General features: G+C 59.4%; 48 protein-coding genes and 2 pseudogenes (1 of these 50 running past the window's edge). 32 read left to right on the top strand and 18 right to left on the bottom strand.

Annotation, left to right across the window (positions count from 1 at the left end; translation table 11 throughout):
• From BM036_RS04425 to BM036_RS04400, 6 genes are all read left to right on the top strand, one after another.
• A protein-coding gene (locus BM036_RS04425; protein ID WP_091849032.1) for a CpsD/CapB family tyrosine-protein kinase crosses the window boundary here: on the top strand, positions 1–66 show its 3' end. It extends 816 nt beyond the left edge of the window; the window shows 66 of its 882 coding nt (coding positions 817–882); its start codon lies off the left edge, out of view; it ends in the stop codon at positions 64–66.
• 77 nt (positions 67–143) lie between these two features.
• Positions 144–1,421 carry a polysaccharide biosynthesis protein GumE gene (locus BM036_RS04420; RefSeq protein ID WP_091849031.1) on the top strand — a complete coding sequence of 426 codons (1,278 nt, stop codon included), beginning with the start codon at positions 144–146 and terminating at the stop codon, positions 1,419–1,421.
• On the top strand, positions 1,418–2,548 hold the full coding sequence (locus BM036_RS04415) for a glycosyltransferase family 4 protein (RefSeq protein WP_091849030.1): 1,131 nt from the start codon (positions 1,418–1,420) through the stop codon (positions 2,546–2,548). Before BM036_RS04420 ends, BM036_RS04415 begins: the two co-directional genes overlap by 4 nt.
• Positions 2,545–3,669: a glycoside hydrolase family 5 protein gene (locus tag BM036_RS04410; RefSeq protein ID WP_091849029.1), complete on the top strand. Its 1,125-nt coding sequence runs from the start codon at positions 2,545–2,547 to the stop codon at positions 3,667–3,669. Before BM036_RS04415 ends, BM036_RS04410 begins: the two co-directional genes overlap by 4 nt.
• A gap of 17 nt (positions 3,670–3,686) precedes the next feature.
• Complete coding sequence (locus BM036_RS04405; RefSeq protein ID WP_218144772.1) at positions 3,687–4,901, top strand: GumK N-terminal domain-containing glycosyltransferase; 1,215 nt, start codon at positions 3,687–3,689, stop codon at positions 4,899–4,901.
• The gene (locus tag BM036_RS04400) at positions 4,898–5,683 is read left to right on the top strand and encodes a WecB/TagA/CpsF family glycosyltransferase (RefSeq protein ID WP_218144771.1); all 786 of its coding nucleotides are present in this window, start codon (positions 4,898–4,900) and stop codon (positions 5,681–5,683) included. Before BM036_RS04405 ends, BM036_RS04400 begins: the two co-directional genes overlap by 4 nt.
• Before the next feature lie 84 nt (positions 5,684–5,767).
• Here the strand turns inward: BM036_RS04400 and BM036_RS04395 are convergent, their stop codons facing one another.
• Positions 5,768–6,985, bottom strand: coding sequence for a porin family protein (locus BM036_RS04395; protein ID WP_091849028.1), 1,218 nt, complete (start codon positions 6,983–6,985; stop codon positions 5,768–5,770).
• A 397-nt stretch (positions 6,986–7,382) separates the two neighbouring features.
• Here BM036_RS04395 and murB point away from each other — a divergent pair, with 397 nt between their 5' ends.
• Together murB and BM036_RS04385 are read left to right on the top strand one after the other, a co-directional pair.
• Positions 7,383–8,441: a UDP-N-acetylmuramate dehydrogenase gene (murB, locus tag BM036_RS04390; protein ID WP_091849331.1), complete on the top strand. Its 1,059-nt coding sequence runs from the start codon at positions 7,383–7,385 to the stop codon at positions 8,439–8,441.
• A 10-nt stretch (positions 8,442–8,451) separates the two neighbouring features.
• Entirely contained in the window at positions 8,452–9,444 is a 993-nt protein-coding gene (locus BM036_RS04385; protein ID WP_091849027.1) for a glycosyltransferase, read from the top strand.
• Positions 9,445–9,577: 133 nt separating this feature from the next.
• On the opposite strand, the gene BM036_RS04380 is transcribed toward BM036_RS04385, so the two are convergent.
• Positions 9,578–11,032, bottom strand: a complete 1,455-nt coding sequence (locus BM036_RS04380) for an undecaprenyl-phosphate glucose phosphotransferase (RefSeq protein ID WP_091849026.1) — start codon at positions 11,030–11,032, stop codon at positions 9,578–9,580.
• 557 nt (positions 11,033–11,589) lie between these two features.
• On the opposite strand from BM036_RS04380, the gene BM036_RS04375 reads away from it, so the two are divergent.
• The gene (locus BM036_RS04375; RefSeq protein ID WP_091849025.1) at positions 11,590–12,666 is read left to right on the top strand and encodes an acyltransferase family protein; all 1,077 of its coding nucleotides are present in this window, start codon (positions 11,590–11,592) and stop codon (positions 12,664–12,666) included.
• Between the two features lie 156 nt (positions 12,667–12,822).
• Here the strand turns inward: BM036_RS04375 and BM036_RS04370 are convergent, their stop codons facing one another.
• The 3 genes from BM036_RS04370 to BM036_RS04360 form a co-directional block, all read right to left on the bottom strand.
• Complete coding sequence (locus BM036_RS04370) at positions 12,823–14,205, bottom strand: sodium-dependent transporter (RefSeq protein WP_091849024.1); 1,383 nt, start codon at positions 14,203–14,205, stop codon at positions 12,823–12,825.
• 239 nt (positions 14,206–14,444) lie between these two features.
• Complete coding sequence (locus BM036_RS04365; RefSeq protein ID WP_091849023.1) at positions 14,445–15,626, bottom strand: amino acid aminotransferase; 1,182 nt, start codon at positions 15,624–15,626, stop codon at positions 14,445–14,447.
• Positions 15,619–19,155: an indolepyruvate ferredoxin oxidoreductase family protein gene (locus BM036_RS04360; protein WP_091849022.1), complete on the bottom strand. Its 3,537-nt coding sequence runs from the start codon at positions 19,153–19,155 to the stop codon at positions 15,619–15,621. Before BM036_RS04360 ends, BM036_RS04365 begins: the two co-directional genes overlap by 8 nt.
• A gap of 156 nt (positions 19,156–19,311) precedes the next feature.
• On the opposite strand from BM036_RS04360, the gene BM036_RS04355 reads away from it, so the two are divergent.
• The 11 genes from BM036_RS04355 to mdoH all read left to right on the top strand — a co-directional run bounded on the left by BM036_RS04355 (position 19,312) and on the right by mdoH (position 30,535).
• A complete protein-coding gene (locus BM036_RS04355; RefSeq protein ID WP_091849021.1) occupies positions 19,312–19,779 on the top strand; it encodes an Lrp/AsnC family transcriptional regulator in 468 nt (155 codons plus the stop codon).
• 196 nt (positions 19,780–19,975) lie between these two features.
• On the top strand, positions 19,976–20,146 hold the full coding sequence (locus BM036_RS04350; RefSeq protein ID WP_091849020.1) for a DUF1328 domain-containing protein: 171 nt from the start codon (positions 19,976–19,978) through the stop codon (positions 20,144–20,146).
• 197 nt (positions 20,147–20,343) lie between these two features.
• Entirely contained in the window at positions 20,344–20,490 is a 147-nt protein-coding gene (locus BM036_RS19795) for a PEP-CTERM sorting domain-containing protein (RefSeq protein WP_143066561.1), read from the top strand.
• Between the two features lie 180 nt (positions 20,491–20,670).
• Positions 20,671–22,518, top strand: a complete 1,848-nt coding sequence (locus BM036_RS04345) for a cation:proton antiporter (RefSeq protein WP_091849019.1) — start codon at positions 20,671–20,673, stop codon at positions 22,516–22,518.
• Between the two features lie 8 nt (positions 22,519–22,526).
• Positions 22,527–23,738, top strand: a complete 1,212-nt coding sequence (locus BM036_RS04340) for a cation:proton antiporter (protein ID WP_091849018.1) — start codon at positions 22,527–22,529, stop codon at positions 23,736–23,738.
• A 6-nt stretch (positions 23,739–23,744) separates the two neighbouring features.
• Entirely contained in the window at positions 23,745–24,137 is a 393-nt protein-coding gene (locus BM036_RS04335; protein WP_091849017.1) for a nuclear transport factor 2 family protein, read from the top strand.
• Positions 24,138–24,210: 73 nt separating this feature from the next.
• The gene (locus BM036_RS04330; protein WP_091849016.1) at positions 24,211–24,873 is read left to right on the top strand and encodes a class I SAM-dependent methyltransferase; all 663 of its coding nucleotides are present in this window, start codon (positions 24,211–24,213) and stop codon (positions 24,871–24,873) included.
• Between the two features lie 210 nt (positions 24,874–25,083).
• Positions 25,084–26,400, top strand: a complete 1,317-nt coding sequence (locus BM036_RS04325) for a ShlB/FhaC/HecB family hemolysin secretion/activation protein (protein ID WP_091849015.1) — start codon at positions 25,084–25,086, stop codon at positions 26,398–26,400.
• A 140-nt stretch (positions 26,401–26,540) separates the two neighbouring features.
• Entirely contained in the window at positions 26,541–28,082 is a 1,542-nt protein-coding gene (locus BM036_RS04320) for a glucan biosynthesis protein G (RefSeq protein WP_245742469.1), read from the top strand.
• Positions 28,083–28,116: 34 nt separating this feature from the next.
• The gene (locus tag BM036_RS04315) at positions 28,117–28,425 is read left to right on the top strand and encodes a hypothetical protein (RefSeq protein ID WP_091849014.1); all 309 of its coding nucleotides are present in this window, start codon (positions 28,117–28,119) and stop codon (positions 28,423–28,425) included.
• Positions 28,409–30,535 carry a glucans biosynthesis glucosyltransferase MdoH gene (mdoH, locus tag BM036_RS04310; protein WP_091849013.1) on the top strand — a complete coding sequence of 709 codons (2,127 nt, stop codon included), beginning with the start codon at positions 28,409–28,411 and terminating at the stop codon, positions 30,533–30,535. Before BM036_RS04315 ends, mdoH begins: the two co-directional genes overlap by 17 nt.
• A 19-nt stretch (positions 30,536–30,554) precedes the next feature.
• Here mdoH and BM036_RS04305 read toward each other — a convergent pair whose 3' ends face one another.
• On the bottom strand, positions 30,555–32,114 hold the full coding sequence (locus BM036_RS04305; RefSeq protein WP_177185992.1) for a L,D-transpeptidase family protein: 1,560 nt from the start codon (positions 32,112–32,114) through the stop codon (positions 30,555–30,557).
• 273 nt (positions 32,115–32,387) lie between these two features.
• Here BM036_RS04305 and BM036_RS04300 point away from each other — a divergent pair, with 273 nt between their 5' ends.
• The 3 genes from BM036_RS04300 (at position 32,388) to BM036_RS04290 (ending at position 35,214) form a co-directional block, all read left to right on the top strand.
• A complete protein-coding gene (locus BM036_RS04300; protein WP_218144770.1) occupies positions 32,388–33,125 on the top strand; it encodes a murein L,D-transpeptidase catalytic domain family protein in 738 nt (245 codons plus the stop codon).
• Between the two features lie 236 nt (positions 33,126–33,361).
• Positions 33,362–34,045: an SDR family NAD(P)-dependent oxidoreductase gene (locus BM036_RS04295; RefSeq protein WP_091849011.1), complete on the top strand. Its 684-nt coding sequence runs from the start codon at positions 33,362–33,364 to the stop codon at positions 34,043–34,045.
• Positions 34,046–34,074: 29 nt separating this feature from the next.
• On the top strand, positions 34,075–35,214 hold the full coding sequence (locus BM036_RS04290) for a patatin-like phospholipase family protein (RefSeq protein ID WP_091849010.1): 1,140 nt from the start codon (positions 34,075–34,077) through the stop codon (positions 35,212–35,214).
• A 21-nt stretch (positions 35,215–35,235) separates the two neighbouring features.
• On the opposite strand, the gene BM036_RS04285 is transcribed toward BM036_RS04290, so the two are convergent.
• Entirely contained in the window at positions 35,236–36,669 is a 1,434-nt protein-coding gene (locus tag BM036_RS04285) for a phospholipase D-like domain-containing protein (protein ID WP_091849009.1), read from the bottom strand.
• 76 nt (positions 36,670–36,745) lie between these two features.
• On the opposite strand from BM036_RS04285, the gene BM036_RS04280 reads away from it, so the two are divergent.
• Positions 36,746–37,117, top strand: coding sequence for a VOC family protein (locus BM036_RS04280; RefSeq protein WP_091849008.1), 372 nt, complete (start codon positions 36,746–36,748; stop codon positions 37,115–37,117).
• Between the two features lie 18 nt (positions 37,118–37,135).
• Entirely contained in the window at positions 37,136–37,501 is a 366-nt protein-coding gene (locus BM036_RS04275; RefSeq protein WP_091849007.1) for a YidH family protein, read from the top strand.
• Here BM036_RS04275 and BM036_RS04270 read toward each other — a convergent pair.
• Positions 37,498–38,388, bottom strand: a complete 891-nt coding sequence (locus BM036_RS04270) for a VOC family protein (RefSeq protein ID WP_177185991.1) — start codon at positions 38,386–38,388, stop codon at positions 37,498–37,500. The two genes, BM036_RS04275 and BM036_RS04270, sit on opposite strands and share 4 nt — an antisense overlap.
• Before the next feature lie 302 nt (positions 38,389–38,690).
• Here BM036_RS04270 and BM036_RS04265 point away from each other — a divergent pair, with 302 nt between their 5' ends.
• Complete coding sequence (locus BM036_RS04265) at positions 38,691–39,716, top strand: NADP-dependent oxidoreductase (protein WP_091849005.1); 1,026 nt, start codon at positions 38,691–38,693, stop codon at positions 39,714–39,716.
• Positions 39,717–39,908: 192 nt separating this feature from the next.
• On the opposite strand, the gene BM036_RS04260 is transcribed toward BM036_RS04265, so the two are convergent.
• The 3 genes from BM036_RS04260 to BM036_RS04250 form a co-directional block, all read right to left on the bottom strand.
• A complete protein-coding gene (locus BM036_RS04260) occupies positions 39,909–40,625 on the bottom strand; it encodes a YebC/PmpR family DNA-binding transcriptional regulator (protein ID WP_091849004.1) in 717 nt (238 codons plus the stop codon).
• A 123-nt stretch (positions 40,626–40,748) separates the two neighbouring features.
• The gene (locus BM036_RS04255) at positions 40,749–41,549 is read right to left on the bottom strand and encodes an oxygen-binding di-iron domain-containing protein (RefSeq protein ID WP_091849003.1); all 801 of its coding nucleotides are present in this window, start codon (positions 41,547–41,549) and stop codon (positions 40,749–40,751) included.
• 97 nt (positions 41,550–41,646) lie between these two features.
• Positions 41,647–42,090 (bottom strand): SRPBCC family protein, encoded by a 444-nt coding sequence (locus BM036_RS04250; protein ID WP_091849002.1) that lies wholly within the window; start codon positions 42,088–42,090, stop codon positions 41,647–41,649.
• Between the two features lie 99 nt (positions 42,091–42,189).
• Between BM036_RS04250 and BM036_RS04245 the strand changes: the two genes are divergently transcribed.
• From BM036_RS04245 to BM036_RS04235, 3 genes are all read left to right on the top strand, one after another.
• Positions 42,190–43,305, top strand: a complete 1,116-nt coding sequence (locus BM036_RS04245; RefSeq protein WP_091849001.1) for an AI-2E family transporter — start codon at positions 42,190–42,192, stop codon at positions 43,303–43,305.
• 66 nt (positions 43,306–43,371) lie between these two features.
• Positions 43,372–44,484: an alcohol dehydrogenase family protein gene (locus BM036_RS04240; RefSeq protein ID WP_091849000.1), complete on the top strand. Its 1,113-nt coding sequence runs from the start codon at positions 43,372–43,374 to the stop codon at positions 44,482–44,484.
• The gene (locus tag BM036_RS04235; RefSeq protein ID WP_091848999.1) at positions 44,471–45,541 is read left to right on the top strand and encodes a proline racemase family protein; all 1,071 of its coding nucleotides are present in this window, start codon (positions 44,471–44,473) and stop codon (positions 45,539–45,541) included. Before BM036_RS04240 ends, BM036_RS04235 begins: the two co-directional genes overlap by 14 nt.
• 24 nt (positions 45,542–45,565) lie before the next feature.
• On the opposite strand, the gene BM036_RS04230 is transcribed toward BM036_RS04235, so the two are convergent.
• Complete coding sequence (locus BM036_RS04230) at positions 45,566–46,864, bottom strand: nitrate- and nitrite sensing domain-containing protein (RefSeq protein WP_091848998.1); 1,299 nt, start codon at positions 46,862–46,864, stop codon at positions 45,566–45,568.
• 194 nt (positions 46,865–47,058) lie between these two features.
• Here BM036_RS04230 and BM036_RS04225 point away from each other — a divergent pair, with 194 nt between their 5' ends.
• A complete protein-coding gene (locus BM036_RS04225; RefSeq protein ID WP_091848997.1) occupies positions 47,059–48,138 on the top strand; it encodes an efflux RND transporter periplasmic adaptor subunit in 1,080 nt (359 codons plus the stop codon).
• A 3-nt stretch (positions 48,139–48,141) separates the two neighbouring features.
• Positions 48,142–51,204 (top strand): efflux RND transporter permease subunit, encoded by a 3,063-nt coding sequence (locus tag BM036_RS04220; RefSeq protein ID WP_091848996.1) that lies wholly within the window; start codon positions 48,142–48,144, stop codon positions 51,202–51,204.
• Between the two features lie 33 nt (positions 51,205–51,237).
• Here BM036_RS04220 and BM036_RS04215 read toward each other — a convergent pair whose 3' ends face one another.
• From BM036_RS04215 to BM036_RS04190, 6 genes and pseudogenes are all read right to left on the bottom strand, one after another.
• Positions 51,238–52,101 carry a lipase secretion chaperone gene (locus BM036_RS04215; RefSeq protein ID WP_091848995.1) on the bottom strand — a complete coding sequence of 288 codons (864 nt, stop codon included), beginning with the start codon at positions 52,099–52,101 and terminating at the stop codon, positions 51,238–51,240.
• Entirely contained in the window at positions 52,098–53,162 is a 1,065-nt protein-coding gene (locus BM036_RS04210) for an AraC family transcriptional regulator (RefSeq protein ID WP_091848994.1), read from the bottom strand. Before BM036_RS04210 ends, BM036_RS04215 begins: the two co-directional genes overlap by 4 nt.
• A gap of 417 nt (positions 53,163–53,579) precedes the next feature.
• A pseudogene (locus BM036_RS04205) lies at positions 53,580–53,762 on the bottom strand (NAD(P)/FAD-dependent oxidoreductase); the annotation flags it as partial.
• 187 nt (positions 53,763–53,949) lie between these two features.
• Positions 53,950–55,493: pseudogene (locus tag BM036_RS04200) on the bottom strand (IS3 family transposase).
• A gap of 240 nt (positions 55,494–55,733) precedes the next feature.
• Positions 55,734–56,762: a serine/threonine-protein kinase gene (locus tag BM036_RS04195; RefSeq protein WP_091848993.1), complete on the bottom strand. Its 1,029-nt coding sequence runs from the start codon at positions 56,760–56,762 to the stop codon at positions 55,734–55,736.
• Complete coding sequence (locus BM036_RS04190) at positions 56,762–57,226, bottom strand: hypothetical protein (protein ID WP_091848992.1); 465 nt, start codon at positions 57,224–57,226, stop codon at positions 56,762–56,764. Before BM036_RS04190 ends, BM036_RS04195 begins: the two co-directional genes overlap by 1 nt.
• A gap of 255 nt (positions 57,227–57,481) precedes the next feature.
• On the opposite strand from BM036_RS04190, the gene BM036_RS20065 reads away from it, so the two are divergent.
• The coding region (locus BM036_RS20065; protein ID WP_177185990.1) for a helix-turn-helix domain-containing protein at positions 57,482–57,671 on the top strand (190 nt) is incomplete at its 3' end.

Here is a 57,671-nt window from a genome sequence, read left to right as displayed (position 1 = left end):
GATAAGGCCAGCCATCGCTTGAGAGACCTGGGAGTTGCAGTCACTGGAGTGGCGCTCTCTCACTGACACGTCCGGCCCGGTATCCTGGAAGGTACCGGGGTGGTTTATGTGGCGCCTGTCCGGTGCCGAAGGCGGGAAGGACCATGCCAGCAGAAACCCCGGCCCAGCACCTGGCTCTGAGGCCCCTGACCATCGCGATTGTGGTGGGAGCCGTGATTTACCAGGTGGTGCTTTGCCTTATCAATACCCATCTTTTTCCGGCTTCCCGCGCCTTGGTCGGGCTGGCCGAGGCGATGTTGATGCTGGCCTGCCTGCCGCTGCTGCTGCCCAGGTTGCTGCCCGGTGTGTTGATCCTGGTGGCGTTGACCGGTGCCACGTTGTGCCTGCTGGCTCTGTTCAAGGGCGGTTTGGACATAAAGGGCTTCCGGGATGTGCTGATCCCCATGTGGTTCTTCTGGCTGGGCCGTAATGTTGGCGACATCCGCCTGGCGGACCGTACCCTGAAAATCGCCATTGCTGTGGTTGTAGTTGTGGGTTTCTACGAGTTGTTCGCCCTCGACAGCTTCACCAGCATGCTGGACATCTTCGGCTACTACGTAAATATCGGGAGTCTGGAGCCTATCACCGAGTATGAGCGTGAAAGCCGGCTGCAAATGAACGGCATCCGACCGGAAGACATGGGGCGCACGCTTTTACCCTGGCTGCTGGATAATCACCGGGTGTCCTCGGTTTTCCTGGAACCGGTGTCGCTGGGTAATTTTGCGACCCTGGTGGTGGCCTGGGGGCTAAGCAAGGACTCCTCCGAGAAATCCCTGATGTGGCAGTTCTGCGCGGCCGGCGTGGTGATGATGGTCCTGGCGGACTCCCGGTTTGCGTTGCTGTCAGTCGCACTTCTGGTGGTTGTCCGCCTGCTGTTCAGGGGCTGGATGCTTTACCTGCCGGCCATTATGCCGTTCTGCATCATGGCCGGGCTGGTGGCGCTCGGGTTGTTTGGCTCTGTTGCTTACAGTGACACCTTCGTTGGCCGCCTGGTCAGCAGTGCCTGGGGGCTGCTGAGCTTTGATACCCGAATGTTGCTGGGCGCGGACAGCGGCGCCTGGTTCCCGGATCAGGGTTATGCCTACGTGCTCTCGACGTTTGGGGTTGTGCTTGCTCTGGGCTTCTGGCTGGTGATCTGGCTGATGCGTGTGCCTGACGAACGGGCAGCGAGGTTCCGCTGTTTTGCATCGGTCTATATATCACTGATCCTCACGGTTAGCGGAACATCACTGTTCGCCATGAAAACGTCCGCGCTGCTCTGGTTCCTGTTCGGCGTGGTACTGGCTGATCCGGCGCGGTTACCGGTTCCAAGGCATCTGAGGGCGGACTGGTCCGGCTGGGGCGGACGCCTGGGCATTCATCGCAGGGAGGCCGACGCATGAGCGTCAACGTTGTTCACGTCATCCGGCAGTACTACCCATCGGTTGGTGGCATGGAAGATGTAGTCAGGAACATCGCCGCGTGCCAGCTCTCTACGGGTGGGCAGACCGCTTCGATTGTCACCCTGGACCGGCTGTTCCGAAACTCGGATCAGCGACTGGAGCGGCAGGATGTGGTGGCCGATGTGCCGGTTACCCGCCTGCCTTACCGGGGTTCCAGCCGCTACCCTCTGTGTCCATCCGTCTTGCAGGCGGTGCGCGAGGCGGACGTGGTACACGTTCACGGTGTGGATTTTTTCTTCGATTACCTGGCGCTGACCAGGCTGGCCCATCGACGCCCCCTGGTGGTTTCGACCCACGGTGGCTTTTTCCATACCGAGTTCGCCAGCCGGCTCAAGGATATCTGGTTTAACACCATTACCCGGATGTCGTCGCGGGCCTATGACAAGGTGGTCGCTACCAGCGAGAACGATGGTCGCCGGTTCCGCGAGATCATCCCGGACAGTCGTCTGGAGGTGATCGAAAACGGTGTGAATACGGAAAAGTATGCTGACCAGGCAAGTCAGGAGCTGAACCGTACCCTGATTTATTTCGGGCGCTGGTCCTCCAACAAGGGACTGCTGGAAGCGCTCGACCTGCTCAAGGTTCTGAGAGAGAGGGATTCGCGGTGGCGACTTATTGTTGCCGGACGCGAGTACGATTTCAGTATCGAAACACTGAACCAGGAAATCCGTCGACGCCAGCTGACAGAGGGTGCCGTTACGCTGGAAGCGAGCCCCTCCGACGAAAGACTGGCGGAACTGATGGGGCACGCGGCCTGGTTCGTTTGCCTGTCACGTCATGAGGGGTTCGGGCTGGCGGCAATCGAAGCCATGAGTGCGGGGCTGACTCCGGTTCTCTCCGATATTCCACCATTCCGTAAGTTAACCGATGCCTCTGATGTGGGGGTATCAGGCGAGGCAGGCGAGCCACGGGCGCTAGCGGACCGCTTACAGCGATTACATGACGAGGGTCCGGCGGCCTATCAGAACAGGCGGTCACGGGCCATAAACTTTGCCCGCGGGTACAGCTGGCCGCAGATTGCCGATCGGTACATTCAACTCTACGAGTCCCTGGGAGGATCTTCATGACTCAACCCGGTACTACGGACCCTGCCCGCAGGAGCCGCTACGGACGAACGTCATGGCGAGCTGTGATGGCTGGCATTGCCGGCCTGGTCATGGCATCCGGTGCCTCCGCAGTGTGCCTGGGTGAAGCGCCCCTGCGAGGCGTGAACCTGTCTGGTGCGGAGTTCAATAGCAAACAGTTGCCCGGCGAAATGTTCCGCCATTACACCTATCCGTCACCCGGAGACTTCGAGTACTTCGCAGAGAAAGGGGCGAACCTGGTTCGTTTGCCGATCCGCTGGGAGCGGGTTCAGCGCGAGCTCCGGAGTGAGCTGGATGGCGGGGAACTGGCCCAGATTCGCAAGGCGGTCAGTCGCGCCCGCGATAACGGCCAGTGCCTGCTCCTTGACCTGCACAACTACGCGGCATGGCACGGCAATGTACTGGGCGAGGGGCGCGTTACCACGGGGGATCTCATCGATGTCTGGCAGCGTCTGGCACGGGAACTGGACGATCCGGAGCATGTGGCCCTGGGACTTATGAACGAGCCCTTCCGTATGGACATTGCTGACTGGGCGAAAACGGCACAGGACACGCTGTATGCACTGCGGGAGCAAGGCTCCGAACACCTGGTCGTGGTATCCGGAGGGCGCTGGAGCGGTGTCCATGAATGGTTCAAGGTGCGCACGGGGACGACCAATGCCGATGCCTTTGCCGGGCTGGAGGATCCGCTCGACCGAACCGTACTGGAGGTTCACCAGTACCTGAACGAAGGCTACTCCGGCACCCATCAGGACTGCCTGCCGCCAGAACATTTCGATGGCATGTTCGAAAAACTATCCCGCTGGGCGGATGAAAACGATCAGCAGTTATTGCTGGGCGAATTCGGCTCGCCCCCGCGGGAGGAGTGCCTGGCATCCCTGGAGCGGATCCTGCACCTCAGCAATGATCCCTCGACCTGGCGGGGTTGGGCGTACTGGGCCGCCGGGGCCTGGTGGGGCGATTATTTTCTTACGGTTCACCCGGACGATGGCCAGGATCGTCCACAAATGTCGGTGTTGGAAACGTTCTTCAGAGACTGGTCATGCGCCGACGTGAAGAACGGTCAGTGCCCGGAGCCTCCGGAAGACCTGGCGGTAGACTAAGGAAGGAATGGAACGCAATGGAACCAGCAATCAGACAGGTTTTGCGGCAAAGCGACGGTGAGCCTCCCTCAGATCGTACGGCAGGCACCCGGACAACCGGTGATAGCAGGATCGGAGCGGGCCTCCGGTACCTGGTGCTTTCGGCCCACGATTACCGTTCTCCGCGCAAGGCCAACATCCACTTTATCGCCAGGGAGCTGGCGAAACGGGGGCCGACCCGGTTCTTTTCACTTCGCTACAGCCTGCTTTCCCGCCAGACCGGTGACCCAAGGCTGTCCCTGGATCACCAGGCCAACCGGATCGAAACCCGGGATGGCGTGGAATGCTATCTCTGGAAAACCCCGGTACATCCTTTCAACACCCGCAGGCCCGCCCTGCGTGCCCTGGAAGACCTCATGTATTGGGGCTACGTCGCCCTGGCGAGCCGGGTGCTGAGAACCTGGCTGGCGGAGGCAGATGTGGTGGTGTTCGAGAGCGGCGTCGCACCGGTCTTCTTTGACCTTGCGCGGCAGATCAATCCCCGGGTGAAGACTGTCTATATAGCCTCTGACGATCTCGATACGATTAACGTGGCGGAATACGTCAAGGCGGCTTTCAATCGTGCAGCGCCTGATATGACGACGATCCGCATTCCATCCCGGGCCTTGCTGCCGGGGATACCATCGCGGGACAACGTGGTGCTAGTACCCCATGGTATCGACCACAAACTGGCAGAAACGTCCGCCGCTTCTCCCTACCGGGACGCCCTGAATGCGGTATCGGTGGGTTCCATGCTGTTTGATCCCGGTTTCTTTGCCGAAGCTTCGCACCGCTTTCCGAACGTGCATTTCCATATCATCGGATGTGGGCAGCCCCATCACCCGTCCTACGGCCCTAATGTCACCGTGTACGATGAAATGCCCCATGAGGAAACCGTCCGTTACATCCGTCATGCGGACATCGGCATAGCACCCTACCGCTCAGAGTCCGTACCTGGGTACCTGGCTGATACCTCCATGAAGTTGATCCAGTATGACTTCCTTGGTGTGCCGGCTGTGTGCCCACATTCGGTAACAGGCGATTATGGCAGTCGCTTCGGGTATACGCCTGGAGATGGTGTGTCTGTTGAACAGGCCATAACCCGGGCGCTGAATGCCCCTCGGGAAGCCTCCCGGCGCCACCTCAGCTGGTCGGAGGTTACGGACCGTATTCTTGAACCATCCGCTTTCCCGGACACGGAGGTTATCAAATGATGAGTTGTGAAAGGCCCATGCGCGGTCCTACCTTGCCACTGGCGGGTTACCCCGTGGCCGCGCTGAGAACGGAGCAGTTAAAGGCTACGCTTATCCGGGACCTGGAATCGGGTCAGCGGCGTATGCTGTTCTTCGTAAACACCAACTTTGTCAATCAGTGCGACCACCTTCGTACCCAGCTTCTGGAGCCTGAAGTCATACTCGTCAACGATGGGGTGGGGATGGACATTGCCAGCTATCTCATCCACCGACGCCGCTATCCGGACAACCTCAATGGCACAGACTTTGTGCCAGCACTGCTTGACGCCATCGTCGAGCACCACCAGCAATCCGGCCGTGAAGGAGAGGTGCCGGCCGTCTTTCTGTTGGGGGCAGGACCAGGTGTAGCCGAGCGGGCAGGGCGGGTATTGGCTCAGCGAGGTGTCCCGGTGGTTGGGGTGCTTGATGGTTACGGTGAATCCGCCGATAACCGTCGGGTTGTGGACTCCATCAATGCCAGCGGTGCGGACATCGTGCTGGTTGCCACCGGCAATCCGCGCCAGGAAACGTGGATTCTCGAAAACGCGCCTGATCTTGGGGCCCGGCTTTTTATCGGCGTCGGAGCGCTGCTGGACTTTCTTGCGGGGGAAAAACCCCGGGCGCCGGAGATGGTTCGCACCCTGAGAATGGAATGGCTTTACCGGTTAAGTCTGGAGCCAAGGCGGTTGGTACGACGGTACACCGTTGATATCGGCCGTTTCCTCGTTCGTTGTGTGCGTGAGCGATCTGCCGCCAGCGTATAGGCTGGCCACGAGACCATTGGGCACTGTGAAGTCAGGGTGGCCAGGATAGTGCCACCCTGGGGGTTGTGGTTCCGTGGGTATTGATCAGAGTGTCAGGTCCAGGCCGAGGGAAACGATGCTGGCGTCAAACTCCCGTTCGTCAAGGGGGGAGCTGCGATCCAGCCAGACCGTGCGGAGGTTGAGCTCCAGTGTGTCGGTGGCCTGGTAGCGGGCGGTCAAAGGGGTGAACTTGTGGATTCGCTCACTGCGTGCGTCCCGCTGGGGGTTGGCATCGAACTCATAGTGCAGCCACGCATAACCAGTGCCCAGGAGAATCTTCGGCGTTGCCTGCCATTCCAGGTCCAGGTAGAACCGCTGGATCTCGGAGGCGCTGTCCGAGGTTTCGCCGATGGCTGGCTCAGTGTACTCGAAGCCGGTGGTTACATGGGTCTTGTAGGTCGCGGCCCAACGGCCCTCGAGCAGGGCGTAGCCACCCGTACCGTCGTTGGCTTCGCCGTCCCGGTCGAACATACCCAGGCGGGACTCCAGTTGGGTTTTGGGACTGACGACCCAGTTGGTTTCGAATTCGACGGTGGTGTAGTCGAAATCCAGGTCACCACTCTCCGGAATATCTTCAGGGCGGACCCGGTCCTGGTGAGGATATTCCCTTTGGCCGTTGATAACCTTCAGGCCAATGGTCGAGCCCCGGGCGCTGGTGTAGCGGGTGCCTACCGACGCTTCCTCGTCAGTGTAGTCCAGTGCTTCCTGGCTGTCGTTGGAATGCGCCTGGTCAAGGCGGCGCAGAGTCAGCGGAAACGACCAGTTGTTGCCTGGTGTGATGACAAGACCGCCAGTGGTTTCTTCCTCAGTGACCACGTCCTTGTCCTCGAATTCGGCCCGGTCAACCAGGCGTTCGCGGCGGCTCCATGACAGGTGTGGCTTGAACGCGTTACCAATGGTCCCCTTCCAGGCGGCGCCGCCACCCCAGGTGGTGGTATCAAAGTTATCGCGCTCGTCGTGTTCGTAGCGGGTGGCACCGGCGCTGAGCGTAAAGCGCTGGCGGCTGAGTTCCTGGTTGATCCGGACTCCAGCGTTCGCTGTGCTGATCTGTTCAGGGTCATCATCGGGCACCCGATCGTAATTGCTGTCCCAGGTGTGCCCGATGCCGGCATTAAACCTGAACCGGTCTGGCTGCTCGACTTCCTGTGCCACGGCAGCAGCGGACATGCCCAGAAGGCTTATGGCAAGCGTCAGGGGGACTGGCCGCAAGCAGGCGCCGTTGGCACGCCAGGGTAGATCGTAAAAGGGGAATGAATAATGCATCCGTGTGCCCTTTGTGAGAGTCCTTTGTACAGCTGACGTTCTGGCGAGGTGAGGAACCTTGCCTGCCCTGCAGGCTTGCACGATTTCCGCCCCCGGGCCGACGGCTGGGAGCTTCGGCGCCGTACCTGCCCGGATCGCCAGGATGTTGATTTCACTGCTACAAAACGGTACCGGAACAGGGCGGCTATTGAAAGGCGTTGCCGCCGCTTGAGAGTTACCGTTTGGTGCCGTATCGGTTAATTAATCGTCATGCCGAGGAGCCCGAATGCAACGGGCAGTGCAGGTATAGTTAGTCTCAGTTGAAACCGGAGGGGGCTGCGCTGTCTCTGAATCCATAAGTTGCGCTGCCCGCTGAATACACGCACAGCTGGAGGTGTATCCACAGATGGAAGGAATCATGAAACCGGAACCGGTCGCAGGGGAAGGCAGTGGCGAGCTGCAGCGTGATCTCGAAGCACTTGTCCCCGGAGGCGTCTATCGCGACGTTCCGCTTTCCCGGGTGAGCCGGTGGCGGGTAGGTGGACCGGCCAGGCTGGTCGTCGCTCCGGGCACTATCTCCCAGGTGCAGCGAGTGATGGCCTATGTCTCCAGTCGAGGGCTGCCGTATGTCGTGCTGGGGTCTTCCACCAACCTCCTGTTTGCCGATGAAGGGCTGGAGGTGCTTGCCATACATATCGGTGCCAGGCTTGGTGGGTTCCGGGTGGAGGGTGCGCGGGTCTGGAGCGAAGCGGGCATCTGGGTGCCTGCCTTTGCGCGACAGCTCGCCCGGGCCGGGCTGTCGGGAGCTGAGCATACCTGTGGTATCCCCGGTACCCTGGGGGGGCTGATCTGCATGAACGGTGGAAGTCAGCGCAAGGGCATTGGTGACCGGGTGATCGACGTCACCTCCGTCACGAAAACTGGTGAGAAGCGGGTTCGTACCCGCGAAGAGTGTGGCTTTCAATACCGACGGTCGATCTTCCAGGGACTGGGGGAAATCATCGTCGGGGCCCGTTTCCGGTTTGTGGCCGGACCGTCACCCTCATCGGTCCGAAAGGAAATGCTGACCATCCTTGGTGAGCGCCGACGAAAGTTTCCTCGCAAGGTTCCGAATTGCGGTTCGGTATTTGTCAGTAACCCGGCGATGTATGCTCAATATGGCCCACCCGGTGCTGTGATCGAGCGTTGTGGTCTCAAGGGTATGCGACTGGGGGGCGCCATGATATCTCCTTTGCATGCTAATTTTATTGTTAACCAGGACCAGGCAAGGGCGGCTGACATCCTTACGCTTATTGGCGTGGCCCGGCGAACCGTGCGGGAAAGGACCGGCTACGATATGGCGGCTGAGGTGTGCTACGTGTCACCTATCGGCGAAATTACCCCGGCACACCTCAAGGCCGAGGCGCTCTGCGTACCGGAAAGTGTTTCTGAAGTTAACGGGGCAGACCCGAAACCGGTGCCCGGATTGAATCAGTAAGGAGGCAGTAATGACCAGGGTGTCAGTGGTATCGGTATTCTACAATCGGGCGGGTCTGGTAGATGAGTCGGTTGCCAGCCTTAAACAACAGTCTCTGGGAGACTGTGAAATTCTGCTGGTGGATGACGGCTCCACCGATAATACCCTGGAGCGCCTGCGTACCCATGAGAATGAGAAGACAAGGGTTATATCCGGCACCAACCGTGGCCTTGTCGGGGCGCTGAATAACGCCATCGCCCAGGCCCGGGGTAGCTATATCGCCATTCATGGAAGTGGAGACCTGTCGCTTCCGGAGCGTCTGGAGCGACAGGCCGAGATTCTGGATCAGCGTCCGGATGTGGGCGTGGTTGGGTGCCGGTCAGAGGTGGTGACCCTGCAGAGCACGCGTCCTCCGCACCTTGTAAAGCAGCCTTTTGATGGCGATGCCCGGGAGGTCATCCTGGACTGGAACCCGTTCCATCACGGAGAAGTCATGTTCCGAAAGGCTTTATTCGAGGAAGTCGGAGGCTACCGTCCCTTCTTTGTCTGCGCCCAGGACCGGGATCTGTGGTGCCGAATGAGTCACCACTGCCGCTTTCTGGTACTTGAAGATGTGCTTTACCGGAAGTACGCCAAGGTGCCCGGGTCGGTGGCGGCTGATCCGGCACGGCTAATGCTTCAGCGCCACCTGTCTGACTTTGCGTTGTATTGCCACCGTGAACGGCTGGCAGGACGGCCAGATCCACTGGAACAATTCGGCGAGCAGGGAGCATTGTTCCGTCCCCCCAGCCGAGAGTTGGCGAAGGATATGTGCATTATTGGCAGTCGCTACGCGGCGGACGGTAACCTCGAGGCCGCCCGGACTTGCTTCAGGCGAGCCAGGGATGAGAGTGGTTACCTGCCGGCGCGGCTGCTGCTTGCTGCAGCCACACTGACGCCCGGTATCCTTCTGGGGGCGGGAGAAGTCTGGCGAAGACTGCTGAGGCTGGTTCAAAAAGCCAGGTGGTCCGAAGCCCGAAGGTAAGTTTCGGGTAACCCGGTCAATCAATTGGGTGGTACGGATTGACGCTTGAAACTCCGGTTTCTGCAAAAGCCCGACAGTGCTGTGCAGCGGGTGCTGCATAGCGCTACCGGGGCCAGGTGCGAGGATCGAAAGATCAGTAGGCCTGCTGTCCGACAAATCCTCGGAAAGCGGTCCACCAGAGAATCTTGATATCCAGCCACAGGGACCAGTTACGGATGTATTCCAGGTCGTAGGCAATCCGCCCCACCATCTTGTCCATGGTTTCCGTTTCGCCCCGGAAACCGTTTACCTGCGCCAGCCCCGTGATACCGGGCTTTACCTTGTGGCGCAACATATAGCCCTGGATATGGTTGCGGTAGAACTCGTTGTGGGCAACGGCGTGGGGTCTTGGGCCGATGAGTGACATGCTGCCACCAAGTACGTTGAATAGTTGCGGCAATTCATCCAGGGATGTGCGGCGTAGCATGGCGCCGAACGGCGTGATCCGTGGATCATCCCGGGTGGCCTGGGGGACGTTCTCACCATCTTCGCAGACTTTCATCGATCGGAATTTCCAGACCTTGATCTTTTCACCGCGGACTCCGTAACGGGACTGCTTGAAGAAGACCGGGCCCTTTGAATCCATTTTGACACCGATAGCGATGGCAATCATGGGGATTGCCACGATAGCAAGTATTGCCAAACCGGCTGCCAGGTCGAAAGCCCGCTTGGTCCATGCCTGGTCCGCCAGGGGCGAATCATAGATGCTCACCGCCGGAATACCCTGAATTCCGGTGAGCCGGGAGTGGAGGAGGTCAAAGCTGAATACGTCGGGAATCAGATAGGCAGAGACCGTGGTATCGGCAAGGTCCTGTACCAGTTCCCGGACCCGGCGTTCGGCCGCCATGGGCAGGGTGATGAACACCATATCGATCTCGCCGTTGCGGGCTGCCTGCTTGAGTTGTTCCAGGTTGCCCTCAACCCGGACCTGGTCATCGCCCAGTCGGCGGCTCCCGTCGTCCGTGACTCCACGGTCATCGTAGTAGCCGGCGATCTGATAGCCCATCCAGGGCAGGTTCCCGATGGCTGCGGTGAGTCTCTGGCTGAGTGAGGTCGCCCCGACGATCCCGATGCGTCGCTGCGACGACTGCTGCCGGAATCGGGCCAGCACGAACCGGCGCAGCCAATGACAGGAAATAATGGTGATGGGGGTCAGGGTAAGCCAGAGCGCTACCGCCCTGATATTGATGCTTGCGAGCAATTCCATGGCGACAGCGAACGCACCGAGTACCAGCGCGGTGCCGGCCCAGGCCATTGTCAACCGGTGTGCCAGGGCAGGTGTCGAAAAGCCCTGCCAGAGATGGTAGACCTCGTTGCTCTCCGCGAAGAACACGAAGGCAATGATGGCAAGTACCCCCAGCCAGGTGTAGGTATGGCTCCAGGGGGTGTCCCATGGTTGCAGTGTGCCCCACAGCACGCAGATCACCAGCAGGCTGTCGAAAGCACGAAAGAAGGCGAGAATGTTGGAGCGATGCAGGCGTATCGAGGCAGTGGTTCCGGACGCAGGAGGCAGTACCGCAGCCTTTTGCTCCTTCTGATGACTTCCCATAAATCCCTCCGTGAAATTCCCTGAGTGACCGGTCAGGACCGGGTGGTGCACATCGCAGGCGTGGCAGTGAACTACGAATATTAAACACGCCATAGGGACACCCCGGAATCTGATCGGGTTTGGTCCGCGGATTCTAAAAGACTTTATCGAAGAAAAGACATGTATATGATGTAGGTATAAATATGTTCTATTAGATGTGGTGCGCTGGAATTACGCATGTATTTCAACGTTGCGCGGTGTTCTGGCGTCGGCTATCGCTGCGATAAAGGTGCAATTAAGTTTATTTAACAAACTGTTTTTAATGAAAAAGTCAGGAATCATAAATAAACAGGAAAGAAAAATTTCATGGTATTTTAATGTAGTGGTTTTATGGGCGGGTTAAATTGCATAATTATTCATAACGGGCGTGATGATTCCAGGTTCAGGGGTTTGTGGAATCGAGTACTGGGTTTTTATTTGATATGTAGTTTATATATACAAAGCCCCCGTTTTCTTCGAGGTGCATGTCTTCAGGATGAGCATGCACTGAAGCGACCGGCGGAAAGGAGGAAAAGGCAATGGAGGGAAGTCCTGTCGACCAGTGTCGGCATTCACCAGCGGAGTTGCCGGCGTTGCCGCGCAGACACCAACGTGCTGACTGGATCGATATCGCCAAGGGGGTGAGTATCACCCTGGTCGTGTTCTGGCATGTGGCAGGTCCGTTGGTGCCCTTCAACGAGGCGTTGATCTTTCTGCGGATGCCACTGTTCTTCTTCCTCGCAGGGCTTTTTCTCCGAGGCGTCTTCCTCCAGCCATCAGGTGACAAATTTGTCTTCAAGTTCGTGAATTTTGTCTACCTGTTCGTGCTCTGGTCTGCACTGGTGTTTTTCTCCACGACTGTTCCGCAGGCACTGATTAATGGAGAAACCGTCAGTCTCGCCCCGTTGCTGCGGATCTTCATCGAGCCGCCACAAACCCTCTGGTTTATCTATGCGCTGTTGATTGCCGTCACCTTGTTAATGGTCCTCCGGAGGGTGCCGCTTGGGGTGATACTGGCCTTCAGCGTGGTGATCTACGCGCTGTTGTCAGCCGATGGAAACTGGCGGAGCCTGCCGTTTCCTGAGCGGGTCATGTTGCTGTTTCCGTTTATTGTGATGGGGGTGTTCTCCCTGGAGTTTATTGAAGGCACACTGATGCGCAGGGTGGGTCTCTGGCCGCCCATGCTGGCCGGTTTTCTGCTGGCTAGCTGGAGCGTTTACGACTCGCCCCTGGCGGCAGTCGGTCCGGTTACCTTTCTGCTCAGTGTATGGGGGATAACCTCGGTAACCATGCTGGCCGGCTGGCTGGCACACAGGCAGCGTATCGGGGGGCGTGGCTGGGCCTTTGTTGGCCGGCACTCCCTCCAGGTCTACGTTCTGCACCGCATCGTCCAGTTTTACCTGCTGGCGGTTCTTGCGCGTCTGGGATTGCAGCCCTCAGCGGAAGCCGGTCTCTGGTACACCGGATTCTATCTGGTGTCGGGCGGTGTCGTGGTGGCTCTGAGCGTACTGGTAGGATGGGCGCTGGCACGACAGCCCCTGTTCAGTCCGTTGTTTGAAGTGCCCTGGGTCAAAACCCTGCAGTCCCGCCGGTCTGCCAGCGCGGTAACCCGGTGACGCGGTTTGTGGGCAAACCGACAACGTCCGTAACTGTCTTAAGTTGCGACTATCTGGGTCTGGGCAGGTAAAAGGCCGGCCCCGCCGCAAACCTGGAATCGGCGGGGCCGGCAAAAGGCCACCGGGAGCAGCCTCAAGCGTCACTCATCCTGCGGGTCAGATGAGGTTGTACAGGAATACGACAGCAATGCCGGCCGGGGTCAGATAACGCAGTACGAGCATAAAGGCGTTGTAGCTTGCTCCCTGCAGGCCGATATCCTCTGCCAGTCCTTCCCGCTTCATGGCCCAGCCTGCGAACAGGGCAATGGCAAGCCCGCCCAGGGGCATCATCAGGTTCGATACCAGGAAGTCCAGCAGGTCAAAGACAGTCTTGCCTTCAAAGAACGGGATAAAGCCCAGTGGGTGGACGCCTTCCCAGACGTTGAACGACAGCACAGTGCCGATTCCGATAAACCAGATCGCCAGGCCCCCGCCAAGAGCGCTTTTGGTGCGGCTGATGCCCTTGTGTTCTTCCAGCCACTCCACCACCGGCTCCAGCATGGAAATGGCGGAGGTAATGGCGGCCACCAGCAGCAGGGCGAAGAATATGGTGCCGAAGATGGCGCCGCCGCTCATCTGACCGAAGGCCAGCGGCAAGGTGACGAAGATGAGACCGGGACCTGCGCCGGGCTCGAGGCCGTTGGCGAACACCAGCGGGAAGATGGCCAGGCCGGCGAGCAGGGCAACGCTGGTGTCCAGTACGCCGATGGTGATGGCAGTACGGGTGATGTTGATGTCCTTTGGCAGGTAGGAACCATAGGCCATCAGCACGCCGATGCCGATACTGAGGGTGAAGGCTGCGTGGCCCAGGGCAGTCAGTACGCCGGCGGTGGTGAGCTTGCTGAAGTCCGGTGAGAACATGAAGCTGACGGCCTGGCCGAAGCTGCCGCTGTTCATGGCGTAGATGACCATCACGATCAGTAGTACAAACAGCAGCGGCATGAGCATGTTGACCGCTTTTTCCAGGCCGTAGCGGATGCCGCGCCCGACGATGAAGATCACGATGGCCATGAACAGGGAGTGCCACAGCAGGAGCTCCCAGGGGTTGGAGAGCAGGGTGCCGAACTGGCCGCCGATAGCTTCGGCGTCAGCGCCAGTGAACAGGCCGGCAGCGGCCTTGCCGATATAGACCAGGGCCCAGCCGCCGATGACGGCGTAGAAGGAGAGCACCAGGAAGGAGGCGATGACGCCGTTCCAGCCGATGGCCCGCCAGCCCCTGGCGGTGCCTTCTGTCTGGGTGAGGGTTCGCATGGTGGCCACGGGGCTCTGGCCGCCGCGGCGGCCGATCATGGTTTCGGCGATCAGGACGGGTACGCCGATGAGGAAGATGCACGCCAGGTAGATGAGTACGAAGGCGCCGCCGCCGTTTTCGCCGGTAATGTAGGGAAACTTCCAGATGTTACCCAGGCCGACGGCGGAGCCTGCCGCGGCGAGGATGAAGGCCATTCGGGAGGACCAGAGGTTGTTGGCCTGCTGGTGTGGTTGGGTGGTTTGGGTCATTGGGTTCTCCGCTTACTTGTTTTTGTCGGAAGTTTTTTGCCGGTAGCTTTTTAAGACCACGCCTTTGGGTCCGTGCTGGCAGCAGGGCCGGGGTGATTTTCCGGGACACGCCGTGAATACGTCCGTGTAGGCTCCTCAAAAAGGTCCCTCTTTTTGAGGGTCCCGGAAAATCACCCCGGCCCCACTGCCTCGAACCCTGTGCTGGCCGCTACTATTTTTTCGAGTTTGGTGTCCCGCTTTTAAAGAACACTCCTGATCGCATCCGCCACTTGCGGCAGCACCTTGTCATTCAGCCCCGCCACGTTCACCCGGCTGGAGTCCAGCATGTAGATGCCGTGGTCTTCCCGGAGTGCCCGTACCTGTTCGGGGGTTATCCCGAGGAACGAAAACATGCCGCGCTGCCGGGCGATGAAGCTGAAGTCACCCGCCGGGGCCAGGGCTTCGGCGAAGGCCTGGCGCAGGTGGAGGATGCGCTCGCACATGCCGCCCAGTTCGCTCTGCCATTGCTGGGTGAGGTCGCTGTCTCCCAGTATGGTTTCCACGATCGCGGCGCCGTGGGCCGGGGGCATGGAGTAGTGGGAGCGGATGACACTCAGCAGCTGGCTGGTGGCTGCCTGGTTGATGCTTGCGGTTTCGGAGATCAGCACCAGGGCGCCGGTGCGCTCCCGGTAAAGGCCGAAGTTCTTGGAGCAGGAGGCCGCTGCCAGCATTTCCGGTACCTGGCTGGCCAGGTGGCGGAGGCCAGCTGCATCTTTTTCCAGGCCATCGCCCAGACCCTGGTAGGCCATGTCGACGAAGGGCAGCAGGCCCTTGCGCTGGATCAGGGTGGTGACGTCCTGCCACTGCTCCAGGTCCAGGTCGGCGCCGGAGGGGTTGTGGCAACAGCCGTGGAGCAGTACCACGTCTCCGGGCTTTGCGCCTTCCAGGCTTTCCAGCATGGCGGCGAAGTCTACCTGCAACGTGTCCCGATTCAGGTATGGATATTCGCGGATGGTCAGGCCGGCGCCACCCAGCAGCGGCAGGTGATTGGCCCAGGTGGGGGTGCTGACCCAGACGGTAGTCGCCGGGTTGCACAGGCGCAGGAATTCCGCCGCCATGCGCAGGGCACCGCAGCCGCCCGGGGTCTGGACCACTGCCGTGCGGCCATCCCGGATCAGGGCGTTATCTGTCCCCAGGATGAGGCTGGCCATGGCGTCGTTGTAGCCGGCGGAGCCAGCTGGCCCGACGTAGCCCTTGGTGGTCTCGCCTGCCAGCAGTCGTCGTTCGGCTTCGTGGACCGCGGCCATGATGGGGGTGTTACCGGCGTCGTCTTTGTAGACGCCGATGCCCAGGTCCACCTTGTCCGGGCGCGGGTCGTCCCGGAAAGTTTGCATCAGTTGCAGTATCGGGTCCTGGGGCAGGGGCTTGAGGGTCTCAAACATGGTCTGCCTCCTTCTCATCGGCCTGCTGGGTGCGGATCAGGGTGGGGCGGCCAGTATCGAGAGCCTTGTAGAGCTGTTGCTGTTTGTCCCGGATCGCCTTGGCGGCCTGTTCCCGCACCGGGCCGTAGCCACGCACGTCGGCGGGCAGCTCCGCCAGTTGTAAAAAGGTGTCGTAGTTGTTCGCGTTCAGCTCTTTCTGGATGCGGTTAACGAGCGCCTGGTAGTCCTTGAGCATGGCGCGGTCCAGCTTGCGATCCGCCGAGTAGCGGAACGGGTCGATGGGGGTGCCACGCAGGCTGCGAAGTCTGGCCAGTACTTTAAAGGCACGGAATATCCAGGGGCCGAACTTCCGTTTCTTCGGGCGGCCCTGGGCGTCGGTGCCCCGGTTCATGAGGGGCGGCGCCAGGTGGAAATGGACCTGGAAGTCGCCTTCGAAGGTGTCATTCACTTCTTTCATGAAATCGGTTTCGGCAAACAGCCGGGCCACTTCATATTCGTCCTTGTAGGCCATGAAACGATAGAGCTGCTGGGCCACCGCCCGGGTGAGCAGGCCGTTGGTGTGTCCCAGATTCTGTTCTGCCTTGCGGACGCCTTCGATAACAATCCGGTACCGGTCTGCCCAGCGACGGTTCTGGTAGGCCACCAGGTGGTTGTAGCGGGTGTCAATCAGCTGTTCCAGGGTGGGTTCCGCTTTCACTTCCACCGCTTGCGGCTGGTTGTCCGTCAGCAGGTCGGTGATCGCCCGAGGGTTGACTGCTGCCAGGCGACCCCATCCAAAGGCTTCCTTGTTGCGGTCAATGGCCACGCCGTTGAGTTCGATGGCCTTCATCAGGGCCGCTTCGGACAGGGGCAGGAGTCCTTTCTGCCAGGCAAAGCCCAGCATCATGACGTTGGAAAAGACGGTGTCGCCCATCAGTTTGTCAGCAATGCCGTTGGCATCCAGGCGGGCAAAGTGATCGTCGCCTACCGCGTTGCGCAGGATTTCCAGGCGTTTGTCCGCCTTCATATCCGCGTCCCGGTAGAGCACGTAATCCGCAGTGGGCAGTTCCGCCTCGTTGGCGACGATTCGTGTGTGATTAGGTCGCAGCACCGTCAGTGCCTTCTGGGAGCTGGCCACAACCAGGTCGCAGGCGATGACGGCATCGGCCTGGCCGTTGCTGATGCGCACCTGGTGCAGCCGGTCCGGGGACGGCGCCATGCGTACGTAGCTGAGCACCGTGCCGCCTTTCTGGGCGAAGCCCATAAAGTCCAGCACCGAGGCGCCCTTTGACTCCAGGTGGGCCGCCATGGTGATCAGCTGACCCACGGTGACCACGCCGGTGCCGCCAACGCCGCCCACCAGCAGGTCGTAGGAGCCATTCATGGCGGGCAACACAGGGGCGGGGATATCAGCGAGCTTGCGGTTCAGCACCGAGCCGGTGTCCATACCGCGACTCTTGCGCAGCTGGCCACCTTCGATGGTGACAAAGCTGGGGCAGAAGCCGTTCACGCAGGAGTAGTCCTTGTTGCAGGAGGACTGGTCGATCTTGCGCTTGCGACCCAGCTCGGTCTGTCGGGGTACCACGGACAGGCAATTGGACTGCACGGAACAGTCACCGCAGCCTTCACACACGTGGTGGTTGATGAACGCCCGCTTTGCCGGGTCCGGAAACTGCTTGCGCTTGCGGCGACGGCGTTTCTCGGCGGCGCAGGTCTGGTCGTAGATCAGTACGGTACAGCCGGGAATTTCCCGCAGTTCCCGTTGTACCTGGTCCAGTTCACTACGGTCGTGGAAGGTGACGTCCTTCGGGAAACGGTCCTTGTGGTCGTTGTATTTTTCGGGCTCATCGCTGAGCACAACAACGCGTTTCGCGCCCTCTGCAGTGACCTGCTGGGCAATGGCATCGACGGTGATCTGGCCATCCACCGGCTGGCCGCCGGTCATGGCCACGGCGTCGTTGAACAGGATCTTGTAGGTAATGTTAATGCCGGCGGCCACCGCCTGGCGAATGGCCATCGAGCCGGAGTGGAAGTAGGTGCCTTCCCCCAGGTTCTGGAATACATGGGGGTTGCCGGTGTAACGACTCTTGCCGATCCAGTTGACGCCTTCGCCGCCCATCTGGATCAGGGACTCGGTGTTGCGACCCATCCAGGACGCCATAAAGTGGCAGCCGATACCGGCCAGGGCCTTGCTGCCTTCCGGTACCTTGGTCGAGGTGTTGTGGGGGCAGCCGGAGCAGAAATAGGGCAGTCGCTTGACCCCGCCCGGGTCCTGGGCGGTGGTCATGGTGTTGATCTGCGCCAGTTGCTCGCTGAAGTCGACGCCAAAGAACCGGCCCAGGCGGGCAGCGAGGAAGCCGGCCACCAGTTTCGGGCTCAGCTCCCCCACGTAAGGGATCAGGGGCCGGCCCAGTTCGTCCTGCTTGCCGGTGATCAGCACCTCGCCGGGGCGGTCCGGCTCGGACATATACTCTTTGATCTGACTTTCGATGATGCCGCGCTTTTCCTCGATGACCAGCACTTCCTGCTTGCCGTGGACAAACTCCAGTACGCCCCTGCGCTCCAGGGGCCAGACCATGCCGATCTTGTAGATATCCAGGCCCATGTCCCTGGCCTTGTCTTCATCGATGCCAAGCAGGTCGAGGGCTTCCAGCAGGTCCAGGTGGCCCTTGCCGGTGGTAACAATGCCGAAGCGGGCTTCCCGGTTGTTATAGAGGCAACGGTCGATGGGGTTGGCCCGGGCAAAGGCCTGAACGGCGGCCAGTTTGTGCTCGATGCGGGTTTCCAGTTGCGGCCCGGGCAGGTCTGGCCACCGGTAGTGCAGGCCGTCTGCCGGTGGTGTGAAGTCGTCCGGCATGACGAAATCGGGCATGGGTGGCAGTTCCACCGACGCGGCACTTTCCACGGTTTCCGAGATAGCCTTGAAGCCCACCCAGCAGCCGCTGTAGCGGGACAGGGCATAGCCCCAGAGGCCGAACTCCAGGTACTCGGCAATGTTGGCCGGGTTGATGGTGGGCATGAAGAAGCTCATGAAGGCCACGTCTGACTGATGGGGCATGGACGACGACACACAGCCATGGTCATCGCCGGCCACCACCAGGACGCCGCCATGGGGTGAGCTGCCATAGGTGGTGCCGTGCTTGAGGGCATCACCGGCCCGGTCAACGCCCGGGCCCTTGCCGTACCAGAGGCCGAATACGCCATCCACCTGGCGGTCATCGTCGGTTTCCACTTGCTGGGTGCCCAGCATGATGGTGGCGGCCAGGTCTTCGTTGATGGCGGGTACGAAATCGATGCGGTTCTGTTCCAGCAGGTCCTTTGCCTGCCACAGGGCCTGGTCATAGGCGCCCAGGGGGGAGCCCCGGTAGCCACTGACCATACCGGCAGTATTCAGGCCTTGCTTGCGGTCCAGTGCTGCCTGCATCAACGGGATACGGACCAGGGCCTGTGTGCCGGTGAGAAAGACACGGCCGGCTTCCCGATGATAGCGGTCTTCCAGTTGGTAGTCGTCTAAGTGAGGGGTATCCGGCTTGGAAGTATCGGCGGACATGGTGCTCTCCCTTTGTTGATTTTATGAACAAAATTCTAGGGGGGAAGGCACCGAATGTGCTTGCTTTTTGAGCAGGCTGGAGTGCCATTTGCGCAACAGTCTTTGATGAATGACAATTAAGCGAAAGATCCTTTGATAAAAATCAGGTGTTACCAAATGAAACAGGTGGAACTGGATAAGCTGGATCGTCGCATCCTGGATGCGTTGCAACAGGATGGGCGCATCAGCAACCAGCAACTGGCTGAACAGGTGGGCCTGTCGCCGGCGGCATGCTGGCGACGAGTGCGCGCGCTGGAGGAGGCTGGCGTCATCATTGGGTACAGTGCCCGGCTGAACCCGGAGGCCATGGGGCAGGGCCTGTGTGTGCTGGTGAACCTTTCATTACAGCGCCATACCATCGACAGCACGGCGGAGATCGAGCGGGAGGTCAGCAGCTATCCAGAGGTGCTGCAGTGCTTTGCCGTCACGGGTAACGCGGATTTTGTACTGCGGGTGGTGGTGCCGGATATGGCCAGTTATGACCGGTTCCTGAATGAAAAAATCTTTACCCTTCAGGGGATTTCGCAGGTGAATTCCAACTTCGCCCTTCGGGAGATCAAGAATACCCTGATGTTGCCTGTGTGACGTTCACTGGATTAGGCCATGCCCGGCATCCGGGGCAGGGCTGCTGGTAAAAAGGGAAATGATAAGTATTAAATGTTGGTCAGAAAGCAACTGATTTCTTGAGGTTTTTCGGTTTTGGGTCAAAGGTGAAAGGGCAGTATCCAAATTCACATCGCGTTGGCACCTGGAAAAGGAGGCCGACCCTAAGGAGGGAACGATGCTTTATTGGGCTGTCGTTTGTCTGATCATCGCCATCATCGCAGGTGTCCTGGGTTTTGGTGGAATTGCCGGCACAGCTGCCGGCATTGCCAAGGTCCTGTTCTTTATTTTCCTGATTCTCCTGGTGATCTCCCTGGTCGCCAACGCCATGAAAGGACGCAAACCCTGACGGGCAGTCCGCGACGGTTTACCGTGCAGACCCCTGATGAAAGGATCACGAACAAGGCCGGCATTTTGCTGGCCTTGTTCGTCAATTGATTGACGAAAATTCTTTTATGTAGCGGTTGTCGGGGAATTTCGTCAATTTGTCAGCAAACCATCAAGAAACAGACACCGGAAGGTAAGACCTGCTCTCTATGGTGACAGGTGTCCCGGCACTCCGGCGACGGCCCCTGGGCCTACAGCCTGGAGCTGACCCGGGTAGCAGATGCCTCTGCACCGGGTTCGTTGGCCTTGCTCGCCCTGGGCCTGGCAGGTCTTGGCGCAATGCGTGCCCGCCAACGCCGGAGCTGATCTCAGTTGATTGATGGCGGCTGGCTTTGAAGGGCTGGCGGCCCTCCCCCGGGCTGTGCACGGGTTTGCCGTGTACAGCTTTTCCCCTCTGACGTATCCTGTGTGCGTGCCGGCTGCCGTCGGCATGGGCGGATTGACCATAATCCGGCTCTTCCTCGACTGAATTGAAACCGGGTGTCTATGAGCGTAAGCATCGTTCTCGTTCTGGCCAGTATTGGTATTGCCTCACTTTTCTGTCAGTGGCTGGCCTGGCGGGTACGAATGCCGGCAATCCTGTTTTTGCTGGCTGGTGGCATTGCCGCCGGCCCGGTGCTTGGCTGGCTACAGCCGGAGCCTTTGTTCGGTGACCTGCTGTTCCCGATGATCTCGCTGGCGGTGGCGGTGATCCTGTTCGAGGGCAGCCTTACGCTCAAGTACGAGGAGATCAAGGGCCACGGCAAGATGGTCCGCAACCTGATTCCGGTAGGGTCAGTGGTGACAGCACTGATCGGCACCCTGGCGGCACGCTGGATACTGGATGTTTCCTGGGAGGTGGCTCTGCTCTTTGGTGCCATTTCGATTGTGACCGGGCCGACTGTGATTGCGCCCCTACTGCGGTCAGTGCGCCCGAAACAGAACCTCGCCAATATCCTGCGTTGGGAAGGCATCATTATCGACCCCGTCGGTGCGTTGCTGGCGGTACTGGTCTTTGAGGCCATCATTTCCTGGGGCCAGGGCAATGTGTTCTGGCACTCGGTGTATATCTTCGGCAAGACCGTGGCCGTCGGGCTGTTGTTCGGCGCCGTTGCCGGCTGGATTAATGGCGTGGCCCTGCGCAAGCACCTGCTCCCCCAATATCTGCATAACGCCGGAACCCTGACCTTCATGCTGGGGGTCTACGCCCTGTCCAACGAGATCGCCCACGAATCAGGTCTGCTGACGGTGACCATCATGGGGATCTGGATGGCCAACATGAAGATGGTGCCCATTGACGATATCCTGGAGTTCAAGGAGTCCCTCAGTGTTCTTCTGATCTCGGCCCTGTTTATTATCCTGGCCGCACGGGTGGACTTTGGTGCCATCGCAGAATTGGGCTGGGGCCTGGTGGTGGTCCTGGCTATCCTGATGCTGGTGGCCCGCCCGGTCAGTATTCTCCTGTCTGGCATAGGCACGTCGCTGAACTGGCGCGAGAAGGCGTTTCTCAGTTGGATAGCCCCCCGTGGCATCGTGGCAGCGGCGGTATCCGCCCTGTTCGCGTTCCAGCTGGAAAACCAGGGCTATGAGGATGCGGGCACACTGGTACCCCTGGTGTTCATGTTGATCATCGCCACCGTTACCCTGCAGAGCCTGACGGCCCGCCCGATTGCCCGGGCACTCGGAGTGGCAGAACCCGCAGCCTTTGGTTTCCTGATCCTGGGGGCCAACAGTGGTGCCCGCGCCATTGCCCAGGCCCTGCAGAAGAATGAAATACCGGTCACGCTCACCGATACCAACTGGGAAAACGTACGCCAGGCCCGGATGGACGGCCTCAAGGTGTATTTTGGCAACCCCACTTCAGAGCATGCCTCCACCCACCTGGACCTGACGGGAGTAGGGAAGCTGCTGGTGATTTCTCCGTACAAGCAACTGAACTCCCTGGCCACCTACCACTTCCTGGACTGGTTTGGCCCCAACAGTGTGTACAGCCTGTCGGAAGGTGAGCAGGATCAGAAGGCCAGCCACCAGTCTGCAGAGAAAATCCAGCAGACCCGTGGCCTGTTTGATGACCTGTCCTATCCCAAGCTGGCCAGCCTGGTCAGCCGTGGCTATACCGTGAAGACCACCCAACTGAGTGAAAGCTTTACCTATGAGGACTTCCTGGCAAGGCACGACGGCGAGGCCAGGGTATTGTTCGTGATCAACGACAAGGACAAGATCCACCCGGTCATGGCTGGGGACGAGCTCGAGCCGGATACTGACTGGCAGCTGATCAGCCTGGTACCCCCCCGGGCCGCGAGGGACCGGAAGAGCGAAGGTGAGGTCACCACCGACCCGTCGCGGGACGGCTGAGGTACACAATGGAACTGCCGCTGGATCCCGCCCAATATGGAATGGTACTGGTCATAATGGGTGGCCTGCTGTCGATCAGTATCCTGGCGGATGTTATTGCGGCCAGAACCGCTGTGCCCCGGATATCCCTGCTGGTGCTGGTCGGCGTTGTCGTGGCGGCTATCCAGCAATGGGGGCTTGGCCAGCCAGCGGGGCCATTGACCACCCTGGCAGAGCCGCTCATCCAGCTGGCCCTGGTCATGGTGGCGTTTCTGTTGGGCGGGGAGTTCACCTGGGACCGACTGCGCACCCTTGGGCCGGTGGTAGGGATCTTCTCCCTGACGGTGGTGCTGGCCAGCGGGACCGCTGTTGGTCTGGGCCTTTGGCTGCTCGGATTTCCCGTCATCCTGGCGGTGGCGCTGGCGGCCATTTCCGTGGCCACCGACCCGGCGGCGGTCAGTGAAACCATCCACGAACTCCGAGCTGGGAATACCCGTGTCGGCCGGCTGCTGCTCAGTACCGTGGCCGTGGATGATGGCTGGGGTATTATTGTGTTTGGGCTGGCGATGGCGTTTCTGGGCTGGCACGCCAGCGGTGATGGCCTGCAGGCCCTGCTGGAGGCGCTCTGGGAGCTTGGGGGTGCCGTAGCGCTCGGGGTTATCGTGGGTATACCTGCGGCCTGGCTGACAGGGCGCCTGGAGGCGGGTGAGCCGACGCTCGTAGAGGCGCTGGCCCTGATTCTGTTACTGGCCGGTGGGGCCGCGCTGCTGAACGTATCGGAACTTCTCTCCGCGATGATAGCCGGTGCCATTGTGGCCAACCTGGCTTCACACCACACTCGCTCCTTCAACGAGATTGATTACCTCAAATGGCCATTCCTGGTCTTTTTCTTCGTGCTTGCAGGCGCCAGCCTCGACCTGAACATGCTTGGGTCCGCCCTGGGCATTACCGGTGCCTATATCCTGCTCCGGATACTGGGGCGCTACCTGGGAGGCCTGCTGGGTGCCCGGGCGGTAGCAGGCAGGCAGGGTGCCCTGCCTTCCGGGATTGGTATGGCACTGACACCCCAGGCCGGAGTGGCTATGGGGATGGCCCTGCTAGCAGGCGAACGTTTCCCCGAGTTCAGTGCCACGCTGATGGCTGTGGTGGTAGGCTCCACGGTATTCTTCGAGGCTACCGGACCCTGGCTGGTGCGACGGACTCTGCGCAATAACGCGATGACCGACAACAACAAGGAGTAGATTTCCATGATAGATACCCTCAAGACCTGGCATGAGCTCGCCCACAGTGGCAACGCTGACGGACTGGATGACCTGCTGGCGGACAACGCTGTGTTTCATTCGCCGGTGGTACATACACCCCAGGAAGGCAAGGCCATTACCAAGGCGTACCTGGCGGCTGCGTTTGGTGTATTGAACAACGACCATTTCGAGTATTTGCGTGAAATTGTCGATGGAAATACAGCCGTCCTGGAGTTCCGTACCGAACTGGATGGCACCGTGATCAATGGTGTCGATATGATCGAATGGGACGAGACCGGTCGTATCCGGGATTTCAAGGTGATGGTGCGCCCGCTCAAGGCCATCAACAAGGTGCACGAAATGATGGCCGCCATGCTGGAGGCCAACAAGCGCCGCTGAGAACTGCGCCCTGGCCACTGATTGCCAGGGCCGGACTCCCCCTTGCTGAGGCAGAGGCTATGCGGAGCCCCCTATGAATCGCTACGATTCCTTCGCCCGAACCCACTGCAGTGTCTGCGAGAATGACGGGTTGGTGGATTTTCTCACGGTCGGTCACAGGACTTACCGCCGGTGCCTATGTTGCCAGGCTACCCTTATGGACCCAGCTGCCTGGTTGACGGAATCTGAGGAGCGGGCTGTCTACGCCCTGCACGAGAACGAGCCGGGGGATCCTCGCTACCGACGTTTCCTGGAAAAGCTGGCTGCTCCCCTGCTTGAGCGGTTGCCACCTGGCGCGCAAGGTGTGGATTTCGGCTGTGGGCCTGGCCCGGCATTGGCCGCCATGATCGAGGAACAGGGTCATACCGTCACTCTGTACGATCCGGCGTTCTTCCCTGATGTCACGGTACTCAACCGGAACTGGGATTTCGTCACCTGCACTGAAGTGGTGGAACACCTGCATCATCCGCTGGCGGTATTCCGGCAACTCGATGCAATGCTTCGTCCCGGAGGATGGCTTGGTGTCATGACCTGTTTCCAGACGGATGACAGTCGGTTCGCCAACTGGCATTACCGCCGCGATCCAACGCACATTGTTTTCTACCGGGAGGAGACCTTCCGTTGGCTTGCCAGCCATTTCGGCTGGACCCTGACCATTCCCCGCAAGGATGTTGCGCTTCTGCAAAAACCTGCCTGATTGCTGTGTATGAATGTAACTCCTGTCTGTCGATCATGAGGACAGATAAAAAACCTCATATTGAAGTTTCAAAGAGTTGCAGAAGTTCTTGTTAAAAAAGAAATATTAAAATTGTAACGACGCGAAAATTGGTGACTGAAACCATGGAATCCCGACCGCTCAGAAGGTTAGCATGGCTCCGAACTTCAGCCCGCCTTCCTGTGTCGTGCCATGGAATCCGTCAATCATACAAGCCTTCGGTTGCTATACCTGTTTGTCACCATGCTGGTGATCCTGGTCCCCCTTTCAGGCCTTGCTGCAGAAATCCAGGGCGATGAAACTGCCAGTGTCGAACGGAATCGTCGCACCCTGACGCTTCTGCAGCAAAGCTTGTACTGGATCCGTTCCCATCATGGAAGTTTGCCTGTTGAGCGGGGTAGCGGGTCGCCGGCGCCATCGACAGCCCGGGTGCCCGTCCTGGCGGGTATGACGGCAGATACCATTCCCCTGTCATCTGCACCTGCGAGGGAGACCTGGGCTGGGGAACGGTTTTATCTCAGGGGCGAGGACCACGACGCAGAAATGGGGGACCGGGTTCGCGTCGGCTTTGACGAGACACCGTTGCCCGGTCTGGGCAGCAACCTGAGGCTCGATGGCAATTGGTCCATGTCCCAACAGCCCGGCGATACGACCATGGATGTAGGCCTGGCCTGGCAGACACTGCTGGGCGGCAACCGGCTTTCATTCAGTGGTCGTCATCATGAATACCACGATGAAGTGGTGTCAGGTGAAGATATCCGGCGGGTTGGTGGCAGCCGCCAGACCCTGGAGATGGATCTGGTCCGGAACCTTTACCAGGGCCCGGCGGCGAGCCTGGATGCACGGGTCATAACCACTGATGTCAGCAGCCAGTGGTTTGAAAATGGTGACCTGACCGGAGAGGCCCGGCGCAGTTATTCATTGGTCCGGCTTGATGGTTACCTCGGAGGGCAGGTGCCCTGGGTTGATAGCCATGGAGAAATCAGTCTTTCTGTCGAAGGCTGTATGGCACTGCTTGATGGTGCAGTGCAGGAGGCGTGCGGCGAAAAACTGGGCGCTTTCCAGCGCTACAACCTGGCAGCGAGTCTGGAACGAAACTGGCTGAAGATGGACTGGGACCTGAAAGGCGAGTACCAGTTCACCCCGGATAAATTGCCGGGCTGGCGCTACCTGGAGGTTGGCCAGGGAATGATGCACGGGTTTGGTGGCCAGGTGCTGCGGGGACGCCGGGGTGGCTGGCTGCGCCTGGACAGCGCCACGCCCGACCGTCTCCTCTGGCTGCCATCCGGTGTCCGGACAAGCCTGCGGTTCTCACTGCTGCGTGGCTGGGCCGAAGGTCCGGGGCAGGGCCTCACCAGTCGGGCCACGGCGGGTGAGGTGCTCTGGCGGGTCAGCGGTGAGCATCTGACCGGGGGGCTGAGGGCTGGTACTCTTTTGGAGGCATCAGGTCCGGGCCTGGTATCCGCCAACGTGCCGGAGCTGTCCCTGGATATTAGCTGGACGCTGTGAACCGGCACGCCTTGGGCCGGAGCCGTTCACGACGCCGGCTTACAAAGTCGTCACTTGCGGCAGGGTTCAGTGGAGACTAAAAATCAAGGGGGTAGGCTTGCAGGCCTTTACAAGGATTTTCTGACAAGGACCCCCTCTCTATGTTGCGCCTCCTCGCTGGTGTCATTATCTCTTCCATGACGGCCTTTGCTGCCACTGCCTCTGAACCTGGTGGTTTTGATTTCGATAATGTGGCTGAGAAGGCCCGTCAGCTAGCCGGCAAAAGCTGGCAGGCGCCACCAGAGATCCCCGATTTCCTGAAAGAGATCGATTATTCCCGTTACCAGGAGATCCGGTTCCGGGACGACCGTAACCTGTGGCGCGATTCGGATTCCCGCTTCCAGGTGATGTTAACCCCGGCCGGAAAATACTTTACCCATCCGGTTACGCTCAACGAAATCCGCGATGGCGAGGTTGAACCGATACGCTTCGCCCGGGACCTGTTTACCTACCCGAGCGAGGAGTTTGCCAAGCGCATTCCAGCGGATCTGGGCTTCGCCGGTTTCCGACTTACCTATCCGCTGCGTGGGCCGGATATCAACAACCAGTTCCTGGCGTTTGCCGGTGCCAGCTACTTCCGTGGTGTGGGGCGTGACGATGGCTTCGGCCTTTCGGCGAGAGGCGTGGCGATTGATACCGGACAGCCCCGGGGTGAGGAGTTCCCGTCGTTTATCGAGTTCTGGCTGGAGAACCCCGACGCCGGCGATGAGCAGGTGGTGGTCTATGCCCTGCTTGACGGCCCCAGCCTGGCGGGTGCCTACCAGTTCACCATCAAACCCGGTGATGTTCTCGACGTGGAGGTACGTGCACGCCTGTTTTTCCGTGAACGGGTCGGGCTGCCCGGTTACGCGCCGTTGACCAGCATGTTCTATTACGGCGAGAACACACTCCGGCCGATGGGAGAATGGCGCCCGCAGACCCACGATTCAGACGGGCTCCTGGTAACCGACGGCGACAGCGGAGAATGGCTCTGGCGGCCCCTGATCAACCCGGAATCCCTGCGCATCAGTTACCTCAGGGCCAATAATCCCCGGGGCTTCGGCCTGATTCAGCGGGATCGTGACTTCCGCGACTTCCAGGACCTGGAGGCCAGGTATGAGTTGCGCCCCAGCGCCTGGGTCGAGCCCGAAGGTGACTGGGGTAAGGGTAGTGTTGTGCTGGTGGAAATACCAACCCGGTCAGAGGTCAACGACAACATCGTGGCGTTCTGGTCTCCGGAAGAGTCACCGCAAAAAGGCGCCTCGGTTGACCTTGACTACAGGCTACGATTCGGTCCGGCCAGCCTCAGCGGCCATCCTTCAGGCTATGCGGCCAATACGTTTATTGGTGATGGCAACCGCATCGGTGGTGGCGACCAGGAAGGAGCCTATCGGGTGTTGGTGGATTTCGAAGGTGGGCCGCTGGATCAAACAGACCCCGGGGCCGATGTGGTCAGTCAGGTCAGCGCCGATGAACATACAGAAGTGCTGGAGCACTTTGTGGAGTACTCGGAACCTGCCAGGCAGTGGCGTCTTTCTATGCTGGTGCGGCCTTCCGGGGATCAGACCATGTCGTTGCGGGCTTTCCTGTCGCAGGATGGCGAACCGCTGACCGAAACCTGGACCTACGAGTTGCCACCGGGGATTGATATCCGGGGCAATTAACCCACAAGGATAGCGTGCATTCAGGAGAAGCGTGATGGAAAGGGCGATATGCCAATATGCGCTGGACCGGGTAATGCTCTACCTCCGGAATTACGGTGTAGCCCCCGCTCCGCAGGTTTGCCGCCGCGCCCTGGCCCTGATCGATGAATGCCTGGCAGAAGTGGTGACCGGGCAGGGTAGTTCTGTGCCTGACCCTTGTCACTCAGACACACCGCTCCCGGGCGGGGTGCTGGCGCTGGTTTTTGACCGCCTCCCCGGGTACTTCGACTTGCCGGAACTGTACGTCCCGCTGCAGCGTCCGCCCATCCAGCGAGGGAGTATAGGTTATGGGCCAACCCTGTGAGCCAGTGGCAACCCCGGCCCCGGGGGTGCCGGTAAGGGGCAGGGCGGACGTTCGCTGGCGGTGGGTGGCGAACATTCGGCGCCTGGTGCTGGCCCTGTTTGTACTGGGGCAGACGTTTTTGGCCACGGCTTTGATACTCAGGGTCCTGCCTTACCACGGAGGCACCTGGGCAGAGGCCGGACTTACCACGCTGTTCGCCGTGCTCTATGCCTGGGTGGCTGTCGGATTCTGGACGGCGGTATTTGGGTTCGCAATCAGGTTGATCGGCGGTGATCGGTGGTCCCTGGCCCGCCGTCACCCGGAAGCGGAACTGGTCGCTACGCCCCTCGCGTCCACTGCGGTAGTTATGCCGATTTACCATGAACCGGTTCAGCGCACGCTAAGGGGGCTGCGCGCGATTTACCGGGATCTCGAACGTACCGGGCACCTGCAGCATTTTGAGTTTTATATCCTCTCCGACAGCCGTGACCCGGAAGTCTGGCTTGAAGAGCAGGCGGCCTGGCAGAGTCTGTGTGAGGAACTGAATGCCGATGGCCGGCTGTTCTACCGGCGCCGCACGGTTAACCTCAACTACAAAAGCGGAAACGTGGCCGACTTCCTGCGGCGCTGGGGCCGCCGTTGTCGTTACACCGTGGTGCTGGATGCCGACAGCCTGATGGGGGGAGATACCCTGGTGCGCATGGTCCGGTTGATGGAGCTGGAACCACGGGTTGGTATCCTGCAGACCAACCCCGGGGTCGTCCGGGGCTGTTCCCTGTTCGCCCGTATCCAGCAATTCGCCAACCGGCTGTACTCGCCCCTGTTTTCTGCCGGACTGGCAGCCGTGCAGATGGGCGATGCCGCGTTCTGGGGCCACAATGCCATATTGCGAACCAGCGCGTTCATGGACTACTGCGGACTTCGCAAGCTTCCCGGGGTAGGGCTGTTCCGTGGGCCGATCCTCAGTCATGACTTCGTGGAAGCTGCCTGGATGGGCCGGGCCGGGTATGAGGTCTGGCTGGAACCGTCCCTCAGCGCCAGCTTCGAGGAATCTCCCCCCAGTCTGGGCGATGAGCTATCCCGGGACCGGCGCTGGGCCAAGGGTAACCTGCAGCACCTTTGGGTCATGCTGACCACGCCTGGGCTTCGGTTTGCGCACCGCATGGCGTTTTTCAATGGCATTATGGGATACTTGGCCTCACCCTTGTGGTTGCTCTTCCTGGTGTTCACTACGGCGGAGGCGGCCCAGCTGGCGTTGATGCCGATAGATTATTTCCCGGGGGACCAACCCGGTCTCTACCCCCTGTGGCCAGAATGGCGCCCGGGACTGGCGATCACCCTGGCGCTCACCACCCTGACCATGCTGTTTGCTCCCAAGGTACTGGCCTGGCTGGACGCACTGATACATCGCAGGGCGCGGCAGTTCGGTGGTGTTGGTCGCAGCCTGCTGAGCGTGATCCTGGAAACCCTGGTGTCAGTCATGCTGGCCCCCATCAAGATGCTGGCCCACTCTGGCTATGTGCTGGGGGCGCTGCTGAACCTGTCCCTCAGCTGGGCGGGCCAGAACAGGACCGAGGAAACGGGCTGGCGTGAAGCGATGGTGACCCAGGCCACGGGAATGTTGGTGGGGCTGGCCTGGTCCGCATTCGCCTGGTACCTGGACCCGCTATTCTTTTTCTGGTCACTTCCGGTAGCAGTGCCGTTGATACTGGCGGCGCCCACCGCCGTCGGCCTGAGCAGGGTGTGGGCCGGACAGTGGCTGCGCCGGGCCGGTTTATTGCGTACTCCGGAGGAAACCCACCCTCCGCAACTCCTCCTTGATACTGCCGATGAGCAATCTTTATTACCGCGGCTGGGCCAGCTCTCCCGTTTCGAGGAAGCGGTTCTGTTACCCGAGGTGAACGCCATGCACTGCAGCCTCGCCCGCAGTCACCCGGGGAGGCTACGGCAGGAAACCCTGCAGGGGCTCGCCAGGCGCTGCCTTGCTGAGGGACCGGACGCCCTCAGCCGCTCCGAGCTGAGCCACCTGTGTCGTGACAGCGACACCCTGGCCTGGCTTCACCACGCCGCCTGGCGTTCAGACCCGGATACCTGGTGGGGGCGGAAACTGTCCGCAGCGGTAACCGGCTGACGCGAAAACCGCTGGCGATTTACTGCTCACGGTCCAATAGGTCAATGACCAGCCCATCTTCCTCGTAGGTGTCCCTGCGGAACCGGATACGACCGGCGTCGTCGGCCTCTGCTGTCCAGTAAGCCATGACCAGTGGCACCCCCTCCGGCAGTGAAACGTTGCGGGTCTCGCCCGACCGACGCGCCTCTGTCAGCTGCCTGGGTACCGTGCCCGAGGCATCACGGAACAACTGGTCAGTCAGGTCGAGGGCATTTTCAACACGGACACATCCGGAGCTGTAAAAACGTTCAGGTGTGCCAAACAGCCGTTGCGAGGGCGTGTCATGCAGGTATACGGAGAACGGATTCGGAAACCGGATTGCGACCTCCCCCAGGGCGTTACCAGGTCCAGCGTTCTGCCGTAGCAGCAGGTTTCCCGGTCGGCTCCAGTCAACCTGGTCGGGGTCCAGTGGTGTGCCGGTCCGGTCCAGAACCGTCAGCCGGTTACGGTAGAGATAGTCCGGGTCTGCCTGGATCGCCGGCAAGGTGTCTTCGTAAAAAATGGTGGGCGGAATGGTCCAGGTAGGGTTGACCGTGATGTGGCTGATCACGGACGTCAATGCGGGGGTTTTGCGCTCTGCCCGACCTACCTGTGACCGGCTTTGCCATACCTCTTCATTGTCGCGGAACAGGCGCACCCGGGCCCCGGCAATGTCCACCAACAACCGGTCAGGCATCAGGTAGGGGGAAAACCAGCGAATGCGTTCCAGGTTTGCACGGACCCGTGCCGTCCAGGCTGCGGGTGGGGTATTCAGGGCAGCCCGGGTGTCCTTGCCAACCAGTCCGTCTGCGACCAGCCCGTGGTCCCGCTGAAATTCAGCGACCGCATCCGCCATGGCGTCATCGAAAAGCCTGGGGCTGTTGGTGTCCGCCTCCGGCCCGCCCGGCCAGGGAGTTCCGCCGGGTAGATAGCCCTGGGACACCAGCCGCCGGGCCAGTTGTGCCACCTGCTCGTTGCGGTCTCCGGACCTGAGGGTGGGACCCTCTGGTATCGTGGGTCTCTGCATGGCCAGGGTGTCAAGCCGTCCGGAATAGGCATTGCGGAGGTTCTGGTAAGCGGCCAGCGAGGGACGGGCGTTGTCGTAGGCCAGGCTGAGTCCCCGTGAAGAATGGAAGGCCTGGTGAAGTTTCTGCGCAAAGTCAGCTGGGTCCGGACGCTGTGGGTTCTGGTGCCAGACCAGGCCCAGCTCTTCGGGATCGAGACGGCCCAGGGTCAGGTCCTTGACCGACCATGCGAGCATCAACGTGGCAAGTTCGGCATGGCAATTGTCCGGATAGGCACCATCTGACTGTCGACTGCTGATCAGGGCGATTTCGGGTAGCTGGTAGTAGCCGGGGTTAAGGCCATCTGTGCGTAGCTGGCCAATTTCCCTGACCAGCCGCTGCCAGTGAACCGGGTAAAGCCACCGCTCTGTATGGGGTTCGAGGCGATCCAGCTCTGCCACCACCTGGCTCACAAATTCCGGAGGCCGGGCCCCGTCCATGCAGGGGCCATCAATGTTGCGGGCGCTTGCCTCGACGGCCAGGGCTGTGAGCAGCAATATCGTTGCCTGGATCACTCTCCGGGCATTGCACCATCGCCGATATGACGGTCTGCCGGGCCAGAGTCGGGCCCCGGGATAAAGGGCACGGCTCCATTGCAAATCGTAAACGGTGTTGCTGTTTGTGTGAAATCTGTACAATTCGACTCGCTTCCCATATTTTGCGGGATTTTTGTCGCACAATGCCAGGCGAGGCAGGTCGGATAGCATCGCTATCCGGTATCGCCGTGTAAGTGGGTTCCCGCGAACCAATGTATTTACGAGGAATAGTCAATGGTAGTCAGAGGCCTGAAACGCGCTCTGTTCATGTCAGCTTGTGTTGCCACATTTATTTTGTCCCCGCTAAGCAGTGTAGCAGCGGCTCAGGGGGAAAGCCTGTTTGCCGGCCTGTCCCGCTCCGCTCCCAATCTCGATCCCCAGGTTTTGCGCTATGCCCTCGATGCCACCGAGTGTGCGATCCATAATGGTGTAAGCACGCCGTCTCGCCTCGCGGTCATCGACTTTTCCCTGCCTTCCAGTGAACAGAGGTTGTGGATATTCGATCTGGAGGAAAAAGCCCTGCTGCTGCGGGACCTGGTGGCCCATGGTCGTAATTCCGGAGACCTGGAATCCACACAGTTCTCCAACGTGGAAGGCAGCCATCAGTCCAGTATCGGCCTGTTTCGCGCGGCGGAGAGCTATCAGGGCAAGCATGGCTACTCCCTGCGGCTCGACGGGCTCGAGCCGGGGTTTAACGACCTGGCCCGACAGCGGGCCATCGTGATTCATGGCGCTGACTATGTTGACCCTTCTTGGGTGGACGCCTACGGACGTATCGGCCGCAGCCTGGGCTGCCCGGCAGTTCGCCAGGAAATCAGCGACCAGGTCGTGGACAACCTCAAGGGTGGCCAGCTGGTGTTCAAGTATTATCCGGACAAGGAGTGGCTGGCCCGGTCAGGGCTGCTTAACTGCGGTAGCCGGACCGTGGCTGGCGGCCCCGGTCATGATAACGTCCAGGGCAGCGGTTCCTGAGGCTTGTGTCCCGTCTGGCTAATTCCTTAACCTGCTGAGCGTCCCCAGAGGCAAGTAGTAGATTAAGGGGTTAGCCAGACGGGAAACTATTGTCCCTTCTTTTTTCGCCTTTTCCGGGCGACCTCCGGCCCGGGGCTTTTACGCCCCGACCGGTTCTCGGCTATTCTGACGGCAATCGATAACGGGACTTCCTGCAAGGAAATTCCACTTTTCAATACGTCAGGAGAGCGCAGTCTATGTCTGAAACGAGCTTGAAGGGCAAGCGGATTCTGGTCACCCAGGCCGGAGATTTTATGGGTCCGGTACTCTGCGAGGTACTCGCAGAGCAGGGCGCCACGGTCATCCCCAATTACGACGACATCAGTGACCCGGAGACACCAGCCCGGATTGTGGCAGAGGCAGGGGGTATCGATGTACTACTGGCCAACCTTGCCGTGCCTGCGCCATCCAGCCGGGTTGGCGAGGTCTCTGCGGGGGAGTGGCGGGACACCTTTGCCACCATGGTGGACCCCTTGCCGCGCCTTCTGCAGGCTGTGTTGCCTGGTATGCGTGAGCAGGGGTATGGCCGGGTCCTGGTAATGGGCAGTGCATCCGCACTGCGGGGCATGAAACGGGCGTCCACCTACAGTGCCGCCCGGGGCGCACAGTTGTCGTGGGTCCAGGCGGTGGGAGTGGAACTGGCTCCGGAAAACATCCAGGTCAACCTCATTGCCCAGAACTTCGTGGATAACCCTACTTATTTTCCGGAAGATATCCAGGCCAACCCCCGCTTCCAGGAGCGTCTGAAGCGGGAGGTCCCGCTGGGCCGCCTGGTCGGTGCCCGTGAGGACGCCCAGTTTGCCGCATACCTGTGCAGTGACGCTGCCAGCTGTTTTGTGGGGCAGGTTTTTCCGGTCTGTGGCGGGTGGGTTAACCGCTAGCCCATCTCCGAACCGGACAGGGAGGTGACATGGAAACGGGAATTGTACTGACCGGGGGTGGCGCCCGTGCTGCCTACCAGGTAGGCGTGCTCAGGGCCATTTCCGATATGTACCCTGACTGGGAAGCCCCCTTCCGGGTGATCGTGGGCACCTCAGCCGGTGCCATCAATGCAGTGGCCCTGGCCAGTGGTGCCCCCATCTTCCGGCACAATGTGAGTCACCTGGAGGGACTCTGGTCAGAAATTACCGTCGATCGAATCTACAAGAGCCAGACCCTGGACATCTTCCGCAATATGACCGGCGTGGCCCGCAGACTGTTTGCCGGCCAGGGGGAGGGGGCGCCGGTTGCCTTGCTCAACAACAGTCCACTACGCCGGATGCTGGAGCAGGAGGTGGACTTCGACGCCATTGCCAGTGCCATCGAGGAAGAACGGTTACTGGCCGTTGGGGTTAACGCCTGCGGCTACTCCACCGGGCAGAACCTGTGCTTCTTCCAGGGTCATGAGGACCTGCAAAGCTGGACTATGGGGCAGCGGGCCGGGACGAGAACCCGACTCGAACTGTCCCATATTCTCGCCTCCGCGGCTATTCCCACGGTCTTTCCGCCGGTGCAGATCAACCGCGAGTACTTCGGCGACGGTGTCACACGGCAGATGGCCCACATCAGCCCTGCGCTCAGGCTGGGGGCGGAGCGAGTGTTGGTGATCGGCGTCAGTGCCAACAGCATGTGCCCCACCGAGCGCCCCGGCCAGCCGGGCAGTCCCACCTTCGCCCAGGTCATTGCCCAGGTTTTCAATGGCATGTTCCTGGATACCCTGGATTACGATATCGATCGTCTGCGCTTGATTAACCAGTTACTGGAACTGATACCAGCCGAAAAGCAGGCCCAGGCCGGCCTCGACCTGCGCCCGGTCAACCTGCTGGAGATTTCTCCCAGTCATCAGATCAATGACATAGCCGCAAAGTATATGGATGGCATGCCCCTCGTTCTGAGAAACCTCGTGGGCGCCACGGATCGCCACCATGGCACCGCTGCCAGCCTGGCCAGTTACCTGCTGTTTGACCCTCGCTTTTGCCAGGAGTTAATACGGCTGGGGTATGAGGATGCCCAGGCCCATGCCCGCCAGATCGAACGTTTCTTTCACGAGCGACCAGCTGCAGCGGACTGAGTCGGTCCAGGTCTCCGGCTGTCAGAAGGTGGACAGGCCGGTGGCTTCCATAAACCGGTAACGCCAGTACTGCAGCCGGGATTCGTCGGGGTTTTCCTCATAGGGCAGGCTGAACACCGGGGTTGACCCGGGACCGCTTTGCCACAGGCGGTCGAAAAGTTGAGTCGCTGTCGCAATGACCGGGGTTGTTCCGGCGCCAGTCGCCAGCATCGAGGTTTCCAGGTTGTAGTCGTCGATGTTGCGGCGGGTAAGGTTAGCCGAGCCTACCAGCAGCCGGCTGTCGCCACTGACGGGGCGCAACATCAGTAGCTTGTTGTGGCACTGCTCGCCGGCAGTATTGCACCAGCGCACATCGATGCCGGCCTGTTTCAGCTCAAACGCTACCTGACGATTGGGAATGCCGTTCTTGTCGTGGCCGAAGGCATCCTGGTTCTGGTCGAGCAGGATTCGCAGTCGGGCGCCGCGCCGGTGGGCGTCCTTCAGGGCCTTCACTGTTGCCCTGTGGGAGAGATAGAACATGGCCATATCGATGTGGTCGTCCGGGCCGGCGAGGCGGACAAGGTTCAGGGCGGCTTCGCGAATGGCGGATTCGGTCAGCACCTGGCCCTGAAGTTCGCCACCCTGGTCACGCGTGACGGCGGTCTCCGGTAATGGCCAGGCAGGCACCGGCACCCCGGACAGCGTCATAACGGCCTCTTCAGTGGATAGCAGGTCGTAGGCGGCCGCTCCGGTAAAGGTAATTGCCGTATTCCAGTGCCGGCTGCTGCCGGCGTGGGGGTTGGCGGAGGTAATCAGGCCCCTTAGCTGGTCGCCTTCGTCCACTACAAGGGTCTTGCGGTGGTTGGCCTTGAAGTTTGGCAGCGCCAGGTAGCTGCGCAGGGTAACCTTGCCCTCGCCGAACGCATTGGGCAGCCACCCACCGCCCGGATTATTGCCGAACCACTGGCAGCACCATCGCCAGATGGCGGACCAGGCCGGATTGGGGTCCCGCAACGGGCGCAGGTCGGTTTCCACCAGGGTGATCCCTGCATCGCGCAGACGTTTGAAGTGCGTTTGCTCCAGGCCACCATAGACTGTATTCAGCGGGTCTGTGATGACCACCACCATCAGCCCGGGAATTTTCTGGTGGCGCCGGATCAGTGCCGTGGTGAGCTTCTCTGCGAGTGGTTCGAAGCTGGCGTCCTGGGCACTGTCGTTGAACAGGAACATATCAACGACGATCAGTTTGCGGGCCTGGCCGATCAGCCGGAACACCTCGTCAAAAATGCCGTGACTTTGCATCCGCTCGCCGTTGGCGTTGCGCCAGGTGACATCCGCGATCAGCCGGGCATCGTAAAGGGCTCTTGCCGGTGCAGATTTTGACAGTCCTGCCGGAAGTGGTTTTAACGTGTTATAAAGACCTGTTGCCAGCAGTACCAGGATAACGATGGCGACTATCAGTCGGAATGAGATCATGTGCATCCCTGCATGGACTCCGAAGTTGTTATAGATGCTCTCATTATAAACAGACAAACTAAGAAGGCAGATCTATATGATAGGTTACGTAACAATTGGTGTCAGTGACATGGGCCGCGCCAAGCAGTTCTACGCAGACCTGCTGGCTGACCTGGGCGCGAAGGTCCTGATGGATATGGAGCGCATTGCGTTCATCGGCAAGAGCATGGGAACGCCAATGCTGGCGGTGTGTACGCCCTATGATCAGCAGCCGAACCACCCGGGCAACGGTAACATGGTTGCGATCAACCCCGGTTCCAAGGAGATGGTCGACAAGCTGTATCACAAGGCGATCGAGCTGGGCGCGACCTGTGATGGCGAGCCCGGGCAACGAATCCCGGATCGTTTCTACGGCGCTTACATCCGTGACCCGGACGGCAACAAGGTTGCCTTCTTCCACTTCGGCTGATTCAGCGGAACCAACGCGATGTCTGACCTGAAAGACCCCAGGGTACTGTTTGCCGCAGAGCGCACCATGCTGGCCTGGAACCGGACCAGCCTGGTGCTGATTGCCTTCGGTTTTATGGTCGAGAGGGCGCACATACTGTTGCAGGTACTGGCCCCGGAGCAGTCAGACCCCTTCCGGGAGTCGGTGACTTTCTGGCTGGGCATCGCGTTTATTGTATTGGGTGCGTTCTGCGCGGCCTATTCGTCCCGTCAGTACCTGGCGGTACTCCGCACGCTCTCTGCGGCTGAGTTCCCTTCTGGCTACCGGGTTACCTGGGGACTGATGGTCAACCTGGTGATCGCGCTGCTGGGCCTGGTGCTGGCGGTGGCGCTGGCCGTTTCCTAGCTTCCCAGTTCAGCCGGTTCGTCGTTGATAATCAGCCGGTTACCATCCAGGTCCTGGGTGCGTCCATCTTCTTCTGACCAGGTGCGCTCAACGACTTCTTCCGGATTTTCCGAGATCAACCGCACGCGGGTTTCGTTATAGCGATATCGTGGCTCAGAACCGTCCGTCCAGTGCATAAGCACCAATGACAGGGAAGGGATGTCTTCCGGCGTGCCCATGATGTACTCGTCGTACTGGTCCGTGCTCAGGAACTGCCGTTCTGTCAGTCCGACCCGGTCCACATAGAAATCCCTGGCCTGGTCAAGGTCGCTGGCACCAATGCCGATCGCAGCCAGGTAGGTGGCGCCGGTCGGTGATGTTTCGGCAATTTCGATCAGGTTCTTGTCGGGGTCCCGCCCGAAACCCACCACTCCGAAATCCTCCTGGTTGGAGGGGGGCACGGTGACTACGCCTCCGGCATTGGCGAAGCGGTTTGCCAGCGCGTCAGCGTCGGCAGTGAAGAAGACGATCTTGCCCGGATTATCCTGCAGGTTTCGTCCCAGGCCATCGGTAAACTCGATCAGCGTCAGGGTGGCTTCAAAGGGACTGACCGGTGATGCGAGGGTCACCCTGACGCTGAAGTCAGTCTCCACCTCATCCACCACTTCCATGCCCAACCCATCCCTGTATACCGGCAGTGACATGTCCAGGTCACTGACACCCAGTTCGAACCCCGTTACCTGGCTGGCTACCGCGGTCAGGTTTTCATCATCGTCTTCATCCTCCGGGTCATTGCCGAACACAACGGACCAGTCACAACCGGCCAGTAACACCGCAAATAGCAGGGCTGCCGGTAGCGGCCACCCTCGCTGGAACCAAAATGGGAAACGTAATGTCCGGTTTTTCATGACAACATCCTTTGTCTGCATGGCTCCCGGACGGCATCCTCGGGACTTGTCTCCGCAGTATGTGGCTCGCGGGGAATGGTTTTGGCGATCCAGCTCAGGGCCGGGTGGTCATTCATGCCTGCCCGGCTTTATGTTGCTGGTCACAGCGCAGGGTACATCCAGGAAAAACCGGAACGCACCTGCCGAGTGGATGAGATTATCATCCTCTTCATCGATCAAAAACCATGATATTTGACCGGAAGTGTTTTTGACTGCATCCTGATCCGGTTTCATAACGCAACCGAAAATGGGAGAACACAACAGTGAGTGATTACACCAATCGTGCCATTGTGCTGAACCAGCGCCCCCAGGGGGAAATCCAGGACGGAGACCTGAAGCTTATCGAAAAGCCGGTCCGTGAACTGAAAGACGGCGAGGTGCTGGCCAAGACCCTCTGGCTGTCCCTGGACCCATACATGCGCCCACGCATGAACGACTCCAAGGGCTATATGGATCCCATCGGCATCGGTGAGGTGATTGTGGGCGAGGTTGTCGCCCGCATCGTAGGGTCTCGCTCGGATAAGTACAAAGAGGGCGACCTGGTGACCTGTTACGCCGGCTGGCAGGAGTACTCCGTTTTCCCTGATACCGCAGCCATGGTCTACAAGATCCAGGAGAAGCCGGGTGTCCCCCTGCAGGCTTATCTGGGTGTTGCCGGCATGCCGGGCCGCACCGGTTACTGCGGACTGATGTATGTGGGCAAGCCGAAAGCCGGTGAGACGGTGGTGGTTTCCGCGGCGTCCGGCCCGGTGGGTACGGTGGTCGGCCAGACCGCGAAGAAGGAGGGCTGTCGCGCCGTTGGTGTTGCCGGTGGTCCCGAAAAGTGCCGCTATGTGGTTGAAGAGCTCGGCTTTGATGCGTGCGTGGACTACAAGGCCGGCAACCTGGAGGAAGACCTGAAGGCCGCATGTCCTGATGGTATCGATATCTATTTCGAGAATGTTGGTGGTGCGGTGACCCGTGCGGTGGCGCCGCTGCTGAATGAAGGTGCCCGAGTACCGATTTGCGGCTACGTTTCTGCCTACAATGCCGAAGATCCCACCAAGGTGGAAACCCCGTTCCACGTTCTCAAGGCCCTGGATCCGGTGCCGGAACACCGTTTCTTCCTGGTCACCGAATGGCAGGACCAGCACCAGGAGATCACCGGTATCCTGGCGGACCGGGTTGCTTCAGGTGAGATGAAGTATCGCGAGACGGTTGCGGAAGGCCTGGATAATGCGGTTGAGGCGTTCAAGGGAATGCTGAAAGGCAAGAACTTTGGTAAGCAACTGGTTCATATTGCTGACTGACGTGACCTGGCTTCACCGCCTGGGCACCTGGGCGGGTGGAGTCAGTCGGGTATCGCTTTCCGGGACACGCCCGCAAGCACGTCTATGGAGTACTCGACGAACGCCATCCGTGGCGTTCGTCGGTCCCGGAAATCAATCCCCGACCGCCTCCTTTGAACCTTGGTAGCCCCTACCTGTAAAAAACCGCAGCTGTTAAAGCTCGGCGTTGTGGTAAACGTTCTGAACGTCGTCCAGGTCATTGAGCATGTCCAGGAACTTCTCGAACATCTCCACATCCTCGCCCTGAACCGGCGTCGTTGTCTGGGGCAGGAACTGGATGTCGTCAACCTCGAACTCCAGTCCCTCGAAAGCAGCGGTCAGCGCCTGCTTGGCCTTTGCGTATTCGGTGTTGGGTGCGAAGACTGTAATCAGGCCGTCTTCCTGCTCGATGTCGGTGACGTCCACATCCGCTTCCATCAATGCTTCCAGGACGGCGTCTTCATCATCGCCCTTGAAGGCAAGAATGGCGCAGTGATCAAACATATGGCTGACGCTTCCAGGGGTGCCGATCTTGGACTTGGTCTTGGTGAAGCAGACCCGGACATCACCGAACGTGCGGTTGGGATTGTCCGTCAGGCAGTCCACTATGACCATGCAGTTGCCGGGGCCGAAACCTTCGTAGCGGGCGGCCGAGAAATCCTCGCCGGCGCCGCCACGGGCCTTGTCCAGGGCCTTTTCAATGACATGGGTGGGTACCTGGTCCTTCTTGGCACGGTCAATCAGGCCCCGCAATGCCAGGTTTGCGTCCGGATCGGTACCGCCGGACTTGGCGGTGACATAGATTTCACGGCCATACTTGCTGTAGACACGGGTCTTCGCAGCGGCCGTCTTGGCCATGGAGTCTTTTCGGTTCTGGTAGGCTCTGCCCATGGTTCGGAATCCTGTGGTCGTCAGAAAAGGCGAATATTACACGCACTACCGCCGCCGGACCACTGACCTGCGTCACGGTCCGGTTCATGTCAGGATTGGGTGAGCCGGTGGCCGGCTCCCGGGTCAGATGAACTCTTGCGGTGGCCGGTAGTGTTCCTGGGTCATCAGGTCGATACCGCAATTCACCGAAGATACCCAGTCCAGGAAACGGCTAACCATTTCCGGGCCTTCGAAGCGTTTGCCATGCTGGGGCACGATCATGGCGACATCCATGCCCCGAACCATGTTGGCCCACAGTTCACACACCTTGCGGGAACCGATGTAGCGTCGATGGAAACCCTTCATGAACGGAATATGGGCATCGAAGTCCGTCACCGGTTTGTGGTCTTCCGTTGCGCCCATCGAGGCCCCCAGGTCTCCCGAGAAGAGAATTTTTGATACGGGATCATAGAACTGCAGGTTACCCACCGAGTGCATGAAGTGGGCGGGCAGGCACTCGATATGACTTTCGCCGAACTTCACCCTGGCTCCCCGGTCCGGTATCGGAATGATCCGGTCAAACACATTGCTGCCCAGCTGATTGGTCACGTAACCGGACGCCAGGTGGGGCAGGAACCGGGCCCACAACTTCGAGGTAACGATCTGGGCGCGGGTGTGGACGATCCAGCGGTCAATGGCGCCGATAATATCCGGGTCCTGGTGGGACGCGAACACATAGTCCATCTCACGGATATTCATGTACCGTGATGCCGCCACCGACAGCGGCGTGTAGGTGAGGTCTCCACCCGGGTCGATCAGGGCCTCGTGGTCGCCGTCCACAATAAGGAACTGATTGGACTGAACCCCCTCACCAGTGACCAGCGAGTCGAACATCAGGCATTTGTGGTGACCATTATCAAACAGGACGATGGGCTCGGCTGCCATCTCTCACTCCTCGAAAAAAGCCCGGAAACGAATGCCGGGCAGGATACGGAGATGGGTCCCTGGAAGTATTGCGTCAGGTCAAACCAGCTGACATTGATCAAGATCCGGTCTCCGGTAGCCGCTCGATCAGTCGTCTTGCTCCCCGATTGAGCACTCGCTGCATGGCAGCCTGCAGGGTCGGGCCGGAATAGGGGATCACCTCATCGAAATCGACGGTGTAATGCAGGTACGTGGACATGTCGGGTGTTTCTGACAGGCGAATACGCCCCAGGTGATTACGGAAGGCGCTGAAGCTGGTCACGGTATATTCGATCAGGTGATCGGGTTCGAAGGTAATGATGGTTTCTTCAATGCCCACCGGGCCAATGCCAATCCAGCGAACCGATCCGGTTCCGTTAGGGTCCGCCTGGTCACTGTCACGTATGCGCCTGACCGGCAAGCCGATCAGCTCCCCAAGGCGGTTGTGGTCTGAGAGCAAACGGAAAACCTGCTCCCGCGGGAAAGGCAGTTGCTCTGTGAGTTCGGCGCGGAACCTGGTCATAGGCAATGGTCTGTCATTGTTATTGTTTAAACGTTTAGACTACTCCGTTAGTCAGCGCAGAAAAAGTCGCGCTTTCACACCCATATCCAGGATGAACCCATGAACAAGGACGAGCCCGCATTTCCCCAACCGGGTGATGACAAACCTGCAGAGTCCCGCTGGAAGGCGTTGGGGGACCTCTCTACACCGCTGTACGGCCTGTTCGCCCTGGGGGTTTTGTACACGCTCTATATTGCACACGAGATTGTGTTGCCCATTATCCTGGCCATCCTGGCCAGTCTGTTACTGGCGCCCATGGTGAGCCGGGCCCTGCGGCTGGGTGTGCCCCGCTTCGTCAGTTCGCTGATACTGGTGCTGGCCCTGCTGGCAGGCATTCTCGGGCTTGGCTGGGCGGTGGTTACCCCGGCCCTGGAATGGGCAGAGGAGGCGCCAGAGGGCGTTTCCCGGCTGCTGGTAGGGCAAAGCACTTTCCGAACTCAGCTGGAGAAGGTATCCGAGTCGGCGCGAAAGGTGGAAGAGTCAGTGGAGGACCTGGCCGAGAACGAGGCCAGGGAGCAGCCGACCACGGTCGTCTTGCAGACTGACTCCTGGCGCAGTCAGCTGATGACCAAGGCCCGCAAAGGCGTAGTCGGCCTGGCGCTGGCGCTTGCCCTGACCTATTTCCTGCTGGTCAGCGGAGACCGCCTGATTCACAATTTTATCCGCCAACTGCCCGTGGGTCAGCGCCGTCGGGCGCTGGTCATTGTCAGGGACTCACAGAGCCAGATCGCGCAGTACCTCGGTGTCATCGGAATCAGTAACCTGGTGATTGGCATCACCACTGGCCTGATGTGCTGGGCCATTGGCCTGCCGGATCCAGCAGTATGGGGCCTGGTGGCCGGGCTTGCCCGGTTTGTTCCCTATCTTGGTGTGATCCTTACGATCACCTTGCTGGCTGTGGTTTCTGCCACCAGTCTCGAAGAGGTCTGGTTGATGGCACTGGCCCCCCTCGGTTATCTCGTACTCACTTCGTTGGTCGGGTTCTTCATTGAACCGTGGATTCATGGTTTTCGAATGGCGATCAATCCCGTTATCATTTTCGTAGCCATTTTCTTCTGGGGCTGGTTATGGGGGCCTGTGGGTGTGCTGCTGGCGGTTCCGCTGATGACTGTCATCCAGGTGGTACTGAAGCAGATTCCCCGGCTTCGTCCCGTATACCGGGTAATCGCCCGGTAATTTCAGCCACGCTCTGGCGGACTATCCTGATTCCTGGGTCGATCATTGAATGACGAGGAGGAACGGATGACCATTCCAGACACCATGAAAGCGGTTCAGCTCACCGGACACGGTGGCCTGGACAAGCTGGTATACCGGGAAGACGTGCCCGTACCACAGCCGGCAGCGGGGGAGGTACTGATCCGGGTAAGCGCCTGTGGCATGAACAACACGGATGTCTGGGTGCGTGAGGGCGCCTATGGTTCCGATACCGATCCGGCGTCTGTCTCCACGTGGCGCCGTGGGCGTTCAACCCTGACCTTTCCGCGCATTCAGGGCACAGATACCGTGGGCCAGATTGTCGCGGTCGGTTCTGGTGTGCCGGATGAACGAATCGGCCAGCGGGTGATCGTCGACTTTTCCATCTACAACCGTCCCCCGGGCGACGACAGCCTCGCCGATATTGACTATATCGGCCATGGCCGTGACGGTGGCTACGCCGAGTACACCGCCGTTCCCTCCGACAACGCCCATACTATCGACACTGATCTCAGTGATGCCGAACTGGCGACGTTCTGCTGTGCTTACCTGACTGGTGAGCACATGCTGGAGCGGGCAGCGCTGAAAGCCGGTGAGCGGGTGCTGGTGACCGGGGCTTCCGGCGGGGTTGGCTCCGCGATTATCCAGCTGGCTCGCGCGAGGGGCGCCATTCCCTACGCAGTCACCACGCCGGAGAAGGCGCAGGCACTGAAAGATATCGGCGCCGAGGGTGTCATCTTCCGTGGTGAGGGTGACCTTGTTGAGTCGGCTGAAAGAATGGTTGGTGGCGCGCCCGTTGATGTGGTCGCCGACCTGGTGGCAGGTCCCATGTTCAATGACCTGCTGCGTATTCTCAAGATGGAAGGGCGTTACACGACAGCCGGGGCTATCGGTGGCCCGGTGGTGCAGCTGGATCTCCGTACCATGTACCTCAAGCAGCAACAGCTGAACGGGTCATCCCAGGGGACCCGCAAGGATTTTCAGCGTCTGCTGGGCTACATTGAACAGAACAGGATCCGGCCCCTGCTGGACCGGACCTTCCGGCTTTCCGACTTCCACCGGGCCCAGACCGAGTTCATGGCCAAGCAATACATCGGCAAGCTGGTGGTAGTACCTGACAGCCTCTGGGAGGAAAAAGGAGCCACCTATGCCGGTGACTGAGTTCCGCAGGCACCCGAATCACCGGACCCGGTCCATTGAGCTGGTTGACATGCAGTCGGGTGGGGACGTGTCACGGATCGTTACCCGTGGCGTTGGTCACTTGCCTGGCGGTTCGGTGCTCGAGCAGATGCGTTATTTGCAGCAGCACGGCGATGGCTTCCGCCGCTGGTTGCTTAACGAGCCCTACGGTGACCCGTACATGTCAGTGGACCTGATCGTGCCACCCGATCATCCACAGGCCCAGGCCGGCTATATCATCATGGAAGCCATGGGCTACCCGCTTTATTCAGGTTCCAACACTATCTGTACCGCAGCGGCGATCCTTGAGAACGGTGTAGTGCCGCTGGAAGAGGGGGATCAGACCCTGGTGCTTGAATCCCCGGCGGGGCTCGCCTGGGTAACCGCCCATAACCGGGACGGTCGGGTGCAGTCGGTGACGACCCGCAGTGAACCGGCCTTTGTCTGTGAACAGAACATGAAAGTGAACGTTCCCGGCTGGGGAGGGGTTCGTTTTGACCTTGTCTGGAGTGGCGCCTACTTTGCCCTGGTGGACGCAGAGTCCCTTGGCTTTGCGCTGATGCCCGGAGAAACAGGCCGTATGGCTGAGTTTGGACTTGCCCTGGTAGAAGCCGCCAGGCCCTTAGTGACCGACCAGCACCCGGAACTGGGAGGCGTTGGTCCCTTGCCCTTCGCCCACTTTATGGGCCCCCTGGAACCGGTAGAGGGCGGTTTCCGTTCACGTTCTGCCACCTATGTGCATCCCGGTGTGATCTGCCGCAGTCCCACCGGGACCGGAACATCAGCGAGAATGGCATTGATGTATGAAAATGGCCAGCTGCGCAAGGGAGAGACCCTGGAGACGGTTTCCCCGAAGGGTAGCGCATTCCTGGGCCGTTTGCTGGGTGAGGCAGCGGTCAGCCACTACCGCGCTGTGAATACGGATATTACCGGCCGTGCCTGGACCCTGGCCCGCTCAGAAGTGTTGCTGGACCTGGATGACCCGCTGGTAGATGTGTCCGACCTGGAGGGCGTACTCGATTCCGGACCGGCGGCCTGATGCCCTGTGTTCGGTGCGGAGTGGTCAGCGCAGTAGCCCGGACATGGAGATTACCGAACGCGCTACCTCGGGCAATTTGCGACCCTGGTCCATTGCCAGCTTACGCAGCTGTTTGTGGGCTTCGTCTTCGCCAACCTGCTGGTGCTGCATCAGCAGCTCCGCGGCTTTGCCGATGGCCCTGCGATCCTCCAGGGCTTCCCGCGACCGGTTCAGCTCCTGGTTGACCTGGTCCAGTCTCCGGGCCTGTTGCCGGACAAGGTCCATGATCGAGCGGCCCAGTATGCGACCAGCCTCAGAGTGGGTAAAGTTGCCGGCGCGGTCAGGGTGGCTGGTGCCGCAGATCACCAGGACAGGCTGTGGTGCGTAGCCGGATTCATCCAGGCTTTCCGTGAGTTTCTCCTCATGGGCAAGGGCATTCCGGGCTTCGGTATACCGTTCAATGCACCGCCGATGGAAGTGATCTTCCATCCGGTCTTCCAGGTCCTTGAGCTGGTCAATACGACGGGTCATCAGTGCGAACCACTGTTCAGCCAGCTTCGCATCCAGCGGCCGGTAGCGCCCTGCCGAGCAGGCCAGCCCTCGCAGGGGTTGCAGCTCCTGCCAGTAGGGCTCAAGGTGGTGCCCCTTCCAGAGGGCCAGCAGATCCGGGACTGCAAACTGTCCGAATACAACGAATGACTGCTCCTGTGCATCGATAAGGTGCGTGATGCGCCGGGACAGGGCAGGGTCGAACCTGCCGCGGGAGAACCCCAGCGCTCCCCAGGCTCGCTCCTGCCCGGCCAGCTCCTTGCCCTGCATCAGGTTGACCAGGGCCACGAGCATACCGGCTATGGCAGGGTCTACCACGGTCTCCGCCGCATCAAAGACGACAGTCAGCAAGTGCCGGATCCGATCGATGTAGGCGTGTATGGCAGTTTCAGCGGAGATCTCAAGGCGGCGAATCCCATGGCGCAGATCGGGCATGGATTCGAGCCCGTGAAGTGCCGCGGCAATGGAATTGAGCAAGCTGGTGCTGGTGGGGTGAAGGGTGAGTTCGCCCTGGATTTCCATCAGTTCCCGCTCGAACGCTGTCTGCTGCTGGTCACTGTCGCGGATCATCGCTTCCAGTTCGCCTGAAAACCGGGTCCCACCAGAGCCGAGGAAAACATTGCTGGCGCCCCGTTCGCGCTGGAGCCTGTGAATCAGGTTGCCGGCGCTGAGTATCAGCTTGCCCATCTGCAAAAAGCGCTCTAGGTTTCCCAGTTCACAACGCTTTGATGCAATCAGGTAGTCTGACGCACGGGGGCGTCGGTGAGGCTTGGTATTCAGCGAAGCGCTGGCCATGGCGTTGTGCCTCCCTGGAAATTGGCCTGTCATCGTAATGAGAGGACAGCAAGTTGCGGGCCAGTGTGGTAAGTGGTTATCCGGCAACCAGGCAAACGATCGTTTGAACCGGGTCCTGCTTTCTGTAAAAATGCCTGAATTTTCAGCGAAAAGTCAGCGCAGCGATTTTTCCATATCAGGGAGTGAGTACGGGTATGTCGAAGTTCAGATGGAGCTCTGCCGGACTGTCGGTCCTGGTTATGGTGGCCCTGATCGTCTGGCTGGCCACAGGGGATATCCGGTCGTCAGAAGACAGCGCGCCGGAGCCGCGTAATGAAGAAGCCAGCGGACTTCCGATGGTGGAGGTGGAACAACGTCATGCAACCACCTTTGAGCCTGCCGTGCGTATACAGGGCCAGGTTGAAGCCTGGCGTCGCCTCGAGGTCAGCGCGCGACTCAGTGGCGAAGTCGAGCAACTGGATGTCGAGCTTGGCGATGAGGTAAGCCGCGGAGATCGCCTGCTGGTGCTCTCCGAAGATGACCGGCCCGCCGCCGTTGCTGGTGCCCGGGCCCGGGTTCGTCAGCTGGAAGCAGAGCTGGCGGCAGCTGATCGCCTGCGCTCTGACAGGCTGGTATCCGAGTCTGAAAAGCTGAGACTGGAGAGCGAGCTTGCTTCGGCCCGGGCGGAACTGCGCCAGGCGAACCTTGCCATGACCTACCTGGAGCCCCGGGCGCCGTTTGATGGTGTCGTCAACGACCGCCAGGTCGAGACCGGAACCCTGGTCCAGGCGGGGGAACCGCTGGTCGAACTTGTACAGGTCGACCCGTTGAAGGTTTCCGGCTTTGTACCCCAGCAACAGGTGGGGCAACTGTCACCCGGCCAGCCGGTCACTGTGAGTCTGCTGGATGGTCGCGAGCTGGAGGGCAAACTGACCTTTATTGCCAGTGCCGCCGACCCGGAAACCCGCAGTTTCCGCATTGAGGCAAGGGTTCAGAATCCCGACAGGTTGCGCATCGCCGGCGGCAGCGCCAGCGTTGCCATCCGGCAGCCTTCCCGGCAGGCGCTGTACCTGTCACCTGCCTTGCTTAGTCTGGGCCCGGACGGACGTCCGGGGATCCTTCATGTCAACGGGGACAACCGGGTCGCGTTCAGTCAGGTGGATCTGCTCAGTGTCAGTACCAGCGGGGCATGGGTCAGCGGCATCGACTTTCCGGTGCAGCTGATCACCCGTGGAGGGGGCTTCGTTGCCCACGGCCAGGAAGTCCTGCCGATTCCCGCAGACCCGGAGGGCTGATCCATGCGCGCGCTGATCCATGCGGCCATGGACCGTAGCCGCACAACCCTTCTATTACTGAGCTTCCTGTTGCTCGGTGGGCTTGCGGCATTCAATTCGATTCCCAAGGAATCCAACCCCGACGTCACCATCCCCATGATCTACGTCTCTGTCTCCCTCGAGGGTGTGAGTCCGGAGGACGCAGAGCGATTACTGGTGCGGCCCCTGGAGCAGGAGCTGCGCTCGCTGGAAGGCATCAAGGAAATGCGCGGTACCGCCGCCGAAGGCTATGCCTCCGTTGTCCTGGAGTTCGATGCCGGCTTTGACCCGGACCAGGCGCTGCAGGATGTGCGGGAAAAAGTGGACGCCGCCCAGACCGAGCTGCCCACCGAGGCCGACGAGCCCTCCGTGCAGGAAATCAACGTTTCCCTGTTCCCGATCCTTTCGATTGGCCTGTCCGGGCCGCTGTCTGAGCGGGAGCTGATCACCATCGCCAGGGAGCTCCAGGAGGCCATTGAGGGCATCCCTGAAGTACTCGAGGTGGAAATCGGCGGTGACCGCGAAGACCTTCTTGAAATCGTGGTCAACCCCCAGGTCCTGGAAAGTTACGGGGTGGACTATGACCAGTTGGCGACCCTGGTGCGCCGTAACAATCAGCTTGTTGCTGCGGGTAGCCTGGATACCGGCCAGGGTCGCATGGCCATCAAGGTGCCCGGCGTGGTGGAAGATGTCGAAGACGTGATGGCTATGCCGGTCAAGGTCAGTGGTGACCGGGTGGTGACGTTTGGCGATGTGGCGATGCTGCAGCGTACCTTCAAGGACCCCACCGGCTTTGCTCGTATCAATGGCGAACCGGCCGTAGTGCTGGAAGTTTCCAAGCGTGCCGGCGCCAATATCCTGGAAACCGTGGCCCAGGTACGGGGCCTGATGGACGCCGCTGCCCCACGGCTGCCGGAGGAACTGGAGGTCCGCTACACCATGGATCAGTCCGAAGATGTCAGGGATATTCTTTCGGACCTGCTCAATAACGTGCTAACGGCCATCGTGCTGGTGGTCATTGTGGTGATTGCAGCCATGGGCCCGAGGTCTGCTGCGCTGGTGGGTATCACGATTCCCGGGGCATTTCTGAGTGGTATCCTGGTGATCTGGGGAATGGGTTACACCATGAACATCGTGGTGTTGTTCAGCCTCATCCTGGTGGCCGGGATGCTGGTGGACGGCGCTATCGTGGTGTCCGAGCTGGCCGACAGAAACCTGTCCGAGGGCATGTCGCCACGCAAGGCATGGGCTGAGGCCGCCAGTCGCATGGCCTGGCCGGTAATCGCTTCTACCGCCACTACCCTTGCGGTGTTTGTGCCGCTGCTGTTCTGGCCCGATACAGTGGGCGAGTTCATGAAGTACCTGCCCATCACCGTCATCATCTGCCTGACGGCCTCCCTCGCCATGGCGCTGGTGTTCCTGCCGGTCATGGGGGGTGTCAGCGGTGGCAGGCGCCGGCGGGAAACCTCGGGTGAAGGTGTGTTTGTGAAGGGTTATCGCAAGGTGCTGTCGAGGCTGCTGCGGTTCCCGGGCACCACGCTGTTGGGTGCGTTGGTCATTGTCGGGGCGATCGGATGGGCCTACGGCACTTTCAACCATGGTGTGGAGTTTTTCCCTGAGGTTGAACCGGAATCTGCGCAGGTGCAGGTCCGTGCCCGGGGCGACCTGTCCATTCACGAGCGGGACGCCATTGTGCGCGAGGTAGAAAAGCGACTGGCAGGGTCACCAGAGGTGTCTTCCCTGTATGGCCGCTCTATGGTCAGTGCCGGTGAGCAGATGGCGCCCGACGTGATCGGTACCCTGCAGTTCCGCTTTACCGAATGGGATGAGCGTCGGCCCGCGTCGGAGATTCTCGCAGATTTCCGGGAAATGACGGCGGATATCCCGGGCATTGTGCTGGAGTTCCGTCAGCAGGAGGAGGGGCCTGGTGGCGGCAAACCCGTGGAGATCATGGTGACCGGCCAGGACTATGGAAAGCTGGACGACTATGTGACCTGGCTGAGGGCTGCGATGGAAGAGACGGGCGGATTTGTGGACGTTGAGGACGACCGCAGCCTGCCGGGCATCGAATGGCGGCTCGAAGTGGATCGGGAAGCGGCTTCCCGTTTTGGTACCGACGTGGCCAGCATCGGCAGCTCAGTGCGCCTGGTCACCAATGGCCTGGTGCTGGCCACCTACCGCCCGGCGGACGTGCGGGATGAAGTGGATATTGCCGTACGGGTACCGAGAGCGTGGCGGGAGCTGGATCAGCTCGAGCGACAGACACTCAATACCTCCAGGGGGCAGGTGCCCCTGTCCCAGTTTGTGACCCTGGAGCCGGCACCCAAGACCGGTACCATTTCGCGGCTGGATGGGGAACGGGCGATTACGGTGAAGGCGGACGTGCGGCCTGGCTTCAACGCCAACGCCCAGTTGGAGGCCCTGCGATCCCGGTTGCCGGAGCCGCCGGATCAGGTCCAGGTCAGCTTTGGTGGTGAAGATGAGGAGCAGCGCCGGGCGATGGAGTTCCTGATGACCGCCTTCTTGGTGGCCATCTGCCTGATGACGCTGATCCTGGTGACACAGTTCAATTCCCTTTACCAGACCCTGCTGATCCTGTCGGCCATTGTGTTGTCGACCGCTGGTGTTCTGCTGGGGTTGCTGCTGAACGGCCAGTCCTTCGGTGTGGTCATGGTGGGAATGGGCATCATTGCCCTGGCAGGGATTGTGGTGAACAACAACATCATCCTGATTGATACCTTCAACCAGTTGCGCTCGGAGGGGGCGGCGCCGCTGGAGGCGGCCCTGGAAACCGGATGCCTGCGCCTGCGTCCGGTGTTGCTCACCGCCATCACTACGATACTCGGCCTGATGCCCATGGTGCTGGGAGTGAACGTTGACCTGTTGACGCCTTCCCTGGGTATCAATGCCCCGTCTACCCAGTGGTGGACCCAGCTTTCCAGTGCCATTGCTGGTGGGTTGGCCTTCGCGACGTTCCTTACCTTGCTGCTGACGCCGGTGCTGCTGGTGATCGGGCCCGGATCAAGGACTTCGAAAGAAAAGGTCTGAGCCAGGGGGAAGAGCGGAACCGCAGGCCATCGGTCAGTTGGTGGACTGCTCCGGCGGGGGGGCACTTTCGAGGTCGTCGCCCGGCGAGACTTCCGGGTAGCGGGCAAAAAGTGCTTCCTGTTTCTCGGCTCGCTGCTCTGGCGTCAGGTCCGGATCCGCCTGTATCTCCATCACTTCAAGGGTGTAACGGGTCAGTTTTTCCTCGCGGCCATAGAGTTGTTCGGCCAGCTCCGGACCCAGGTGGGTTCGGCGCAGCCGGGTGACCTGTTCATAGTCGTTGCGCAACGAGCCCGTGTCACTGCGCATTGCCAGGGTGTCGGAAATTTCCCGGAACGCATTGCTGTAACGATAGTATTTTTCGGCAACCTCGACCGCCTGGGTTCCGGCCGGACCGTCCAGGCCCGCCTCGATCATCGCTTTGAGTTCTTCCAGTTGTTGCTCGTCCATGGTCACGCGGGCGTCAAGGAATGCCTGCTCAAGGACAGTCTGGGCGGCTTCGTTGATGACCAGGTCGCCGTTCTCATCGACGTCCACTCGGCTGAGCGCATAGGCAACCTGCTCAAGCTGGAACGGGATATTCAGGTCCGTTTCCTCATTGCTTTGGTCGGCTATTTCGGCAGGTTGCTCGGGTGTCTCTGCCGCCAACAGGGACTCCGAGAACGTCCGGGCTTCCGGTTTGGCCGCTGGCTGGGCAGGTTGCCCGGGTGTGAAACTCCTCCCTGAGACCTGTTCGGGGATGGGGTCAGGCGCAGGCTCGGGAATCAGGGCCTGGCCCCCGGCCCAGATGGTGACAGCTACGACCACCAGCACCGCGGCGCCGCCCCCGATCATGACGGTCCGGTTTTTCCGTTGAGGCTCGGGGGCGGCTTTCCGGGATTTCTGGATCCGGGTGCTCACGGCATCAGCTCCTCAATGCCCTGACGTTCCCGGATGTTGGATATGGTCGTGCCCGACCACTTCTTCATCGCACGGCGCAGGCTGGAGGCGCAGGAAAACCCGACAATCTCCGCCACTTCATCCACACTCAGGGCGGATGACCTCAACTGGTGGGTGGCAATCTCCATACGCACCGAGTGCAGCAGTTTGCGGAAGGAGGTTTTTTCCGCCGCCAGGCGCCGGGTCAGGGAGCGTGGGGGCATCTGCATGCCCCGGGCCACCTGTTCCAGGTCGATGTCGGGGTTGAAGTGAGCCCGGATATGCCAGCGCACCCGGTCAGTAAAGGTGATATCCACCGGTGCCTGGTTCAGCTCCTGTTCACACTGCTGGATAAGCTTTCGCCAGGCCCGGCGGCGGTATGGGCGGAAAGGTTTGATGACATAGCTGTAGTCGGCGGATATGGCGGTCTTGTCAGCGCCGAAAGTGACGGACTTGCAGGGCAGTTGGCTGTATAGCTCCACATGGCCAGGCTCGGGATAGTCCAGGGTGACATGCACATCAGTATCCCTGGCTGCGGGATTCCCGCAAAGCGTCCAGAGCCGTGACGTCATGGCCACGCGGAATTCGAGGGTAAACTGGCGAATATCGTCGTCGTAGGCCTCGTCAGCGGCATACTCGAGTGGATCCACTACTCGCCGGTTGCAGTCAATGTAGGTGGTGGGGCGTGACACCATAAGGGCATAGTAGGGTTGGGCTATTACCAGGTATCGGCGGAAGGCCTCGCCGGCGTCCTTGAGGCTGGGGCTCGAATGGATCGTGTAGCCCAGTGTGCCCCAGAAACTCCAGTCCAGTTCCATCCCTGTAATCAGGCCCAGGCCCGGCTTCCGGCACTGCTGAATGCCGTTGCGCACAAGTGCCTGTTGCTGCAGATAGCTGATCCGGATGTCCTGCATCTCGAACATCGCCGGCGAAATGCCCGTGCCCCTTAGCAGGTCTGCCAGGTCCGCGCCGTGGCGGGTGAATACTTCAATAAAGCCCAGGGGGTGGAGGTGGAGCGGGATCACTCTGGCATTGAAGTCCATGATGTAGAACCCCTCTTGTTGTCATTGGAATTTTGTCAATGGCGTTTTTGTACTGCTGTTGTAACCGTTGTTTGTAGTGTGCCGTCATTCGCACGGGGGTAACAGGAACCCCTTAACAAAAAACCATTCGCGTTATGGAATGAGAAAAGCACTGGCCCAGCCACGTAGGGGCGCTACTCAGGGGCGCGCAATGCGGTTATATAAACCCCGGATTTCTGAGTACTTTGCTTAGTGGCGTGTGGTTGGTTGTTCAGACGGCTGAAACCGGCAGGGAATCTGGTACCGGTTACCCAACCTTCTGCATAGTAGGGTGAGATCGGTACCGTCTCGTATGACAGGACCCGCAAAATGTGGCCCTCAGAGGAATGTCGCGCTAACAGATCGCGATCACCGTCGCCATCGGCCGGGGGGTAATTGTCAGGCAATGTTTCCCGCAGCGACCCCCGATGCCCAGGCCCACTGAAAATTGTGACCGCCAAGGTGCCCGGTAACATCGACCACTTCACCAATAAAGAACAGCCCGGGTACGTCATTCGCCGCCATTGTTTTCGAAGACAACTGGCGGGTATCAACCCCTCCCAGCGTCACTTCGGCTGTTTTCCGAACACATCTCAGAAAGTTGTCAAAAATGGTCGCATAGCGAACATTCGGATGGCAGGATAACGCACTGAATAAGAGGCCAATTTGGAGAGCCAACGGAAAATTGGTCGAATTAATTCACTGGTTAGGATTGCGGCGTTTCGGAACGTCGTCTGTCAAGGTAGTTGGAACTTGATTCCTGTCGGCTCTAATGAGCCACGCACTGCTCTTTAACAGTTTGCTCCTCGGGTAGTGGGTTTAACCACACCGCTCCCACGGGGTCGCAGTTGCGAATACCGGCTGACCAACGGCCAGGATTCTTGTTTCGGGCTTTAAGCAACGTCATTTTTCGGCTCGCCAGGATGTCAGCATCTTTTTTATCATGGCGATCCGCCGGAGTTACGTAACGGATCGCGCTGTGGCGATGTTCCTTGTTGTACCACCGGATGAATGAGTTCGCCCAGTCACGAGCCAATTGCAGGCTCTCAAAGCCCTCTGGCGGGTACTCCGGGCGTTGCTTGACAGTACCGAACAGCGACTCGATATAGGCGTTGTCATTGGACACTCGCGGTCGACTGTAAGACGGCTTAACCCCCAGCTTTTCGAAGGTGGCCGGCAGGGTGCCGCCTTTCATGGCGCTGCCGTTATCAGAATGCACCACCGGTGGGTTGTTTACGCAGCCCTCGCGCAGCAGTGCCTTTCGCAATACCACTTCGCTGTTGGCCGCGTTTTCCGCGTCGAACACTTCAGCACCAACGATTTTGCGGCTGTACACATCGAGCATAAAGTACAGGTAGAAGAATCGCCCCCGAACGGTCGACTTCAGGTAGGTCACGTCCCAGCACCAGACCTGATTCGGTCTGGTGGCCTCGTGACGGCGTGGCGGACCGACTCGCCCGGAGTGACGGGCACCTCGGCGATGGTTCTCGTTGTGCTCGCTCAGAACGCGATAGAACGACGATTCCGAGGCGATGTACCACCCATGGTCGTCCATCAGCAACGGCACAACCTGAGACGGCGGTAAGCTGGCATAATCGGATTGGTGGCAAACGGCCAGGATCATCGCTTTCTCCATGGCAGTAAGTGCGTGAGACGGCGTCTGTTTGGGCGCACCGGGCCGACCGTCCTTACCGCCAGCTTTCCAGCGGCGGTACGTGTTGGTGCCAATACCCAGGTCGGCACAGGCGCTTTTCAGGCGCGCACCATCGGTTCGCGCCTCATCGACCAGCTGCACGGCACGCTGGCGATCCAGGGCACTGGTCAGTCGTCCTCGTCCCCCCAGATCGCCTGGGCCTTTTTTCGCAGGGTCAGCAGCGCAGCCGTTTCTGCCAGTGCGGCTTCTTTGCGTTTGAGCTCACGCTCCAGCTGGCGAGTACGCTTTTTCTCCTGCTTGACCGCTTCGCGAGAACGCTGTTCAACCTTCTCATCGCGATCGTTAGCGGTTTCACAACTCTGGCGCCAACGGTGAATCTGCTCAGGATAAAGGCCACGTTTTCGGCAGTATTCACCCACTTCCGACTCGCTCAGTGCGGCAGTCTCAAGTACGGCGTTGAATTTGTCCCGGGAGCTCCATCCCTCCGGGTTTGAACCATGATCTGGCAACAGTTTCCCTTCTTTGCGGGCTTTACTGCGCCAGTTATACAGCGTGGCATCAGATATGCCTTCTTCTTCCGCCACTTCGGCCACAGGCCGGTTATTGGGTGGAAGTAATTTACGCAGGATCGCTTCGCGGCGCCATGGAGAATACTTCATGAAAACCTCTGTCTCGCCCCACTTTATTTAGAGAGTCTAACATCGGGTGAGGTTCCAACTACCTTGACAGAGGGGGGGAAAAGTCGATGAACTGGCGTGAACGGAGGTTAACCCCCTTCATCTCATCGAACATTCCTTTTCGCAAGGGGGGGAGTTTGTCTCGACATGGAGACGAACGCCGATTATTGACGAGCTCTGATCTCGTCAATAACCCTTTATTTTTATTGCGTTTTGTCTTTTTCATTGCTCAAGAAACTCTATGATCTCAGCGTCCGTGATATTCGGCTTACAAAAAGCCTGAACTCTACGTACCGGAGAGTTTACGCGATGACGGTATGCCAGAGATGTTCGCCTACCATCTATGCTAATAGACTTTAACACACCGTCAAGCTCTTGCTCCCATTTATGTCCCTGATCGGACGGCAAATACCTCCAATGAAGGATTGTCCCATCAATTTCAGCTATGGCATTAACCACCTCAATAGCTGCGCCATACCTATCTCCAGGATCTGGCCTCAAACATTTGTTTATAACACGCTGAAGCTTCTTAGGGATATGTAGTGGGTAAGCCTTTCTATCAGGGAACTTCCCATCCCTGACATCTTTGGCAAATTTGTCTCCATCATTATATACGGAGAATTGCTCATAGAAGGCGCTGTTTCCCACACACATCCGGTACATGGTGAGCCCCATTTGGTATATGTCAAATCTATTGTCAAATTCCTTCTCTCGATTACCGAAAACTTCTGGCGGCATTTGCTTAATATATAGCATGGGCTGTTTGGCTATACCTTCTTCATCCATAACCTGAGTTAATCCAAAATCTGCTAGTAGAGCTTCGTTTCGATCTGATATTAGAATGTTATCTGGCTTTACATCAAAGTGTATCAAGCCCTTTGAGTGAACGTTGTGCAAACCATTAAGCGCATGCGTTGAGTAACGTATGATTTCTCTTACAGTTAGAAATCTATCTTGCATCCGCTTATTCAAAGATCCATTTTTATAAAATGGAGAGGCGACGTAAATCCTTTTGTCATCTTCACAAGCATAACTTACTTGAACTACGTTAGGGTGTGAGCTCTTATATAAAGTCCGCGCTTCTGAGAAATACTCGTGGGCGCTAAAACCATCTTTCTTTTCAACTTCTTTAATCACCAACTCCGCATCCAAATATTCATCATGTGCCCTGTAAACTTTCGAGTTTTGTCCCTCAAATCCAATTTCTTCTATTTTTTGGAATGAAACTTGTGCTTTTTGGTATGGAAACATTACGAAACAGCCCCTATCGCTACCAATGCAGCTTCCCTTAAGTTTTTCTGAGAAAGGATATTCCAGTTTACAATAACGTTAAAACGTCGCTCGCCCTTAAAAACCGCTTCGAGCTGTTTCGACTTTAGATTAAGCCTCGCAGCTATTGACGTCTTCCGGCCAGTAAAATAACTACTAACATCGCTGCTGGAAAATGCTTCTTGGACAACGCCTTCAATATGGAGTCTCGTTATATCAAGGTTTTGGGTATTAGCTTCAGCCACGCGGATTCCGGCATAACATATTGAGTATTCTCGCAATATATCAAGAACACAATTCCTTATATACTTAAGTTTTTCTGGAAAGTCTAAGGCAGACGGGACCTTTATCACTTCACTGTTTATTACCTCAAACTGCCCATCAGTCTTCCTTAGCACAACAAAAGTGGTTTTCTTTGGTTCGACTCTAATTCCTAATATATTCATTCTTATCAACCCTTACCGATTCGAACTTTTGCTCTGAAAATCCCAAGGCCGGTGGTAATTGGCGTCCCGTTGACCACATTATTAGCCGTGTATGCCCTGGCGATGAAGACAAGCTAGTGTTCCGTCCGGGTATTTCCTAAGCGCATATATGCTATAATTCGAGCTATTATTCACGAGTTTGGAGACTCTGTTTTGGCCCGGAAACCAGCTCCCTTTAATCTTACGGTAAACGATCAACTGGAGTTGGAAAGCTGGTTGCGAACAAGCACGCTGAGTCAGAATCTCGTTCTGCGAGCGCGAATCGTTTTGGCCCTGAATGCCGGTGAATCACCCAAAGTCGTTGCTGAGCGACTGGGAACCACGACGGCCACGGTATTCAAGTGGCGTAATCGTTACACCGAACAGGGCCTGAGCGGTCTTCAGGATGCACCAAGACCCGGGCAAC

The sequence above is a fragment of the Marinobacter segnicrescens genome (assembly GCF_900111555.1).
Classification (GTDB): domain Bacteria; phylum Pseudomonadota; class Gammaproteobacteria; order Pseudomonadales; family Oleiphilaceae; genus Marinobacter; species Marinobacter segnicrescens.
Note: the sequence above shows the minus strand (reverse complement) of the source record. Positions and strands in the feature narration are given on the sequence as shown.

What these genes read in the sequence shown, in the direction of transcription:
- BM036_RS04420 (WP_091849031.1), top strand. Translation starts at nt 144, where the DNA reads ATGCCAGCAGAAACCCCGGCCCAGCACCTGGCTCTGAGGCCCCTGACC.
- BM036_RS04415 (WP_091849030.1), top strand. Translation starts at nt 1,418, where the DNA reads ATGAGCGTCAACGTTGTTCACGTCATCCGGCAGTACTACCCATCGGTT.
- BM036_RS04410 (WP_091849029.1), top strand. Translation starts at nt 2,545, where the DNA reads ATGACTCAACCCGGTACTACGGACCCTGCCCGCAGGAGCCGCTACGGA.
- BM036_RS04405 (WP_218144772.1), top strand. Translation starts at nt 3,687, where the DNA reads ATGGAACCAGCAATCAGACAGGTTTTGCGGCAAAGCGACGGTGAGCCT.
- BM036_RS04400 (WP_218144771.1), top strand. Translation starts at nt 4,898, where the DNA reads ATGATGAGTTGTGAAAGGCCCATGCGCGGTCCTACCTTGCCACTGGCG.
- BM036_RS04395 (WP_091849028.1), bottom strand. Translation starts at nt 6,985, where the DNA reads ATGCATTATTCATTCCCCTTTTACGATCTACCCTGGCGTGCCAACGGC.
- murB (WP_091849331.1), top strand. Translation starts at nt 7,383, where the DNA reads ATGAAACCGGAACCGGTCGCAGGGGAAGGCAGTGGCGAGCTGCAGCGT.
- BM036_RS04385 (WP_091849027.1), top strand. Translation starts at nt 8,452, where the DNA reads ATGACCAGGGTGTCAGTGGTATCGGTATTCTACAATCGGGCGGGTCTG.
- BM036_RS04380 (WP_091849026.1), bottom strand. Translation starts at nt 11,032, where the DNA reads ATGGGAAGTCATCAGAAGGAGCAAAAGGCTGCGGTACTGCCTCCTGCG.
- BM036_RS04375 (WP_091849025.1), top strand. Translation starts at nt 11,590, where the DNA reads ATGGAGGGAAGTCCTGTCGACCAGTGTCGGCATTCACCAGCGGAGTTG.
- BM036_RS04370 (WP_091849024.1), bottom strand. Translation starts at nt 14,205, where the DNA reads ATGACCCAAACCACCCAACCACACCAGCAGGCCAACAACCTCTGGTCC.
- BM036_RS04365 (WP_091849023.1), bottom strand. Translation starts at nt 15,626, where the DNA reads ATGTTTGAGACCCTCAAGCCCCTGCCCCAGGACCCGATACTGCAACTG.
- BM036_RS04360 (WP_091849022.1), bottom strand. Translation starts at nt 19,155, where the DNA reads ATGTCCGCCGATACTTCCAAGCCGGATACCCCTCACTTAGACGACTAC.
- BM036_RS04355 (WP_091849021.1), top strand. Translation starts at nt 19,312, where the DNA reads ATGAAACAGGTGGAACTGGATAAGCTGGATCGTCGCATCCTGGATGCG.
- BM036_RS04350 (WP_091849020.1), top strand. Translation starts at nt 19,976, where the DNA reads ATGCTTTATTGGGCTGTCGTTTGTCTGATCATCGCCATCATCGCAGGT.
- BM036_RS04345 (WP_091849019.1), top strand. Translation starts at nt 20,671, where the DNA reads ATGAGCGTAAGCATCGTTCTCGTTCTGGCCAGTATTGGTATTGCCTCA.
- BM036_RS04340 (WP_091849018.1), top strand. Translation starts at nt 22,527, where the DNA reads ATGGAACTGCCGCTGGATCCCGCCCAATATGGAATGGTACTGGTCATA.
- BM036_RS04335 (WP_091849017.1), top strand. Translation starts at nt 23,745, where the DNA reads ATGATAGATACCCTCAAGACCTGGCATGAGCTCGCCCACAGTGGCAAC.
- BM036_RS04330 (WP_091849016.1), top strand. Translation starts at nt 24,211, where the DNA reads ATGAATCGCTACGATTCCTTCGCCCGAACCCACTGCAGTGTCTGCGAG.
- BM036_RS04325 (WP_091849015.1), top strand. Translation starts at nt 25,084, where the DNA reads ATGGAATCCGTCAATCATACAAGCCTTCGGTTGCTATACCTGTTTGTC.
- BM036_RS04320 (WP_245742469.1), top strand. Translation starts at nt 26,541, where the DNA reads ATGTTGCGCCTCCTCGCTGGTGTCATTATCTCTTCCATGACGGCCTTT.
- BM036_RS04315 (WP_091849014.1), top strand. Translation starts at nt 28,117, where the DNA reads ATGGAAAGGGCGATATGCCAATATGCGCTGGACCGGGTAATGCTCTAC.
- mdoH (WP_091849013.1), top strand. Translation starts at nt 28,409, where the DNA reads ATGGGCCAACCCTGTGAGCCAGTGGCAACCCCGGCCCCGGGGGTGCCG.
- BM036_RS04300 (WP_218144770.1), top strand. Translation starts at nt 32,388, where the DNA reads ATGGTAGTCAGAGGCCTGAAACGCGCTCTGTTCATGTCAGCTTGTGTT.
- BM036_RS04295 (WP_091849011.1), top strand. Translation starts at nt 33,362, where the DNA reads ATGTCTGAAACGAGCTTGAAGGGCAAGCGGATTCTGGTCACCCAGGCC.
- BM036_RS04290 (WP_091849010.1), top strand. Translation starts at nt 34,075, where the DNA reads ATGGAAACGGGAATTGTACTGACCGGGGGTGGCGCCCGTGCTGCCTAC.
- BM036_RS04285 (WP_091849009.1), bottom strand. Translation starts at nt 36,669, where the DNA reads ATGATCTCATTCCGACTGATAGTCGCCATCGTTATCCTGGTACTGCTG.
- BM036_RS04280 (WP_091849008.1), top strand. Translation starts at nt 36,746, where the DNA reads ATGATAGGTTACGTAACAATTGGTGTCAGTGACATGGGCCGCGCCAAG.
- BM036_RS04275 (WP_091849007.1), top strand. Translation starts at nt 37,136, where the DNA reads ATGTCTGACCTGAAAGACCCCAGGGTACTGTTTGCCGCAGAGCGCACC.
- BM036_RS04270 (WP_177185991.1), bottom strand. Translation starts at nt 38,388, where the DNA reads ATGAAAAACCGGACATTACGTTTCCCATTTTGGTTCCAGCGAGGGTGG.
- BM036_RS04260 (WP_091849004.1), bottom strand. Translation starts at nt 40,625, where the DNA reads ATGGGCAGAGCCTACCAGAACCGAAAAGACTCCATGGCCAAGACGGCC.
- BM036_RS04255 (WP_091849003.1), bottom strand. Translation starts at nt 41,549, where the DNA reads ATGGCAGCCGAGCCCATCGTCCTGTTTGATAATGGTCACCACAAATGC.
- BM036_RS04250 (WP_091849002.1), bottom strand. Translation starts at nt 42,090, where the DNA reads ATGACCAGGTTCCGCGCCGAACTCACAGAGCAACTGCCTTTCCCGCGG.
- BM036_RS04245 (WP_091849001.1), top strand. Translation starts at nt 42,190, where the DNA reads ATGAACAAGGACGAGCCCGCATTTCCCCAACCGGGTGATGACAAACCT.
- BM036_RS04240 (WP_091849000.1), top strand. Translation starts at nt 43,372, where the DNA reads ATGACCATTCCAGACACCATGAAAGCGGTTCAGCTCACCGGACACGGT.
- BM036_RS04235 (WP_091848999.1), top strand. Translation starts at nt 44,471, where the DNA reads ATGCCGGTGACTGAGTTCCGCAGGCACCCGAATCACCGGACCCGGTCC.
- BM036_RS04230 (WP_091848998.1), bottom strand. Translation starts at nt 46,864, where the DNA reads ATGGCCAGCGCTTCGCTGAATACCAAGCCTCACCGACGCCCCCGTGCG.
- BM036_RS04225 (WP_091848997.1), top strand. Translation starts at nt 47,059, where the DNA reads ATGTCGAAGTTCAGATGGAGCTCTGCCGGACTGTCGGTCCTGGTTATG.
- BM036_RS04220 (WP_091848996.1), top strand. Translation starts at nt 48,142, where the DNA reads ATGCGCGCGCTGATCCATGCGGCCATGGACCGTAGCCGCACAACCCTT.
- BM036_RS04210 (WP_091848994.1), bottom strand. Translation starts at nt 53,162, where the DNA reads ATGGACTTCAATGCCAGAGTGATCCCGCTCCACCTCCACCCCCTGGGC.
- BM036_RS04195 (WP_091848993.1), bottom strand. Translation starts at nt 56,762, where the DNA reads ATGTTTCCATACCAAAAAGCACAAGTTTCATTCCAAAAAATAGAAGAA.
- BM036_RS04190 (WP_091848992.1), bottom strand. Translation starts at nt 57,226, where the DNA reads ATGAATATATTAGGAATTAGAGTCGAACCAAAGAAAACCACTTTTGTT.